Genomic DNA, 48462 nt, shown 5'->3' with positions numbered 1-48462 from the left:
CTGCCGCCTACGATTGGCGTTTGAGTGCTGCTGTTCAAGGTCTTCTTCAACGCTAAGTCGAACTTCTCGACTGATACACTTGCAGGGTCTTCGTCATCTTCGTCAGTTGCTGCTACTCCATCACCTACTACTCCAGTTCCTGTTCCATCTACATAGTTATCTGCTGGACTATCAACTTGACCACCTTTATCGTTTCCTAATATTCCATCAGGTGTACTATCTTTATCATTTAAGCTCAAGGTATTAGAAGCAGACGAAATCTCAGCTCTATTCACTAATGTTTGACCTTGATAAGTTGCTACATTATTAACTCTTAATGTAATCGTTCTTTTTACACTTGTATTGTAAGGTGCTATTGAAGCGATTGGTGTTTTTAGGGTTGCGATACTTCCTGTTACATTCCAGTTAGTTTCGACTGGGCTAATTGTCATTCCAGCAGGTATATAATCGCTTACTTGTACGTTAGTAGCAGTAATTGTTCCTTGATTAATTACTTCAATTTCATAAGTAACATCATATCCTGGTACAACTTTAGGGTCAGAAGTACGAACCTTTCTTAATGCTAAGTCGAATGTTTGAGTAATATTCAACAGAGCTGGGTCTTCATCATCTTCATCAGTTGCAGCCACTCCATCACCAACTACGCCTGTACCATTTCCATCTACGTAATCATCGGCAGGACTACTCACTTGTCCACCTTTATCATTTCCTAAAACTGCATCTGGAGTACTATCTTTATCAAGCAAACCCCTTGCATTGGTTGCTGCACTAATTTCTGCACGGTTTACTACTGAAGCTCCTTCGTAGTTAGCATCAATTTTAAATGTAATATCTCTTGTAACTGTAGCACCTGGGGCAATTGTTGGAATTACAGCGTTCAATGTTGCTTTTCCAGAAATTGCTGTCCATGTTGCATCAGATAGCGTTAAGCCTGTTGGGATATAATCTGTTACTTGAACATTCGTTGCAGTTACTGTTCCTTGATTAATAACCGAGATTGTGAAAGTAACATTATCACCTGGTTTGTATGTACCAGCCGTTTTCAATACTTTCTTCAAAGCCAAGTCGAATGAACAATCTTGTGGTGTTAAAGCAACTGAAGTCGTTGCAATACATCCATTTTTATCTGTTACAGTTACGCTATATGTTCCTTCTACTTTCGCAGTTAAGTCTTCTGTTGTTGAACCATCTGACCACAAATAAGTATATGGTGTAGTTCCTCCTGTTACCGACAAATTGATTGAACCATCAGATTTTTCACACTTAGGGTCAACTTTTGTTGTAGATACAGTTAATACTGCTGGCTGAGTAAGCGTTGCTGACGATGTAGCAATACAACCTTTTGTATCTTTAACAGTAATAGTATAAGTAGTATTTGGGTCTAAACCAGTAAATGTATTAGTAGCTGCGGCTGGTGTAGTGAATGCTCCACCGTTGATACTGAATGTATATTGTGGTGTACCTCCATTTCCGGTTGCTAAAATTTTACCATCTTTTGCACCATTACAAGTAATGTTTGTTGGAGTAAGAGTTACTGTTGGAAGTGGGTTAACAGTTACGATAACTGCATCCGTAGCTGTACAACCATTATTTGTACTCGTTGTACAAGTAACTGTATATGTAATATTGATTGCAGATACTCCCGTATTTATTGGAGTTACACTTACTGTTGCCGATGTTGAACCACCAACATTTGTACTCCAAGATAATGTACCTGCACAACCAGTTGCAGTTAATGTTGTTGGTGTTCCGCTACATACTTGGAAGTCGATTGGTAAACTTACCGTTGGTTGAGCGGTCACTGTAACAACACCTGTTGCTGTTGCTTTACAGTTATTTGAGTTCGTACAAGTAGCCGTGTAACCATAAGTGCCAGTCGCTGAAGGTGATACCGTAATTGTAGTGCCGGAACCTGTACCTGCTCCTGACCATACAACCGAACCTACACAGCCTGATGCAGTTAAAGTTGCAGTACCACCCGAACAAATTGTTTTTGAATCAACCGTTACTGTTGGGTTTGGATAAACCACAACAACTGTTGTTGCTGTTGCTGTACAACCTACTGTGTTTGTTACAGTTACTGTGTACGTTCCTGCTATTGTTGTCGTTACACTTGCACCAGTTGCAGTAAAGCCTGATGGGCCACTCCATGAGTAAGAAGTACCACCTGTTGCGGTTAATGTGACTGGGTCATTTTGACATTTAGGCCCATTGTTTGATGCGGTTGCTGTAACTGTGTTAGATTTGTTACAAGCTATAACCTCAAAATTATCAACATCCCAAACGCTGATACTTGCACTATTTCCTACTGGAGCATAAGCTGTCAATTGGAAATCATAAGTACTTGCTGATGTAAATGTAAAGTCTGCGTCAGCTGTAAAATCAATATTTTCAGTTGTCCAGTTTTGTGGGCTGGTCGTAGCATCTAATTTTTCATAAATCAATGTTCCTGCTTTATATACTCTAATCGCATATTTAGTAGGATAGTTGTTTGAAGCAGTTCCACCACTTGATGCTGGTGAAGGTGAGTATGTTAAAGTAGCTGCTGCTTTCTGATTAAACTTCAATGATGTAATTGAACCAACTTGTGAAGGTGTCAATGAAGCAGAGAACTTAATAGCCTTGCTCCAATCTGCTACTGTTGATACATTGGCAGAAATACACATAGCGTTATCTGTTCCTGAAACATTACTTGCACCAACCGTACAGCTATGGAAATTAACATCAGGGTTTTCTCTATAAATGTTAGTTGCTGTAATATTTATAAAGTTTGCTGAGTTTGGATACGCTGGTGTAAACTCAGCATAAGTATATCCACCACTCAATGCTTGGCAGTTATTCAAATCATATCTAATAACTGTTGCAGGATTACAAGTCAAACATACATTATTATTACAATCAGTTCCTGTTTTTACTGTTACTGTTGCAGGTACTGACTGAATACAACCATTCAAATTACAAGTTGCTGTATAAGTAGTAGTTGTTGTAGGAGACACCGTAATGGCAGTTGTATTTGCTCCTGTTGACCAACTTAATGTACCTGTACAGTTTGTAGCTGTAAGTGTTGCACTTCCACCTGAGCATATTGTTGCATTAGTAACATTTATACTTGGTGATGGTGCTAATGTAATAGTTGATAATGCTCTCGCCCCCTCGCAACTGTTTGTTGTACAAGTAGCGTAGTAAGTTGCATTAGCTGTTACATTATTGATTACATAAGGTGAACCTGTAAACAATACCGCTGTACCTGTAAGTGAGCCATACCACTTAACAGTTCCGCTACAATTAGTAGCTGTCAAGGTAACATCGGCCCCATTACACACTGTCGGACTATTTACTGTTACAGTAGGTCTTGGATTGACCGTAATAACATGAGTAGAATAAGTAGTCTTACAATTAGGGTCAATTGGCTTGATACAAGCATATACATAATATGTTACTGGTGAGCCTGTATTATTGGCAGGCATACCAGTAAGATTACTCAATGATATACTTGTAGCATTTGTTACGTTAGCTTCCTCATTCAGACACGTAACCTTAAATGTTGTATTGTCATAAGGATTTTGGCCTGCTGTCAAAGGTTGCGAGAATACACACCACTGAACATAGCCAGTATAGCCCGTTGACGATGTAAATGATAATGTAGGGATTTTATCTCCCGAACAAATCGTTACATTGTTTCCGTTTGTCCAAACAGGGCAAGAACAAGTAAGTACAACTACTTTAGAGGCCGAGCAAGTACCAGCAAGATTATCTTTTACATAAAATGTATAAGAAGTTCCTGAAGTCGTACCCGTCAAACCGCTAAATACATTTGAACTTTGCCAGTTTACATTATCCTTACTATAAGAAAAATCTCCACTGCCTCCTGTTGTTGTTAATGTAACTTTACCGTCTGCATTTCCGCAACTTGGTTGAGTAGTAACTGTTGTTGCCAAAGTAGGGGTCGCATAACAAGCAGTAAGTCTTACATTATCAAACTTGAGAGCTGAACCATTCGCATAGCCAACAATTCTTATTTTTGTTGTATTAGCAGGAGTTGTAAAGTTGATTGCTGCAATTGGTAATCTACCATAAGTGCCATAATCATTTTCAACAGTATATTTAGATGATGTTCCTAACAAAGTATTTCCGTTATACGCTTCCATATACACTTGTACAACTCCACTTGCAGGAGGGTTGTGCGTAGCAGCATCCATATTCAATGTATATGTTCTGTTACCTACAATCCCAGTCGTTACATCATTATATACTAAGTATGCACCCGGGTTATTGTTAGTATTTAAGATTGCGTAGTTTGTACCATCATTGTAAACACCAAAATCAATCAAAGCAGAGAAAAGGTCTTTTGACCAACCAGAAGTAGTTCCTCCAGCAAAGTCTCCGTTGGTAACAAAGTTATTCGAGATACAAGAAGTACAACAATTTGCAGAAGGCGTAGTGAATGTTTTATCTGTAAAACAAGCATCAACACTATTCCAAACTCTTACTGTATAAGTTGTGTTAGGTTTTAGATTTTTGAATGTTAAAGACGTTGCCCCAGACGCTTTAGTAATATTACTGGCCGCTCCAAAAATAGGCGATGTACCAAAGGTTGCAGCTTCTTTAATATTTGCTTCATAAACTGCCGTATTGCTCAAATTTGTAATAGTAACTGAACCATTATTATTAACCGTACCACCCGAACAATTTCCACCTGAAATTGCTAAATCAGGGTTGTTAATTACAGGGGAAGAACAAATACATTTAAAGTTGCCGCAAACAAAAGTGATAGATTTTCCCTGAGCACCAGCTTCGAAACCTAAATAGGTTTGAAATTTACCCGTCGATAAAACTAATCTTGAAACACAGTCTCCAGCAAAAGTAGTTACGTAGAGGTTTCCGTCAGGACCAAAAGCTAAATCGAAAGGGTTTACATCACCATTTGTATTTCCAGTAGCACTTGTGTAATTGTTAAAATTATATGAAGCTAATTCCGTACCTGATGGGCTATATTTTTTTACCATATCAACTCCACTGCCACCTAAAGTTGCCCAAAGGTTTCCGCTTGCATCAAATACTATCCCTCTAAACTGAAAACCAGACGGTGCTGTGACTATTCTGGTTGCAGTTCCCAAATTTGAATTCACATATTCAATCGTACTGGTACCACCTTGCCAGTTTGTAGTAACATAAACGTTTCCCGTAGAAGGTTGAACTGCCGCCCCCCAAAGGTCAGCAGCTGTTGAATTAACAAAAGTATTTCTTAGTTTAGAGGCCACAATCGAACCATACGTACCACTGCCGCCTATTATATCTACTTTGTATAAGCCTGTATAGGTAGAAACATATAAATATTTATAATCAGTACTGATAGAAACATCCAGTAAATCCTCTCCCGCTGGAAATTGAATAGGTGTTAGGAAAGCCCCTGCAATAATATCATACACACGAATTTGCCCTTGGCCTCCTGAAGTAGCAATATAAGCAATGTTTTTGGTAGGGTCAACGACCATACCTTCACCACCACCGTTAGGTAAACTACAACTCGTGATTGCAGAGTTTGAAGAAAACTGATAGACGTCAGTCCTTGAAGGTTGATTATTCACTAACTCCCCCACAAGCATATAATACTTGTCGCAGTTAAGAGGAGCGTTTTGTGCTTCGGCAGTTGATGATGAAAATAAAGAAAATAATAAAGCTAAAAAAGACAATACATATCCACCAATCAATTGGCGGAAAGATTGTGCTTTCATAGGCACGAATTTATTTTGTGTGAACCTTAGTAAAGGCATCGCAACAAAAGTTCGAGATATTTTCTTTGATAAAAAGAAGTATATCAACGAAGAAAAGAAATAAATAACTTTTCCTGCAATGTTGCTGAGGTTTGTCAGCCAAGATGTAGAATTTCTCATCAGATTATAATTGTAATTTTTCACTCAATTTTTTTTATATGGCTCAATAAATAATAGTTTATCTTATTTTCTATTTCACCTTACTATTGCCCTTTTGAAGTTTTATCTTCTCCAAGCTAAAGTATTAATGTTGTGTCCTATTTTTTTCCCTTCACTCAAACCAACTTCATTGTCTTGTCGGGTATGGATGCCTCCGTATAATCTTGAATTGGCTGATTCTAAGGCCGACTCCCAAAATGAATTAAAGCTCCTTGCTTTATATTCCACTAAATGTTCTTCATCTTTGGGGCGACCTACGTGCGAGTTATCAATAAATTTAAAGTTATCCCCGTATAAATTTGTTAGTACTGTGGCACTTGCCGAAGCCTGTCCTGCGTGTCCCGAATAAAAGGCTGGGAATGGAGGTTCGGGCCAGTATAAATCCCACATCGTATCTACATTATAAAAGATAAAGAAAAATGGGCGTTCGGCATGATACGTATATTTACACTTCCAACAATTAATAAAGGCATCGGCTACTGCCATGCCTACTCGTGCATACGTTTCGGCGGCCTTGAATAAATCTGGCTTGGCATTTTTAATCGCAATCGTTGCTAAATTATACGAATGCCCTGGTGGCGAAAAAGTTTGCGATGGGTCATCACCCCACCAGTTAGCAATTTCTTTTTCCTCCTGCGTCAGATTTTTTCTTTTATGATAAACCTCCATCATCTGTTTGTAGTAGTCTGAATCTTCATGATAATCAAACTTGATAATTTCAGGAACGGCTAAAACTCCATTGGCAGGAGCAAAAGTTCGGTTATTTCCCCAATAAGGATGAAGAGGTAATGCCACGGGTGATTGTCCCTTTGGCGGAGACTTCCAATAACCTTTGCCTTTTGGTAATTGATAAGTACTATCAAAATTACGTTTATAGCCCTGATACCCTCCATCGATTTTCGACCATTCAACTATTGCTTGAGCTATTTCCTGTCCATACTTCACAGAGCGTTCTCTCACTTCTTGCGAAGTTGTAGATACTTGAGATTGGTAAATTAAATTTTCTAATGAATCAATGCTGGCTTTGTTTGCTGCACTCGTATGCTCATATAATTGTTTAAGCATATATGACTGACCCGCATTGAGCGACAGTATCCAATTATATTTTTTAGACTTTTCTACTTTAGGAAGATTTGCCAAACCACTAAGTTGGCCATCGAGACTTTTATTTTTAGGAGAACCATTCACCACTGTTTCATACATGGTAAGACCCATATAACCTACCGCACGAGAACCATACGTAGGCGAACCATTAGGTGTTTGCTTCATTATTCGGACAGTCATTTGTCCCCACTGAATTGCAGCTGAGGCACTTTGATTTTGAGCTAAATCTGCGTCATTATCAAAACCCAAACATAAGGTCGTATTCACTACCATAACAACTACAGTGATGAGACTAACTTTATATTTCAAGAAATCCAACAGCATAAAAGTTTATTCAGTTTACCTAATTTGGTTAAGAAGTTTTCTAAGTAATCTTTTCAGAATCACTTAATTAATAAAATGAATAAATCTTGAGATTGGAGAACATATACGGAAGAGATTTCAGATAAAATACCTGAAATAGCAAATAGCCTAAGCAAGAGGCTTGCATTTTTTTTCTTGTAGTAAAAGTTCACTCAATAGCAAAGATTCAATATAGCTAACAAACGAATTTTCTTCATTAAACCGAAGTAAATTCATTTGTAATTTTTTAGACTTATTTAGGTAATGTATGTAACTAAAAAAAATAAAAAAATTATTAATTACATATTTATATTCCTATTCAAAAAGTTTTTTTAGCAACAAGTAGCCTAATGGCATAGTTTTTGAGGGTGTAATATACCCTCTTTAGAAAGCTCTTATCTAAATCTATGCCAAACCATGATAGATGGCATATAATTTAAATTTTACAAGAAATCACAACAAAAAGCCTTAAATTATTAAAAAATATACACCTAAGTCACAGAGGGTATATGCCCTTTTGGGATAAATTATGCAAAAATCATGCTAAAAAATTAGCAAGCGGATATATATATCTAAAAACACACAAATTATCTTCATTCCCAATAAAAAACACCGTTAATTTGCGGTGTAATAAAACCCCTCAAATCAAGTGAAACTTTGGCAAAAGGAAAGCAGTAAAAATTTAGGAAAACAGGAAGCGGCCTTCCGTATTGAAAAATTTACAGTCGGTCAAGACCGTGAAATGGACATGTACTTGGCTGAGTTCGATGTTATCGGCTCGATGGCACACGCCATTATGTTAGAGAGTATTGGCTTACTCGAAACCAATGAATTAGGACACGTCCTGAATGAATGTCGAAAGATATATAATGATATTTTAAATGGCAAATTTTTAATTGAAAAAAATATCGAAGACGTACACTCGCAGGTAGAGTGGTTATTGACACAAGCACTTGGAGATACTGGTAAAAAAATACATAGCGGTCGCTCTCGCAACGACCAAGTATTAGTTGACCTTAAACTTTTTATGCGTCATCAATTACGTCAGATAGTAAACCTCATCGAAGCACTCTTTCATAAGTTAGTAGAACTCAGCAATAAACACAAAAATGATTTACTACCAGGCTATACGCATCTGCAAATTGCCATGCCCTCATCGTTTGGTTTGTGGTTTGGAGCTTATGCAGAAAGTTTGGTTGATGATGCTGTTGTGCTTCAAGCAGCTTACAAGGTTGTGAATAAAAACCCGTTAGGTTCGGGAGCTGGCTATGGAAGTTCGTTTCCACTCAACCGAACGCTTACGACTAAACTACTTGGTTTCGACGACCTTAATTATAATGTAGTCTATGCTCAAATGACTCGTGGCAAAAGTGAGTATGTGGTACTTTCAGGACTTACCTCTTTGGCTACCACACTATCACGTATGTCGATGGACATCTGCTTGTATAATTCACAAAACTTTGGGTTCGTAACGCTCCCCGATGATTTCACAACGGGAAGTAGTATTATGCCTCATAAGAAGAACCCCGATGTGGCAGAATTACTACGAGCCAAAACCAACCGATTGAAAGGTTTGCCAACCGAACTCGCTTTCGTGACGAGTAACCTACCGAGTGGGTATCACCGAGATATGCAGATTCTAAAAGAAATCTTGATGCCTGCCTTCGACCAAATGATTGAGTGTCTGGACATTGCTCACTTTATGATGTCGAATATTGAAATAAAGCCAAACCTTTTAGAAGATAAGAAATATGACCCAATATTTTCGGTTGAACGTGTGAATGAATTGGTAATGCAAGGGCTACCTTTCAGAGATGCGTACTTACAGGTAAAAGATGAAATTTTTGGTGGCGGCTACGAAGCTCCACGAGATTTGAACCATACACTCGAAGGAAGTATAGGAAATCTTTGTAACGATGAAATCACGAAAATGATGAACGATGTAATCAAAGGCTTCGACTTCGTGAAAGTTGATACCGCTTTGGAAGAATTATTGAATTGGAAGTAATTTTCATACAGAAATAAAAAGGAAGCCTTCGGACTGGGCGTCCCCCTTTAAGCGAAGGCTTACTCAAAACTATATCTTTACTTCTCACAAACCGCAACCGCAATTTTAGAATCAGCAGTGCCATAATACAAATACCATTTCTTCTTGAAATTCACCAACCCTTCCACAAACACTACATTATTTACTTGTCCTGTAAATTCATAAGGCTTGTCTGGCTCAAAGAAAAATGTCTTCGAGCGGTCGATAACTTTAGTTGGGTCATTTTTATCAAAAAGCACTTGCCCAGCACGGTAGGCATTTTTTGTATCTTTACTTTTATTCTGAAAACCTTTGTTGGCACTATTATATATAAGGAATATTCCATCTTCTTTGATAAACGCCGCTGGACCTGATTCTACCAACCAACTATCAAAATTATCATCACGGGGCTTTACGATTGGCTTGGGTTTTCCTGTTTCATCTTCCAAAATTGTCCAGTCAATTAGGTTATCTGAACTGGCCAAAAACAAATTGGTATCCCCCCAATACATCCAATATTTTCCATTGATTTTTGTAGCCACAAATCGCTCACCGACTTGCTTAGTTATTATCGCCCCCGACTTAGACCACAACATTTCGTTTTTAGGGTCTTTGAAAGCCAAGCCTTCTTTTTTCCAAGTTTGTAAATCAGCCGATGAAGCAACACAAAGTCGAGCCGTTTTTCCATCATAAGCTGTGTAGGTCAAAATATACTTCCCATCTTCGGTTTCGACCAATCGAGGGTCTTCAGTCCCTCCTGGGTATTCGTATTTTTTCATAAAATCATTGTCAGGATAAAACACTGGTTTAGTCTGACGCTTGAAATGAATACCATCTTCACTAACGGCCAAACCTAAACGAGAAGTGCCATCGACAACCTTCAAAGTGTCTTCGGCACGATATAGCAAATAGACCTTACCTTCACGCACAACTGCCGAAGGATTATAGACATCTTTGGCTTCCCAATTGATAGTTCTTTTCATAATTGGGTCGTCGAAAGTAGTAGTGTCATTGGGTAATAAAATCGGATTTTCGGAATCAGATTTCACGAATGGTGTGAGTTGCCAACTTTGCTCTACTTTATTTCGGCAAGAAGAAAAAGCAAAAAGAGAAATAATTAAAAGGTATTTTTTCATAGGTTTGTATGAATGTATTTGGGTTGATATATAAAGCCAAAGGTATAGAAAATTTATCACAAACTAATCCCTAAAAAATGCTACGCAAAATTTTCATCCTACTATTTTTAATCTCGAAAATTGCTATTGCTCAAGAGCAATTAATCATGGTTGGTGGCGGCAAACGCACACCCGATATTCTAACAAAATTCATCGAATTAAGTGGAAACGAAAACGGAAAGATTCTGGTGATTCCGTGGGCAAGTGGCGAGCAAGAGGTTGCGGCTTCAAACATTAAAAATGAAGTAGCTGCTATTTCAAAAATAGCAGTCGAAAAAGCTCCATTTGCACCACTAACTGCCGAAACCAAAGCCGCACTTTTAGCACAACTCAAAACAGCAAAAGGCATATTTTTCTGCGGTGGCGACCAAAACCGAATCATGGAGGTTTTGAAAGATGGAGAACTTTTCAAGACCATGCACGAGCTTTATAAAAACAAAGTAGTGTTTGCAGGTACAAGTGCTGGCACAGCCATTATGTCGGAAATTATGATTTCGGGCGAAGGAGATTTCAAAGTAATTGATGGCTCGAAAGTCGAAACAAAAAAAGGACTTGGCCTGATGAATGAAATCATTGTTGACCAACATTTTATCAAGCGTCAACGCCAAAACCGTTTGATTGGGTTGATTTTCAAAAACCCGACTTTGTTGGGTGTCGGAATCGATGAAAACACAGCTTTATATGTAGAACAAAATCGCTATGCCGAAGTGCTGGGCGAAAGCCAAGTGATGATTTTTGGAACCACCAAGCAAGCCAAAGAAATGAAGTTTATCATGCTCGAAAAAGGCGAAAAATATGATTTGAAAAAGCGAAAGAAGATAAAATAAAAACTACCACGGAGGCACAGAATACACAGAGAAACACGGAGCAGGTTCGCTATAAAACAATTCGATTTTCAAATAATTCTTAATTCTTAATTCTTAATTCTTAATTAAGCCTTACCTTTGTAGCTCAATTAAGAATACAAAAAATGACTGACCGTTATATGCAGCGTGGCGTTTCGGCCGCCAAAGAAGATGTTCATAAGGCAATCGAAAAGCTCGATAAAGGACTTTTCCCGAAAGCATTCTGCAAAATTTCGCCCGATACACTCGGTGGCGATGCTGAATATTGCAATATCATGCACGCCGATGGTGCTGGTACAAAAACATCTTTGGCATATTTATATTGGAAAGAAACAGGCGATATTTCGGTATGGCGTGGCATTGCACAAGACTCAATCGTGATGAACACCGATGATTTGATTTGTGTGGGTGCGGTTGGTCCAATGCTGATTTCATCGAGTATTGATAGAAACAAAAACAAGATCCCAGGAGAGGTAATTGGCGAAATTATCAACGGTACAGAAGAGTGCTTAGAAATGCTTCGCAACCATGGAGTAGAGATTTACAGCACAGGTGGCGAAACTGCCGATGTGGGCGATTTAGTACGTACGATTGCCGTAAACAGCACAATCATTGCTCGTATAAAACGCTCTGATGTAATCTCAAACGATAATATCAAAGCAGGTGATGTAATTGTAGGCTTGGCTTCGTATGGTCAATCCAACTACGAAACAGCGTATAATGGTGGAATGGGGAGTAATGGTCTGACGTCTGCCCGACACGATGTTTTAGCAAAAACTTACGCCGAAAAATATCCAGAAAGTTACGATGGAGAAATAAACAAAGATTTAGTTTATAGCGGAGCAAAATTATTGACCGAAGAAATTGCGGGTGTCAATGTTGGTAAGCTTATCCTCTCTCCTACTCGAACTTTTGCTCCAGTTGCCAAAGCTTTCTTGGCCGAACTTCGACCGCATATTCACGGAATGGTACATTGCAGCGGTGGAGCTCAAACGAAGGTTTTGCATTTTATAGAAAACTTGCACGTAATCAAAGATAATCTTTTCCCGGTTCCGCCATTGTTCAAATTGATTCACGAACAAAGTGGTACATCGTGGCAAGAAATGTATAAAGTTTTCAATATGGGACACCGTTTGGAAGTTTACCTCGACGAACAATATGCTCAACGCATCATCGAAATCTCGCAATCGTTTGGTATTGATGCCCAAATAATTGGCCGAGTTGAAGCTGCTGAAAGCAAAAAAGTAACCATCAAAAGTGAATTCGGAGAGTTTGTTTATTAATCCTTTAGAAAGATTCTAAATATATCAAATACTCAGAAGGAGGTGCAACCAGCACTTCCTTTTTTTACGTCCTTACCTCAACTAACCGAATTCTTCTCATTCAAAACACCATTCTTGCATAGATAGACTTTTACTCATTTTCTATTATTTACCTTAAAAAAGTTTCTATTTATGAAGAATCCAGAAGCAATCTCACGTAAAGATTTTTTGATGAAAATTGGTTTCAGCGGTGCCGCTTTGATGGCAGCTCTTACCTCTTGCGGAGGGGATGACACTGTCACTCCTATTTCGGCCTTTACCGTCGATTTATCAACTACTACTGCACTCAACAATGTTGGTGGGTATATCAAAACAAACGGCGTGGTTTTAGCTCGAATTGCCGCTGGCAGTACAAGTGCTGCTTTTGCAGCCATTGCTCGCACCTGCCCACATGAGAAAAAAGACCAAATCATCTATAATTCATCAAAAGGGCAGTTTCAGTGTATGGCCCACGATTGGTATTTTAAAACTAACGGAACGGGCGTAGGAAATGGAAGTATTACTGCTTATACGGTTTCGCTTTCAGGAACTACTTTGAGTATTTCTTAATAGGCCGTCTGAAATAAAAAAACGTCGGCAAGATTTTGAACCTTGCCGACGTTAATATTATCAATGCTTAGAATAGAATTAGAAACCAATTCCTGCATAAAGTTTCACATCATCAAGTGTGATGGTCGGGCCACACATAATTACCAAACGTTCTACTACGTTACGTAACTCACGTACGTTCCCTGTCCACGGAAGGTTTTTCATGTATTCCATTGCATCGGCATCAAATTCTTTCGTTGCATCTCCGTATTCTTCGGCTACATCATTCAAGAATTTATCGGCCAATAAAGGTATATCATTTTTGCGGTCAGCTAAAGCAGGTACGTGAATCGGAATTACATTCAGACGGTGGAATAAGTCTTCACGGAAATTACCTTCGGCAATTTCTTTGCGTAAATCTTTATTCGTTGCCGCAATCACACGTACGTTTACTTTGATTTCTTTATCGCCGCCTACACGGGTAATCTTGCTTTCTTGCAATGCACGAAGCACTTTTGCTTGTGCCGAAAGGCTCATATCGCCAATCTCATCTAAGAAAAGTGTACCGCCATCGGCTTGCTCAAATTTACCGATACGTTGTTTGATGGCCGAAGTAAAAGCACCTTTTTCGTGACCGAAAAGTTCGCTTTCAATCAATTCAGATGGAATAGCCGCACAGTTTACCTCAACCGAAGGTTGATTACAGCGGTTACTCTTTTCGTGAATCTGCTTCGCAACCATTTCTTTACCCGAACCATTCGGCCCCGTGATAAGTACACGAGCCTCAGTTGGAGCAACACGGTCGATGGTTTCTTTCACCTTCTGAATCAGAGGAGATTCCCCAACGATTTCGTTGATTTTGTAGATTCTGCGTTTGAGAACCTTTATTACTTCTACGTCTTTGCTTTTCTCGATGGCGTTGCGTACCGTTACGAGCAGACGATTCAAATCAGGTGGTTTTGTAATGAAATCAAAGGCTCCTCTTTTGGTTGCCTCCACAGCGTTTTCTACATTACCAAAAGCCGAAATCATAACAAACTGAGTCATTACTCCTTCTTCTTTGGCTTTCAACAGCATTTCGAGTCCATCTAATTTAGGCATTTTAATGTCGCAAAGGGCTACATCGTACTGTGTTTTCAGCACCATTTCAAGTCCTTCCTCTCCATCTTTTGCTTCATCTACTTCGTACTCTTCATATTCCAAAATGTCACGAAGGGCATCTCGGATACTTTTTTCGTCATCAACAATCAATAATTTTGCCATTGGTGGTTCTACTCTTATAGAGTTTAATTGATTTTATGATTTAAGGGTATATTTCTAATTGAGACGCAAAATAAGCAAAAAATCTCAATTTTGTTGATATTTTTAATATTTTAGTAGATATAGAATCTATCATAACAAGCAAGAAGTATTTTTTAAGTAAAACTTCTAACACAAGCTTCGGATAAAATGTTATATTACAAACAAAAGGATTTTTAATTGATGAAAGTAGCAATAATTGGTGCAGGTATCGGGGGAATAGCCACGGCCATTCGTTTGGCTAATAAAGGTCATGAAATAGAAATTTTTGAGGCAAATTCTTACCCTGGTGGAAAGTTGAGTGAGTTTCAGCAAGGCGAATATCGGTTTGATGCTGGGCCTTCGCTTTTCACGATGCCACAATTTGTTACCGAATTATTTGAGCTTTCGGGAAGAAATCCTGCTGATTATTTTCAATACACCAAACTACCAGAAGTTTGTCGATATTTTTGGGATGATGGCACAAGACTCAACGTTTCGGCCAACATCAGTGAGTTTGCTAAAGATGCAGAAAATAAACTGGGCGAACCAGCAGAAAATATCACAAAATTCTTGAAAGAAGCCGCTTTTAAATATGAAATTCTGAGCGGACTGTTTCTCGAAGATTCGCTGCATAAATTCTCGACTTGGACCTCTAAGAAGGCATTCAGAGGTTATCTGAATTTACCCAAAATGGGCATTTTTGGCACAATGAACAAAGCAAACGAAAGTTTTTTCAAACAATCAAAAACCGTTCAATTATTCAATCGTTATGCTACTTACAATGGTTCTGACCCCTATCAGACTCCTGCGACGCTCAATATTATTCCGCATTTAGAATACAACGTTGGGGCCTTTTTTCCGAAAGATGGCATGTTTGGCATCACACAAAGTTTGGTCAATTTGGCAAAAGATTTAGGTGTAAAATTTCATTTTGGTGCGAAGGTTGAAGAGATAATTGTTGAGGAGAAAACCGTAAAAAATGTAAGATTGAATAACGAAATATTGGCTTTTGACAAAGTAATTTCTAACATGGATGTAACGCCAACGTACCGAAAACTACTCCCAAAAGCCAAGCATCCAGATAAAATTTTAAACCAAGCAAAGAGCGGTTCAGGTTTGATTTTTTATTGGGGAATCAAGAAAGAATTTAAAGAACTGAGCTTGCACAATATCTTTTTCTCGAATGATTATAAGACCGAATTTGAGCATCAATTTCAGAAAAAAACGATTTATCACGACCCGACAATTTACCTGAATATTACCTCGAAATACAAAAAAGACGATGCTCCCGAAGGTTGCGAAAATTGGTTTATTTTGCTCAATGCACCAGCCAACGAAGGTCAAGATTGGGATACAATAATTGCCAAAGCTCGCCAAAATGTAATTGATAAATTGAGCAGGAATTTAGGCGTAAACGTAGGAAATTTGATAGAAAACGAGTCGATTCTTGACCCTCGAAGCATAGAAATGCGTACTTCTTCGGCCCAAGGAGCTTTATACGGCAATAGTTCTAACAATAAATTTGCGGCATTTCTGCGTCATGCAAATTTCTCTTCTGACATTAAAAACCTGTACTTTGTGGGCGGTAGCGTTCACCCAGGTGGTGGGATTCCGCTGGCACTTTCATCGGCCAAAATTGTGGCGGATATGATAGCATAAAAATAGAGACGCATTCGGTGCGTCTCTATTTTTTAACTAATGAAATCTAAAACTGCCGCTACAAATTCGGCTGGTTTTTCGGCTTGTACCCAATGCCCAGCACCTTCGATAGTTTGAACGATAGCATTCGGAAAAATATCTCTTATAACAGGAATATCTTCATCATAAATATAGCCTGATTCACTTCCTCGCAAAAATAACGTTGGGGCGGTTACTTCTTTAGCGTCCGTAAAATCGCCACCGATTTGATAAATCTCTCTGCTCAAAACTGGCAGATTTATTCTCCAATCAAACTTACCATCTTCCGTGCGATAAAGGTTTTTGAGTAAGAATTGTTTTTCGCCTGCATTGGTTACGTATTTTGATAGCTGAACATCAGCTTCATTACGATTTGTGAGCGTTGATAAATCAATCGAATTTAAGCCTTGAATAATATGTCCGTGATGCGATGGATAAAACTTAGGAGCAATATCAACCACGATGAGTTTTGAGTATTTATCGGGGTATTTCATGGCAAAGTGCATGACGGTTTTGCCACCCATCGAATGCCCAATGATTACAGGCTTTTCGAGTTGATTATCTTCGATAAACTCGTTTAAATCATCGGCCATTAGTTCGTAGCTAAAATCTTCACTACGAGGCGATTGTCCGTGATTTCGAGCATCAATGGCATATACGGCATAGCCTTTTTCGGCTATCATTTTACTAATCGAAAACCAATTATCTGACGAGCCAAAAACACCGTGTAGAATCAATATCGGCTGGCCTTCGCCCGTTTTTCTAAAAAAAAGCTTCATGTTTTAATTTTTTAAAGCACAAAGGTAAAGGTTTTCAGCTTAGAAACATTAGGCTAATTTGTTTGTGAATTATAAAGTCCTTTAAAAAACTGGATTCCACCGAAAATAATTGCCCCCCAAAATATAAATCCAATATTTGCTAAAGTCGCCACGGTTCCGCCAACACACCACAATGCCCCATACAACATATCTTTTTTTGCTTGCTCTCGTTTTAGTTCACTTATTTGTTCTACAAGATTTTCAACTATCGTAGAAGCAGTATCAGCATCAATTCCTTTTTCTTGAAGTAGTTGTTTTACATCTTCGGGGTCTTTTTTAGCATGTAGCAGTTCGTTGGCGGCATAATCGTATATTTTATCTACGATTTCTTGTGGATTACTTTCGTTGTTTTCCATGTTGGTTGAGTATATTTAGATGGTTTTAAAATCAACTTTTAGCATAGCAGTGCAACATAAATTATTGATTAACAACAATTTACCTTTAGAACAAATTATAATTGAAAGAAACTGCGTGTAATAGTTTACACAAAACTATTACGAAGGAACTACTGATTTACTACCCTCTCTTAAACTTCAACTCACAAACATTCTTACCAATACGTTTGCCATTTTTTAGGCCTTGTTCGTTAGAATTTCGGTAGTGAATACCACCGTAAAGGCGAGATAAAGCAGCTTCATCGGCAAATTCAAAGAATGATTCGAACGAGCGAGGTTTGAAGCCTCTGCCAGTGTGAGAATTGTCGGTGAAACGATAATTGAAACCAAATAAATCGGATAATACTTGGGCAGTTGCCCCCGATACTGAGGCATGACCAGAAGTATATTCAGGAAAAGGTGGTGTGTCGAGCAGGGGTGTCCATGTACGGTCAATGGTTGTGCGAATATACGAAACTGGACGAAGCACGTTGTGCATAAACTTGCATTTCCAGCACGAAATAAAAGCATCGGCAGCGGCAATGCCTACTTTACAAAAAACTTCTGCCGTACGGTCTAATTTAAGCTTTTCGGCCACGATAATCTGTGAAGCAATCGAAACTGCATGGCCGGGTGGAGTAAACGTTTTTCCTGCATCATCTGACCAGTATTTTGCAATCATTGTTTGTTCGGGCGAAAGATTTTTTCCTGCACTATAAACCTCTAAGGCTTGTGAGTACATCACCGACGAAATACTGGCTTCACAACGTGGTGGCGTGGGTAATTCAAAATCGGCATCGCCTTTTACGAACGGACGATTTTGCCCCCAATACGGTTGAAGAGGAATCTGCTGCTCGCCAGTGGGTGTCCAAACACAAGCACCGGTAGCTGGCTTATAATCTTTCGGAAAATTCTTCTCGTAGCCTTCGTGTCCGCCATCGCTTTTTGAATAATCAAAGACCGCTTTGGCTACGGCTTCGCCAAATTTGATGGAACGTAAAGCAGTTTCTTTATCGACGTCATTTTGATATTTTCGTTCAAAAACACCTTTCAAAGAATCAATTTTTACCAAATTGATTTTCGATGTATTGGCATAAAGGCTCTTGATGATGGCCGCTTGGGCGGCATTGGCAGCCAGAATCCAGTGGTAGTTTCTTCCAGCCTCAATTTTTGGACTTGTCTTAAATTCATTCAAAACACCCACAAGCGATTGATATTCGGGCATTCCGTTGACCAACGATTCATAAAGTGTAAGACCAGAATAACCCAATGCTCGGGAAGCCACTGGAGGCGAAAAACCAGAGGTTGTAGGAATTAATCCTAATTGTAGATTAAACCATGCCACAGCTACTTCATTTGAGTATTCTTTGGCAGGTTTTTGCGAGAAAGCTACTTCAATCAAAAACATCACAAAGCTAAGAGCCAATATGGCTACTTTTCTTAACTTGTTTGATATGTTTTGTTGAGTAAGCATAATCAAATTTACGAATTGATTTCTAAAACAAAAAATTTTTGATTAAGTAGCCGTTACCACCGATGGTACTCTTTTCGAGTGTCCATCGGGGTATCGGCAGAGCTTAAACAAAAATAAATTAAGAAATCATCGTGTATAAAATCTTTGTAAGTCCATAGTCAATGGTTAACGGTCGATAGAAAAAGTATTTTCTGTGAATGCCAACTGTTGACAGTGTACTATATGTCCCTATTTCGTGAATTTCAGTTTCAAAATATTCTTTGCAATTTCCTTGCCATTCTTTTGACCGTTTTCGTTGCCTTGACGATAGTGGATTCCACCGTATAAGCGTGAAATTGTGGCCTCATTGGCATATTCATAGAAGGACTTAAAGTTTCTATCAGGATATTTGCCTGTATGAGTATTATCCGTAAATGCGTAATTATCGCCAAAGATAGATGTTAATGTTTCGGAAGCCGCCCCCGAGCCCGACGAGTGTCCCGAAGAATATTCTGGAAATGGCGGAGTTGCCAACAACGGTGACCATTTTGGGTCGATTGCCTGACGAATGTAAGTAATAGGACGCATCAGATTGTAGGTGTATTTACAACGCCAACACGAAATAAAAGCATCATTTACGGCCATTCCAACTTTGGCATATACTTCGGCTACTTTATCGAGTTTTACTTTCTCTTTTTTCAGAACAATGTTAGCAATATTAAAATGATGCCCTGGTGGAGTAATTGTGCTTCCACCATCGGCCCAAAAGTCGGCAATAGCTTTTTGCTCAGTCGTTAGGGCTTTTCCTACATCATATACTTCTTTTGCGAGTTTGAACATATCAGAAGTTTCCTTGAATGAGAAAGAAACTGGAGCCGTTGGATTGGTTGTCATGTTTAATGACGAAAAAGTGCGATTTTTGCCCCAATATGGCAGTAAAGGTATCTTTTGTGTAGCACTTGTTGGCTCCCAAAAACCAACGCCTACTGGTACTTTATAATCAGTCGGGAAGTTATTACTCCACCCTTGGTGTCCGCCATCAGTCTTTGAATACTCCCAAATAGCCTTGCCGATTTCTGCCCCAAAAGTATTTGAGCGGTCGGTAACAGGCTGATTATCAATAGCAATACGAATCACACTTTCGATATTACGACGCAACGAGTCAATGGCTCGTTTATTTGCATCATTGGTAGTAGCGTACATTTCCGTAATCAAAGTACTGAGAGCGGCATTGGCAGCTAAACCCCAATTATATTCTTTCGTAAGGTCGGGCTTTGGCAATGATGTTAGACCATTTACTTGGCCAACCAATGATTGATAATTTGGCATTCCATAAACCACACTTTCGTACAAAGCAAGGCTTGTATAGCCCAAAGTACGAGCCGCTACTGGCGGTGCATAGCCCGGTGTTGATTTGATGAGTTGAAGCTGTAAGTCGGTCCAACGAGTAGCAATATCAGCATTAAATTCGCTTGTTGCTTTTGAAAGCGTTGTTGGCGTTGGCTCTTCGGTAGTTTTATCTTTACAGGAAGTGAACAAAACAGCAGCTAAAACAAAAAAGGCCAATGACCTTATAGCTATATAGAATTTCTTGTAGAAGAAATGTGTAGAACATTCATTCATAATCAGAACAATTAAATAGTCAATTTCTTAAGATTCCTCAATACATATTGATAAAGCAATTATCTTGCCAAAGATAAAGTTGGACTATAAACAATAATACCTTACAATCGACTGATTATAAGGCATTTGAAAAATATAAGCTACCGTTTAATCACTTAAACAAAAATCATGCTAAACTGAATAGAGCGTTTTTTGAGTATTTTATTGAATCGACTTAAACTCGCCTGATTGATGCTTTTTGGCCATTTCTACGTAGTGAGAAGCACTCATCAATAGCTTTTCGGCATACTCGGTAGGTAATTGCTTGACAACCTTGGCGGGTACTCCCAAAACCATCGAATAGTCAGGAATCTCCATACCTTCGGTTACTAAAGCACATGCTCCGATGATGCAATGTTTACCGATTTTTGCTCGGTTCAGAATCGTAGAACGCATACCGATGAGCGTACCATCACCTACAATCGCACCATGAACGATTGCTCCGTGGCCTACCGTTACATCGTCACCAATGATGGTTGGTTCGCCAAAATCGGCGTGCAGAATTGCTCCTTCTTGAATATTGGTGCGTTTCCCGATAATAATTTCTTCAACATCAGCACGAATAACGGCCGAATACCAAACTGACGAATCTTCGCCGAGCGATACCTTGCCAACCACAGTGGCATTTTGTGCAATAAAATTGGGCATAAATTCTTATTTTTTGAATTTCAACTGCACAATATTAGTACCTATTTTCTTACCTTCAGCTAAACCCACCGAATTATCCATGTTTGTATGGATTCCACCGTAAAAACGAGATAAAGCAGACTCTTCGGCAGCAGCCCAAAATGATTTTAATTTACGAGGTTTAAACTCAACATTACGTTTAGCATCTTTCGGGCGTCCTTCCCATGAAGTATCGGTAAATTCAAAATTTGTTCCGAAAACACTCTCCAGAGCCATTGCCGCAGCTGCTGATTGCGTAGAATGCCCCGAAGGGAAACCCGGAAACGGTGGTGCAGGCCAGAACGGCACCCAAGTTGGGTCAACTGTTTGGCGAATATAAGTATAAGGACGTATGTTCATGTGGGTATATTTAGCTCTCCAGCACAATATAAACGCATCAGCTACGGCCATACCAGTTTTTGCAAATGCTTCGATAGCATTATCCAGCTTTGCTTTACTGGTCAAAACAGCAATTTTGGCCAACGAATATGAGTGACCCGGCGGAGTGAAAGTTTCGCTTGGGTCGTCGGCCCACCAAACCGAAATTTCTTTTTCCTCCTGCGTCAAAATTTTATTTTTTTGATAAACATCCTTGTATTCTTTAAAGAAATCGCTGTTTTCACGATACGATGGACTTTTAGGTAATTGTGGTACTGGCAAAGCCCCATTAGCTGCCGCAAATGTGCGATTTTTGCCCCAAGAAGGTAGCATCGGAATCTTTCTGCCGTTTTCGGTTGGTTCCCAATAACCAATGCCTACTGGCACTTTATAATCAGCAGGAAAATTATTCTTGAAACCCTCGTGTCCACCATCGGTTTTTGAATATTCCCAAATGGCTTTGGCGATACTCACACCAAAAGATTTCGAACGATTGACAACCGTTGTATCATCACCACTAATCAAGGCGGTTTCTAAAGTATTCTTTAACGAATCAAGCGTTTTTTTGTTTGCTTCTGTAGTGGTCGAAAACAAATCGCTAAGTATCTGATGCTGAGCAACATTGACTGATAATGCCCAGTTGTATTTCTTACTCAAATCGGGTTTTGGGAGCGTCGTGAGCCAAGTAATTTGCCCTTGCAAAGACTGATTATCGGGCATTCCGTAAACTGCCGATTCGTACATCGTAAGACCCACATAACCTAAGGCACGAGCGGCTACGGGTGGGGTTTGGGCGGCGGTTGTTCGCAATAATTTCAATGTCATATCTGCCCATTTGATTGACAGGCTCACATCGTATTCTTGGATACTTTTCGAAGCGACAGGAGTAGGGTCTTCGAGCGATTTATCTTTGCAAGAAAGCACCATTAAAACAAGAAAGATTGACAGACCAAATAGGCGAATTTTACTCCTTAAATTTATTAGTAAAGACTCCATTTTTTTCATAATTATTCTCTTTTAAACTTCATTAGGAAATAAGATTATCCTGTAAATAGAAGACATAACCATGAAAATATAAACAACTGAAAAACAGCCGTTTACAAGCATAAATCATGCAACTATCATACAAGGAATCGCTTAATTTAACTAAGCGATTCCTTATAATTTTAATTACAATTTTTATGCCATAAATACTTAAAAACGAGTAGAAACTGTAAGGTTAAAACCACGACCATCAGATGCCCAAATACCAGGACCTGGATAGAACTGCGGACGCTTCGTAAAATACTGCTTGTTGGTAGCATTATTGAGGTTGAACTTGAGCAAAAGCTTGCTCGAAATTCGATAAGTAGCGTTGAAATCTAAGATGCCATAAGCAGGCACAAGTCCGACGCTTCCGTTGGCTGATGGCTGAACCGTATTGAGGGCATCGGCGTAGCTTTTGGCGGTATAACTAAACAAACTCGTAAGACTTAACTTTCTGAGTCGGAAGGTTATACCATTGCGGCTGATAACTTGCGGGGTGCTTTCCACAAAATTTCCTTTGATACTCACATTTTTTTCGCCCGAACGAATCTCAGCATTCAAATATCGAGCATCCATCAATGAATTTGAGGTAAAAACCGAGAAGTTAGCTTTTTCGTTGATTCTCACGTAATACTCAGCAAACATTTCCAACCCTTTCGTAAATGAGTCACCGATATTGGTACGTAAAATTTGGAAGGCTCCGTTTTCGTCAGTCTGTGCCAAAGTTCCGAGTCGGTTTTTATAAAGCAACTGAAAATACGTTAGTTCGAGTCTTAGTTTATCAAAATTTCCTTTATAGCCCGCTTCCAAGTTATATCCGCTGGCGTCTTTCAGATTATCGGAAGATTTCTCGTAAATAGACGCAGGAATAATATCTTTAAAAATCACTGGACGATACGCTTGTGAGAAACCAGCATAAAGATTTTGATTAGTAGAAAGCTGATAATCAGCATTTAAGCCGAATAATGGGAAACGATGCGGAATAGCATCAGGAAATTTTGAAGCATCATAATAGCTAATCATTCCCGACATCACCGACTCGCCCGATTCGATTCTGAAACCTGGTGAAACTGCGAATTTGGGCGTGAGATAAATACGATTTTCTACAAAAATGGCAATATTCTGGGTTTTAAAATGCAAATCACGTCCCCAATTTCCTGTAATACTCAAGTCAAAATCGCTGCCCGTTGTGCCTTTTCCTTGCTGACGACGGTGCAAATCGTTGTTCATCAGTTGCACCCCTCCTACTATAATCGACGGTAGTTTCCCGACACGATATTCATGCAAAACACGTAGCTCGGAAGTATAGCTGTGGTAATTATCAATATCTACTTGACGGTTGGCGTATTGGAGCGTAACAGGGTCGATTTTATCAACAACATCGGCGGTTTTATCAAACATTACGCTATTTCGGCTACCCAAAATGGCCGATGTAACCCACGAAAGTTTCGTACGATTTCCCAAAGACCAATTGAACGAAACCGATGGCACATAAATATCTGGACTATAAAAATTTCTTGAACGAATAGAAGCTCTTGGATTTGCCGCAAACATGGCATCGGTTTGCTGACCTGCCAACTGAAAAACGTATTTTGAATGCGATAAATCGGCTTTTATTGAAAGTTTCTCGGTTGGTCGATAAGTAATTTGTGCCGAAAAAGCATCGTAATCGCTACGGCTATTATCTCGGTAACCATCAGAAATCCGTTTGCTGTAATAGGCATAATAATTCACCTTCCCGACTTGCCCACCAACGGCATTGTAGGTGCTTAATAAACCAAACGAACCTACGCTATTGATGCTTTCAAAGTCAAAAACCTTGGTCGAATCGCCTTGTTTTGCCACATAATTGAGCATTCCACCAAATTGCGAGCCGTATTGTAGTGAGCCAGTTCCACGTACCATTTCAATATTCTGAATGGCCTCCATTGGCATTGAATAATGGCTGGCAGGATAACCGTACATATCCGAATTGGTCACAACGCCATCTTTACGGATATTAAATTCCCAACCACGGTGAGGGTCGAGTCCACGAGTAGAAATGTTTATCTGATTGCCCGAACCGTCCATGTCATAAACAAAAACGCCTGGCACTTTTGCAAAGATTTGTCGAGGAGTTTTTTCGGCAATATTGGCATCTAAGCCTTGCACATTTATCATTTCGGTCTTTTTTCCACCATAAAGAAATGTTCCTTTAGTGGCGGGAAGACTCTGGATGTTAAACTTGAATTGTTGTTCTCGTACCTGTACTTCTTTCAGACTCAGCACTTTTGTGGAGTCTGGCACTTGTTGAGCAAAAGCTCCAAAAGGTAATAAGAAACAAAGTATATATTTAATTTTTTGCATGATTATCTCTCTCTGAATTCCATAGTAAAACACAGCAAGTACCTTCAAAAGGCTTGCCAATTAATTAAAATATCACGTTTTAGGCTATCGAATAGATGGGCGGCGGAGCATTAACCGTTAAGGGCAAACTATCATAGAAGGTGTTGATGAAATAATTGCGACAGGGCAAATCTTCAACCTTGTACCAAACCAACATTTTTGAGCGAAGCTCAACGTAGTCTTTGGCAAGATGCTTAGAAAACTCTAATGCTTTTTGGCTGGTAGTCTTATTTTTTTCTGAGAAAAGATTCAGGTTTTCGTGTACTTCATTCATCAAAGCCATGATATTATCTCGGCTCAAATCAAGTCTTTTGTAGTAGGTGTAAAGCGTATCGCCTCGATAAACCTGTTCGTAAGATTTAAAGAACTCTCCTTCAAAAATGGCAGTATTACCGTCAATAAGTTCGTTTTTCCATTCTGATTGATAGGGTAACGACAACTGCATTTTAAAAACTAATCTATCGCCTTCAACCTCTACAAAACTCGTAGCTTTTACACGATGGTTCTCCTGCCATTCATTCAGCAAAAAAATGAACGTAAAGCCCAGTGCATTACAAAACAACAGGCCAAGAAGTACTATGGATACCAGTTTTTTCAGAAATTATATCGAAAGTGATTTCACAAAACTAACAGAATTTTTTCAGTTTTGCGGAAATTTTAGCAAAGAATGTAAGAAAATCAACGAGAAAACATGAGTTTTGTCACATTCTTTGCAAAAATCTGCTTCGATATAATTTAGAAACGATAAGCGTAAGTAGCCGTAACGAAGTAATCAGCAAAAGCAGCATCACCTTCCTTAAAGCCATTGGCTGTCCAAGTTGGGATACGATTTCTAACAACCGCATACGGTGCAGCTACCAAAAATGAGCTATGGTGTCCGCTCCAAATAATACCAGGTTCAACCGAAACGATATATCCAGGGCGACGAGAACCTGCACTTCCACCGATTGCATCAACCGCAGGAAGGCCCTCAACACGACCACCTAAACTAACTGCAATATTCTTTTTAGGGAAAAGACCGTAAGTCATACCTACACGTGCACCAAATTGGTCAGGCACTGAAAGATTTGTTAATTTATTCAACTCTTTTGGGCTAAATAAATAAAAACCATTGAAGTACAAATTAGCCTTTTTGAACAAAGAATAGTATCCTTGAACTTCGATGCTTTCGCCCCAACCGCTATCACCTAATTGAATTGATTGGTCAACGGCTTTTACCTGAATATATTCTTTTTTGTCTTTATCAAGTTTATGAAACTCATCTTGCACATTGGCATTGCCCGTTGGAGCCTTAATTCCTACACCAATGGCAATATTGCCTTTAAGGTGAGTCATTGGGTTAAACAACCAATAAGAAGCCGATAAACGCATATCTCCTACTCCTTTTGATTGTGTGTGAAAACGAGGATTTGAACCCGCAGGTGTGCCATTGCCATAATGCTCATAAAGCGACGAACGGTCATTGTACGAAAGTGGCACATTTAGTGTCACATTAAAGCGGTCAGTAACGGCATAAGTAAGGCCAAAATCGAAGTTATATGAATCGTTGATAACCTCAGTGTGTTGTTCAACACGTTGTTTTTGCTCTACTGTACCTACAAAATGCTTGTAAGAATGGAGTTTTCTGAAATTGGTCGATAACTGAAAATCGCCTTTGTGCATAAATGCCGAACCGCTCGGGTTTCCGTTGGCAGTTGCCATCGAACGAACCGCAATACAACCTTGTGCAAAAGCACTCGGTGTGAAAGTACTCGAAACAACCGCAAGAAGAGCTATTGATAGTAATAGTTTTTTCATGATTTCTGCGTTTTTTTTTGGTTAAAAAGTATTTATTTTTTTTCTGGAAAAGCCGATACGTGTTGTTCGATAATCAGCCATTTTCCGCCACGTTTTTCAAAGACAAATAGATAGCGAACGGGCTTTTTTTCTCTTACGCCATCGGCATTATTTACATCAAAAATCCAGGTTCCTGAGCAAGTAGCCACATCGTTGAATAATCTCACTCGTTGGTCATTATTGAGCGTTGCCGATGGTTTTTTATTGATAAGTGTCTGCAAAAATGCTTTTCTCTCATCGGCTGTGCGGGCGGCATTTATAAAAGTCGGAAAGAACACGGCATCGCTGGCGTATTGTGCCATTAAGCCATTCAAATCACCTTTTACTAACCCATCGTGCCATTGCACAATTTGCTGTTCAATCTCTTGCTTGGCTGTTGCTTGTGCAAAAACATTCGCACCAACTATCAGCAGGCTTATCAATAAAAATAACTTTTTCATAATTTTGGAAAAGGAAAGTCTAATAGCATCCTTATCCGTCAACTTTCTGACGAATAAGGATACCCGTATTGTACAAAGCAGTTTTTAAAAATGGATTAGTAACCCGAACCATCGGCTTTGCCACGTGCAATGGCATAATCACCGATTTTCTTACCATGTACTAAGCCCATTTCGCAATCAACTCGGTAATGAATCAATCCATATACACGAGAGTTTGAAGCTTCTTTTGCTTGTTCATCAAATTTGCTGGCTTGGTCTGGGAAAATACTTGACAGTACCGTTGCCGCTGCTGATGAAAAAGTTGAGTGTCCTGATGTATAAGAAGGGAAATTTGGTAAACCTACTGATGTTTTTACACCAAATTGTTGCGGACGTGGTGTGTAATAATAATACTTGGTTTCCCAACAAGCAATACCAGCGTCCATGAGTGCGGTTCCGACTAAGGCCAATGTACGAGCCATACGAACTTCGCTATATTTGGCTTCATGAGCAGCGTTTGCAGCAGTACGGTGCCAATGACCTGGAGGGGTGTAACTACCTGCACCGTCAGCCCAATAGTTTGCAATACGTGCTTGCTCACGAGTTTGATTTTTTTCGATTACTTTCAGCTCATCAATATCTTTCTGAAACTCAGCCGAATTCTCTAAATAAGGAATAATTGGGCGAATTTTTTCGAGTGTTGGTCTATCAAAGTTCCAAGTAGTAACTGCTCCGTAGTTTGGCAACATCGGCGGACGAGCAGGTGTTTCTTGACTTACCCAAGGGTTTTTCACGCCAATTTTCTTGGCATTTTCAATCATCCCCGCAGTCAATGCTTGGTTGTTAGCGGCACTCATACCGTCAACTCTTGCTTTTGCCATGATTTTTGCACCAACAGCTTTACCAAGTGCATCACCTGCTGTAATGTCGCTCGGCACATTTGCACCTGCCCAAACTCTTGCGTTTTTAGCTTCAGCCAATTTTGAATCTAAATATGGTACTTCACCCGGAAACATCGCAACCAAAATGGTGTAAGATGCCGCTGCAACAACAGCATCTTCGGAAGGATAAGACGGTAAGTCTGAAACTGGCAATAAAGTTGAGATTGTGGCATCGTTTTTAGACGGTGCTTTGCGATTATACTTGTACTTATAGTTCCAAGCACTCACCAAAGCATCGTATTGTGCTACGCTTAAATAAGCCAAAGCACGGGCTGTGTAGGGTGGATTTGCAAACGGGAATTTTGGGTCAGCTAAAGGGTTAGCAGCATCTGGAACTGGGTATTTACCTTCAGCATTTGATGCTGGAGGAATATTATAACGAGCAGCCAATTCACGGGCGATTTCGTTCCAACGATACACTGCTCCTGCTCCCCAATAGGCTACTGCTTTTTTATTTTCGGCCGTAACGGCTGGAAGAATTTTATTTTTTAATGAATCTATCTCTTTTAGATAAGCGGCATCGTTTGAAGCTTTTGGTGCAGCTACTGCCACTTCATTCGCAGAACCCAAAACGTATGTTTTCCAAGACCCCGCTTTTTCGTCCAGACTTACAGGTACATACGCTTCTTTTACTGGTTCGGTAATGGTTTTATCGCAAGATAAAAGTCCTCCAATTCCTAAAGGGATAGTAATTATGATATATTTAAGTATATTTTTCATCTTTCTGATTTAAGCTTTTGTTTTATTATCGTAGAGCAAGAGCGACCAACTTTCGGCATACTCTGGCTTTACTTTTCGTATTTTATTTCTTTTCGGCTTTCTTAAAATAATTTATCTGATACAACAAACCAACTGAATAGCTAAACGATTGTCCAACATTTAGGCCATCAATTACTTTTGCTACACGCACATTGAGACCGATGGTTTTGGGCTGATATTTCCCATAAAAACCTACACTTGTAGCAGTCATGTTATTAGTCGGAAAAGGCATATCATTGCGACGAATATTGTCACCGCCTACGCAAGAAAACTTATCAACAAATGCCTCTGCCTGAATTCGGCTACCATCTTTGATATAACCCACTCTCAGAGCAACATCAGTAGCATTTGGTACACGTACTTCGTTAGTATTATACACTCGATTATCAGCTTGATAAGCATCACGGTCAACTTTGATATTACTACGATACATATAACTGGCGTGAGCAGTAAGGTATAAACCTGATTTGTGGGTATAATTACCGATTAAACGGCCTGTGGCAGTTTTGGCTTGCAGACCAATTGACATTGGAAGGAAGTCAGGCACGTAATTCCCGACAGGAGCAGATGCACCTAACACACCATGTAGAGATAAGCCTTTATCGTTTTTGACTAACTCGTACTTCAACCAGCCCGATAAATCCTGTATTCCTTTTTGCCCCATGAGGTTTCCTGCACTGGCTTTGGTTTGTACATAAGGAAGACCTACGATGACGTTTAGTTTATCAGTGAGTCCAACTGCCAACATTGGCATTACAGATTCGGTTGAGTGTGTACCGATATTAAAGTTTTCACGCTTGAGGGTATTTTCCCAGTATTGTTTCCAGCTACTATTGCTATAAGACACCGCCAAACAGGCAGTTCTTTTTGGCATATATATAACATCATGCGGCATTTGGGCATAAACACTTGATGTTACGCACACTAACCCAATGAATGCGTACTTAATTAATGATTTCATTTCTCTTTGGTAAAGTTTAAACATCTTGGCAAGTAAATAATAGTATAATTTTTATTTTTTATTGAATTTTCTGATTGGTGCTACAAAGAAAATACATTTTGAATTATTTTCCAATTTAATGGAAAACAATTCCATTAAAATTTCCATACAGTGCATCAATTGCTATGCCAAAACATATCTTTTCCTCAGAACAAGCATAAAAACAAGTAAAAAATTATCAAAATGCGGCATTTTTAAAATATTTTAAATAATATAGTGAATTGGCTTGGTTATATATGAAGATGGTTTGTTAGAGTAAAGTACACGTATGAAATTCCGTAATTATGGAATTTTGTATCTTATAAGAAAAAAGCGTTGTGCATCAAAGTAGATACACAACGCTTTTAAATGATTCGGCAAACAAAAATTTAGCCGATGAGTTTCATGAAATCTTTCTGAAAACTATCGCCTACTGGAATTATATTTTTGCCGATAAAAATTCGTTGGCGTTCGATGGTTTCGATTTTTTCGAGCGAAACAATGTAAGATTTATGTACCCGTACGAAGCGATTGGAAGGTAACATTTCTTCCATTTTTTTCATGGTTTGCAGCGTCAGGATTCGTTCATTAGTGGTGTAGATGGATACGTAATCTTTCAATCCTTCCAAATAAAGAATATCCGAAAGATTGATTTTCTGAATTTTGTACTCGGTTTTTACAAAAATAAAATCAAGTTGCTGCTGAGTAGTTGATGGAGTACTTAAAACTTCTGAATTTTCGGAGCCAATTGAGGACTGCAAACTTCCCAAAGAAGGCTGCTCAATCAAAACTGTCAACTGCCCCACAGCTTTCTGCACGGCTTTCAAGAATCGTTCAAACGAAATTGGTTTCAGTAGATAATCGGCCACATCGTATTCGTAGCCTTCGATGGCGTATTCTGAGTAGGCCGTTGTCAGAATCGTCTTGCATTTGCCATTCATGACTCGCAAAAACTGAATACCTGTAAGTGTAGGCATCTGAATATCCAAAAATAACAAATCGACTTTCCCTTGCTGAATCAAACTCAGGGCTTCCAATGGTTCAGTACAAGTAGCCACAAGGCTCAGATTAGGTGTTTTTTGTATATAATTTGCCAAAATATCAAGAGCCAGAGGCTCGTCATCAACGGCAAGGCAGCGGATTTTTTCCATGAGTTTCAGAGAATCAAATTCAATTCACAAAAATAGGTTTCTTTCGCATCTTCAATGTCCAAACTGTATTGATTTGCATATAATAAATCTAATCTACGGCGTACATTTTCCAGCCCCACCCCTCCTACTTCGTCCTTATTTTGGTCTTTTTTAAAGTTTTTTATCGTAAAATTTAGATTATTCTGATTCAATAAAAGACTGATAGAAAGCGGTTTAGATTCAATATTTACTTCTCCATGCTTAAAGGCATTTTCTACGAAGGCAATCAATAAAAGCGGAGCAACTTTCTGCGAATGTAAATCGCCTGCTACTTGAAAATCAACGTAAGTTTGTCCCGAATAACGAAATTTCTGCAACTCAACGAAGTTTTTCAGATACTTCACTTCGGTTTCGAGGTTTATTTTATCAACATTCGATTCATAAAGCATATACCGCATCAATTCCGATAATTTCAGTACCGCTTCTGGGGCTTTGGGCGAAGCTGTAAGTGTCAGCGAATAGATATTATTGAGCGTATTGAACAAAAAGTGCGGATTTAGCTGACTTTTCAGAAAAGCCTGTTCGGCATTGAGTTTTTCGGTCAGAAGTGCATTTTTTTCTTTTTCAGTTCGGAAAAAATCTTCTATCATTTTCAAGAAAAAACCATTGAACGAATAATAGATTACATTCTGAATATTGTCAGTAGCATAATATGGAAAACGACGAGACGTTTCAGAATAATTATGAAAACCAAAGAGTTTAAAATACAAAACCTCTTCGACCAAATAGCGAGCAGTTATGTACATAGCACACACACCCAAAAATCCTAAAATCAATTTAAAGTATTGTTTTTTATCAAAAAAACGATTAAAAACATAGAGAATCATGTAAGAAACCGTAATTCGGAAAAACAATGAACTTAAAGAAAGTGGCCCTAAGAATTGTTTCCATTCAAATTGATATTCGCCCCCTCCAATGAAATTGAGGACATTTCCCGAAAAAATAAAAAACAACCAAAATGATATGTGAAATATAATACTTCTGCGTTTGCTCATGATGATGTAGCACAAGTTTCCAACTTGTGCAGGTTTAGAAATGGTTTCGACCTAAACTGACAAGTTAGGAACTTGCTTGACAATGTTTGCTACGAAAATAGATTTTCTGAAACTATTTTCTAAATCTTTTCCGACAAACGCCACTTTTTCACCGTCAAACAGGAATTATAATCGTCAAACTGGTTTTTCTCGCAAACTATGTTTCAAATAACTTTCATCGGTCAATTTTCTTGTTGGTCGAGATGATTATCCGCTTTGCCGATTAGGGTACTCAGCACAACCTAAAGCACTATAAATTTGCTTCATAAAACAAAAACAAACGCTCAAAATTATGAAAAAGCTATTATTACTTTTTTTAATATTACTACCAACTTTTAGCCTTTCGGCACAGACCAAACCCACTCCAAAGAAAATTCAAATTGTGCTTCTTGGCACTTTTCACCTTAATCAAAGTTTGGATAGCAACAGTCGTTTACACTCAGATTTATTTTCTAAAAAACGCCAAAAAGAAGTGGACGAAATCGTAAATAGCTTAGCAAATTTTAACCCCGATAAGATTTACGTTGAAAATACACCTGACAGACAACCATATTGGGATAGCCTTTATTTCAATTATCAGAAGGGAATTGAGCCAAGCAACAGAAAAGTAAATGCCAACGAAATAGTACAATTTGGCTTTAAAACTGCAAAAAAACTAAATCTTAAAGGAGTAAAATGCGTAGATTTTCAGCCCGCAGATTATGACTCTCCCAATTTCAAGACCGAATATGCCCTTGAAAAAACAATTAAAAACCTATTCGACCAAATGGGAGCTTACAACGACTCAGTACGAACCAATGATGAATTTTTGAGTAAAGGTTATCCTTTTAAACGCCCAAAACAAGATTCATTACTGCAAAAAACAACATTGGCTGAGTATATTTTGGCTCAAAACACACCAGAAAGTGCAGCTTATTTTACTTACAGCGATTGGAGCTGGTACTATGGTTTGGGTCGAAAAGATGAGTATGTAGGCGTAGATGTAATTGCCAATTTTCATTACAGCCGCAACGCCCGAATCTTTGCTAATATTTTGCGTGATGTCGAATACAAAAAAGATAATCGTTATGTGCTTATTTACGGTTCTTCGCACATTCCGTTTTTAAAACATTTGTTTGAAACCTATCCTTATTTTGAAGTGATTGCCTTAGAAAATGTATTAAAAACCACCAAATAATCATTAAAATTATGAAAAAGCTATTATTTATCTTACTCATTGCCGCTGCTCAAACAGCCTTCCCGCAAACACCCACACAAGACCTTGAAGTATTGATGATTGGAGCATCACACAGTTATGACCCCAAAACTCCGCAAGATTTAACGGGTATTCATGCCAAAATCAGAGCCTTTAAACCCAACGCTATTTTCGGAGAATGGCTTTCGATTGAAGATGAAAAAGCTCTCAAAAACTATTGGAATAAAGAGAATGTACTAAAACGCTACGAACGCCTAAAAAGCCGAAAAGCGATTCCAGAAAGTGAATTAGGTAAAGAAATTGCTCGTTATGAAGCAATTGTCGATAAAAACCCAAAAGACATGAAAGCTCGTGTCGATTTGGCGGTGGCTCACTATCTAAATTTCGATGCGGGAAATGGCTATTTTCAGATGTGGCACGTAGCCAAACATTTACAGAAAAATCCAAAGGATACAGTTGTATTTAATTACTCAAAAAAGATGTTTCTGCCAGCTTCGATGGACTCGGTGCATAAGATGGTAGCCAACTATATTGACGATGAATACGATTATATTGCTCACCCTATGATGCTCGAATTGGGAATCAAGAAAATGTATCCGATGGACTCGCAACGCTGGGACGAAAAATGGAGCATTGCTTGGGGAAATGCCGACTCAGTTTTTTATGCTCATAGAGATAAGTACAAAACCGATTCGTTGAGCGAAATGGGCAAAAAAGTAAGCGATTTGAGAAAACTCGTTAAAAACAGAATGGATTATCTGATGGCCGATGCCGCCAAAGTTTATGGTGAAAACCACGCCACCGAAGCTCTCAACGGCCCACAAATGACAGAATGGCTGTACAGAATTAACTTTGTTTCAGACGAGTACCGCCAGTTAGATTTCTTCCCTGCCGACCTCTACGGTTGGATGCTCAATTACTGGTGGCACCGCAACAACGATATGTGCGATAACACCATCAACCGAGCAAAAGCCAATGGGTTCAAGCGAGTAACGATAGTAGTTGGGGCAAATCATGCAGCCATTATGAGCAAGATTTTTAAAGAAAAAGGCGTAAAGGTTATAAACATCAATGATGCACCGGCGAAATAATAGCTTAAAATATAATCTACAAAAAGGCTCTCTACTGAGGGCTTTTTTTGTGGAACGAATCTCCAGATTCGTTCAAACAGAAAACATAAATCACTAATAAACAGGCACTTAAAATATGATAACTGATTTTTAAATAAAATAACTGAAAAATCAGTTGTAAAACTGAAAAATTAGTTTTAAGTTTGTTTCATCATGGAAGAACTAACAAAAACCGAAGAACGCATCATGCAAATCATCTGGGATTTGGAACGATGTTTAGTGCGAGACATCATCGAAAAAATGCCCGATGACCCAAAACCACCTTACAACACGATTTCGTCGGTGGTGCGGCTACTCGAAAGCAAGGGTTTTCTGAGTTACAAAGCTTACGGAAAAACCTACGAGTACTTTCCGATAATATCAAAAGAAGAATACGGACAACGGAGTTTCAGAAAGGTATTTGCCAATTATTTCGATAATTCGGTAGAAAACTTGCTTTCGTTTATGGCAAAAGAAGAAAATCTGACGGTGGAAGAGATTGAGAAGTTGAAGAAGATAATATCCCCCCGCCAGTAACGACTGCCGCCCTAAAGGGGAGCTTAAATTAGTTATCAGAGTCGAAATATCATATTTTTAATTAAAATCCCCCTTTAGGGGTTAGGGGCATGGACTATCTACTCAAATCTACAATCTGCTTAACGGCTTTTTATGGGCTGTACTTCTTCGGTTTTCGCCGACTGAGTTTTCATACGCTCAATCGCTTTTATTTATTGGCATCTTTGGCTTTAAGCCTAACGATTCCGCTATTGAGTTATGAGCGAACAGAATTAGTTATGCTTGAATCACAGCCGATTGAAGAAGCTACGTTTCCTATAGAATCAATACAGGAAAATACTTATAGCCAAGTCCCTATCATACAACAATCAGCAAATGTTGAGGAATCTGCCAAAGTAAATATTGACTGGATGCAAGTGATAAGCACCATCTACTTAGTAGGTGTTGGAGCGATGTTAATCATGTTTGTAAAAAATCTTTTAACAATTTTTTATAGTATTAAAAGTGCTTCGGTGGCTTTGGTGGATTCGGCATCGCTCAACCACCAAAGAAGTAAAAGAAAATTAAAGATTTTGCTTACAAAAAGTCAGAGTAACTCGTCGTTCTTTAATTATGTTTTTCTAAATACCGATAATCTAAATCCACACGAAGAGGCCTTAATAATTGCCCACGAGGGTTTTCATGCACAACGTTTACACACGCTCGATTTGCTGATTTCAAGCATTTTGAAGGCTGTTTTTTGGTTTAATCCTATTGTTTATTTCTATCAAAAATCTCTCAAACAAATCCACGAATACGAGGTTGATGCCCTCATGTCGGCCACTTATGATGGTCGAGAATACGCACATTTATTATTGAAGCTCGGCGTTGCACCGAGTGCCATGATTACCAATCAGTTTAGTACAAAACCGCTATCAGAACGAATCCAGTTTTTATTTAAAACACCAACAAAAAACATGAAAAAGTTATTGTATTTTTTATCATTGCCGATTATCGCAGTCGGAGTTATGGCATTTGCTGAAGAGAAAGTTATTACCATCTATAAACAAAAAAGTACAGATAAAGCTCCACAGCCAATTGAAGTTAAAAATGACATATCAAAAACTGATACATTAAAGAAAGCAAATGTGGCTTTAGATACTTTAACACAAAATTTTGCATCACAGAATGATTCTTCAAGGTTTTGCCGACCTATAAATTTTGCCTTAAACCTTGAAAAAGTTGACAGTATCACAATTATTGCGGAAGGGCAAATATTGATAAAGGGTAAAGACTTCATAACGAAAAATAATTCCATTCTTTTAGACAAAAAATATGAGAATAGAAAAGTAAGTATTCGTGTACATTCATCTTACAACATTGGTGGACCTGGCAGCTACTACTTATACCCAAATCTCACAAAATTGGAAGAAAACGCATATCCAATTTTCAATAAGATAAAAACGCTTCCAATTTTTACAGCGAGTAGAGAGAGTACAATTATTCCTCAGCTTACATCAAAGTTGCCCAAAATACCTACCCCATTTTCAAAAGTTGCTAAAAATCAGGATACGCTCCGCACGATTTTAGAAGCCAATAAACTTGGGAAAAATCCATTGGTCTATATCAATGGTGAAGAATACCCTTCGAGTATATTATATCGGATAAATCCAGATGCCGTTGTCTCTATGGTAATACCAAGAACAAATGGAGAGAAATTAGTTGACAAATATGGTGAAAAAGCTAAAGACGGAATTGTAAGAATAAGCACCAAAAAGAACGTTGATTTCTTATTAAAAAATGAAAAAGAATACCAAATTGCCCTTGAGAATATAAAAAATCTGATGCTTCCAACCAAAGGTAAAGTAAAGAGAGTTCTGTTAAAAGACTTCAATGGTAGAATAACTGAAAAAGTAAGCATAATTGATACAAAAACTGGTTTGGATAAAATTTCAATGAGAACAGACGTAGGTAAAAAGGCAATATTCTTTATTGATAACGTATTGGTGAGCGAGGACGATGTTAATAATTATAATGGTGACTTATTTCACGATGGCTATAAAAATGAGATAATCGAAGAAAAATACCCAAAAGAAGTTAAAAGTGCTGATATGATTTTTAACTTGAAAACTAAACGAAATTAAGATAAAAGTTCTCAGAACTACATTTTAAATGTAACACAACAAACCAAAATACAAAGCGTTTTCATACTATACTAAAACCGACTAAAAATGAAACACGCTTTGTATTTCTTGCTGTTATATATTTCTTCGTTTTCAGCTTCTGCACAGCAAACAGAAGCTAAGCCAACCGATTTAGTTGACATAGTGTTATTTAGTGTTGTTGATACTGACGAACCTCCAATAGAATGGCTTTCTTTACCCAAAACTGTCAAGATTTTTGCTAATGGCAAATTACTAACTGCTTACAAAGATTATGGCTTTGGTATTGATGTTTTTTTTATGGAACTACGGTTTTTAAATGCTGATTTAAAAATCATTCTACCCAATAATAAAACAGTATTTAAAGCGACTGCCAAACGCAAAACACACCATACACTTGAACCAATTACGGGCTTTTTTGAGCGAACGAAATATCTTAACGACAAAGGAGAAGAAATTGAGAAAGTAACCATCAACAAACCCTTGAGTATTTCTACAAATGGCGAAGGCGTTTCTATCTCTACTACTCTGGACAAAAACGAAAAAATATTGTATTTAGTTGATAATAAAGTGGTTGATGAAAGTTCAATTGCAAAAATTGATGAAGTTTTTATGAAAAAAGTCGTCCAATTGAATGCTGAGGATAGCGATTTAGTAGCCAAATTTGGCGAACGAGCCAAAGGATTTGACACAGTTTTTTGTATCTGGACAAGCAACCTTATGAACAAAAAATAAAAAAACTCTACCCATAAACCAATGAGCAGAGTCTGAGTTTAACCTATGATGAATAAAATTACTTTTTCCAATTAAGTTGGTTCACTTTTTTGCCTGTGGCAAAGCCCATTCGCAGCCCCTCCTCACAATCCATTCGATAATGCACTCCCAACGGAATGCGAGAATAAGCGTTTTCGTAAGCCATATCATAAAAACTATTGAAACTTCGAGGCATTCCCAAAAACTCGGTGCGTCCTTGATGGCAATTATCGGTCATTGCATAATTATAACCATAAATATCTGATAATGCTTCGGCGGCCGCACCTCCAAAAGCCGAATGTCCCGAAGGATAAGCAGGAAAAGGCGGAGTTACACCTGCTATGTAAGGCACAGCTACAACATTATTCAATTTACTTACCCATTTAGGGTCAATAGTTGTACGAATATAGCTCACAGGACGCTCGACATTATAGATATATTTCGAGTTCCAACACGCCACACCCACATCACTCAAACTCAGACTCACTTTGGTATAAGTATAAATAGCTTTTTCTAAAGGTACTTTTTCTTTCTCGACTACCTGCTTAGCAATAGCAATCCAACGAGCTGCTGGCTCAAAAGTGAGTTTAAAAATATCATCACTCCAAAACTCAGCAATCCATTTTTGCTCAGATGTCAATGTTGTGGTAGTGCTATATACTTCCAAACCCTGTGCGTAAAAAGGTGCTGTCGAGCGTGTACTATATGCAACTGGTAGCTTGGCAACTTTTTCGGTTTCATTGATAGCAAATGTTCTAACTTTTCCCCAATACGGTAATAATGCTTTGCCAAAATCAGGAAAAGTAGGTTGCCATTTCCCAATCCCGACAGGTGCTGCATAATCAGCTGGTTGATTTCGCAAATATGCTTCATGCCCAGCAACATCAGTTTTTGAAAAATCAAAAACTGCAGTCGCTACCGCTTTTCCAAATTGCTTGGAGCGTGCCAGTACATCGGCATCAATATTTCGGTTATCAAACTGTCGGTATAAATTATCAATAGCAATTAGATACGATTCTGAAATATGAGGAAAAAAACTTTTCATCATCAAGTAATACGCCTCATTTACTGCTGCTTCATAATTATATGGTTTGCCTGCTTCGATTTTTGGGATATTCAAACCTTTAAAATTAGGAGCAACAGACCTATAATTTACTGAATTAGGCACAATAACTTCATAGGCAGCCAAATTAGTATAAGCGAAAGCACGAGCTGCCACAGGCGGGCGATATCCCGTAGCGAATCGCTCAATATTTAAAAATAACGCCATCCACTTATTAGCAATATCTGCACTAATATCCGAAACAGGCTTAATTTCTTCAGAGCTTTTTTTCTGGCAGGCAGCTGCTATCAGTATAATTCCGAATAAGGATAGTAAATATTTATACTGTGCTATAAAACAAGGAAATATTTTCATTGATACACTAGGTTTAAATTCCATAATAACGGAATTTCAAAAAATATACCAAATCAATATTTTATGGTAAAAAAAACAAAATAATTATCAAACGGATTTATTATCATTGAAAATATCTAAAAAATGTCTAAATTAATTTTTGGCATATTAACAGACCATATTAAAATTCCATATTTTTGGAATTTTAAACTTTAATTATCTACCTCGGTGAAGAACCAGCATAGCCAGTTTCCTCAATAATCTTTTTGGCTCGTTCTCGGTACATCTCTGGAGCATCGGGGGCAAAAGTATTGAGGCTGTCAACATAGCGATTGAACATACAAAATGCGGCAGCTATTAGCACGGTATCATGTATTTCTATATCGCTTGCTCCTTGATTTTTGGCTTGTTCAATTTGAGTCTCCCGCACAAACTTGCCACCTTGCTGCACTGCACCTGCAATAGCAAGCAAAGCTTTCATTTTGTCAGAAATTTCTACTTCAATATTATTGGCTCTAATTTTCTTGACGAGTTCTTCATCAAAATAATGAGCAGCAACTGCCCCATGAATATTCTGACAGAAAAAGCAATCATTGAGTGCCGATACATACGTAGCTATCAATTCTCTTTCGCCTTTGTTTAGACCTTCATCTGAGCGGAGTAGTACTTCTGCCAAAGCATTCAATGGTGTGGCGGTTTGCGGGCGAAATGCCATTAGGCCTCTGATACCAGGCAGTTGTTCGGGAAGATTAATATGAGCCATGACTTTTTTTTAGATTCTGCTTTATGAATGATACCCCAATTCTGCAATCATCTTTGCTCTTGCCTTGAATGTATCTGGCGTATCGCTTGATTGGATACCTAAACCATCAATATAGCGATTAAAAAAGCAAAAAAGCGATGCAATAAGCACCGTATCGTGAATTTCGAGGTCAGATATACCCAATAGTTTAGCTTTTTCTATTTGCTTTTCTGTTACAAACTTTCCGCCTTTTTGAATATTTCCCGCAATTTCCAAAATCGCTTTTTGCCGCTCTGAAATAGGAGCATCTTTGAAATTTTCTTTTATTTGCTGTACCAAATCGGGTTGGTCATCAAAGAAACATTGTGCCACCTCACCATGAATTTGATGACAATTATAGCAATCATTCAGTGTCGAAACGTAGGTTGCAATCAACTCTCTTTCTCCCATGCTGAGTCCTTCGTTGCTTCTCATAACTGTCTGCATTAAAGTCAACAAAGGAGGGGCAATCGCTGGTCTAAAAGCCAACAATCCACGCATTCCAGGTAGCTTTGGGTCGAGTGAAATGTATGCCATTTAGTTCGATTTTTTTGGTAAAACATAACCCAAAGTTCCCATACGTTCCCCCATTTGGGCATAAAGCTCAGGGGCGGTTGGACTTAAAGTTGCTAAACCATCGACATAGCGATTGAACATACAAAATGCAGCGGCAATCAAAACTGTATCGTGAATATCACGGTCGGTTGCTCCAAAACTTCGAGCAGTATTTACATCATCGTCGCTTACGGTTCGGGCATCGGTTTGTACTTTTCCTGCAATAGTCAGAAGAGCCTTTAGTTTATCTGAAATTGGAGCATTTTGATAATCTTCCAATACTAAATCTACAGTTTGGGCTTCGTCTTGAAACAAATATCGAGCAGCCGCCGCGTGGCTACTCATGCAAAAATTACAAGTATTCATGTTTGAAACATAAGCCGCAATGAGCTCTCGCTCGGCCGAACTTAGCGGAGATTCTTCTCTCAATAAAACTTGTGCTAAATCATAAAGTGGTTTACCTGTATCGGGGCGGTATATTACTAAACTACGAATGCCCGGAATGCCTTCTTCTAATTTGATATGTGCCATATTCTTTTGGTTGATAAATCTTATTTCTTCCACTTAATTTGGTTGATATTCTTCCCTATTTTTTTGCCTTCTACCAGTCCGACATCATTATCCTGCATTGTGTGAATACCTCCGTAAAGGCGAGAAATACCACATTCTTCGGCTATTTGCGAGATTCGTTCAAAATTTCGACTTTTATAATCTACATTCCTTACGACATCTTTTGGTCGCCCTTGGTGTGTATCATCGACGAAACTTACTTTATCCCCAAAAACACTTATCAGCACCTCAGCCGTAGCCGACATTTGAGTCGAATGCCCCGACGGAAATGCAGGAAAAGGAGGCTCTGGCCAATATTGTACAAACTTTTTATCAATATTTCGTTGAATATACGCCTTCGGACGCTCCGAATGATAGGTATATTTATTTCGCCAACAATTAATAAAAGCATCGGCACAGGCAATACCTACTTTAGCAAAAGTCATTGCCGCCACAACTAAATCAGCGTTTTTGTTTTTTAGAATAATACTTGCCAAGTGATACGAATGCCCAGGCGGAGCAGTTGTAAAAGCTGGGTCATCGCCCCACCAATTGGCAATTTCTTTTTGCTCTTGTGTTAGGTTTTTCTGAATAATATAAACCTCCTTAAACTGCCGAAAATAGGCCGATGTTGTATCATCCGAAACAGGTAAGATTGGTACAACAGGCAGCTCGGCATCGGCCTTGATAAACGACCGATTTTTCCCCCAATAAGGGTGAAGTGGCATCAAAACAGGAGACTGCCCACCAATGGGCGGCACCCAATAATTAGTTCCTTGTGGGTATTTGTAAGCAGGGTCGAAACTCTTAAAATTCATTTCATGTCCGCCATCGGTCATTGACCATTGATATATCGACTCGGCGATGTCTTTTCCATAATTTATCGACCTGCTTATAATTGCCGTATCTTTCACTACGCTTTTTCGCTCGTTCAGAATGGCTTTTTCTAAAGAATCTAACATAACAATAGTGTAGCGTCCGTACTCGGTTTTGAGTGGTTGCCACAAAAGCCGGACTATCTTTGATTGTCCTGCGTTCAGTACGGTTTCCCAATCATATATTTTGCCAGATGCGGGCATTGGCAGTTTACCTAAACCATTTAATTCTTGTGTAATAGATTGATATTTAGTGCTACTATGCACAACTGACTCATACATCGTAATGCCTGTATAAGCCAGCGTACGAGAAATGAAAGTTGGCGATTTATTTGGTTGTCTATTAATAAAATTCAAGGTTATTTTTGCCCACTTGAGAGCAACTTCTTGACTGATTTCTTTCTTTTCTGCTAAAATTTTTTTTGAGTTTGCAGGAAAAGAACAAATCAGCAAACAACCCAAACAGCAGGAAAAATATCGAAATAGATTTTGCATCATAACAAAATATGAAAGGGAAAACCACATAAAACAAGCAACATAGGAACCCAAACCTAAGAACTTAACGAGATTTCACAAAGGTCAAGATTTCGTCTTGATTACTAAGTATCTTCGTAAAGTTTGTTTGATTCTCTAAAATATGATTCTGATTAGCAAGAATCGTTTGTTGATTGGCATTTAGTTGCTCTTGGTTTTTTAAGATTTGTGCTTGGTTCACCACAATAGTTTGTTGGTTTTCAAGAATCATTTTTTGATTTTCGATAATCACTTGTTGATTTTCTAATGATGCGTCTGAATTTGCCATTTTGAGTGTAAGGTTTAAATGTAAGATTATGATTCGTTTAATTTATTAGCATAAAAAGTGGCTATGATAGCCAAAACAAAAAATGCTGAAAACGATAAAAGTGCATTACTAAAACCACCGAAAAAACTAACCAAATTACCCACAAAAAAAACGGCAGTAGCAGTAAAAAAGCGAGCAATATTGAAGCAAAAGCCCGTAGCAGTTGCTCGAATATTGACAGGAAATAAAGCAGGGATATAACTTGATAAAGCTCCCTGACTAATACCCAAAAAGAGGGTCAGAAAAGCCATTTCGGCATAAATAATTTTTGAAAACTGGGTATTAGTGAGAAATAATATGCCGCAAGCCAAAATACAACCTGCAAAAGTGAGTATTAGCGTTTTGATAGCTCCGAGTTTCTGAATCAAAAAGCCCGATAAACCACCGCCTACTATCCCCCCAACACCTAATAAAATCATTGTTAGGCCCCGTTCGGTTTGCCCATCAGAGGTGTTACCGAGTAGGCTTTGTACCCAAGTGGGAAGCCACGAAAAAATTCCCCACAGCCCCACCAAAACTGAGCCAAAAATAGCAGAACCGTAAAACAGACTCCTGCGGTTTTCCTGCAAAAATAGGCTTTTAAATATTTGATTATCAAGTCTTTGCATTTGCTTCCATTTCTCGGATTCAGGCAAAAAAAAGAGTGTAATGACAGATAATATCAAAGGTAAAATTCCCAACCAAAACGCATCTTTCCAATAATCGAAAAACACATTGAGTCCACCACTTAAAACAATACCGACAGGAAAAGCTACCGCCAAAATACCCAATATAACAGGACGATTATTTTCTTTCCAGATTTCAGAAATATAAACCGTACTTACCAACAATACTCCACCAATACCCATTCCTGTAAAGAAACGATAAATCAATAAAACCTGCCAATCATGCACAAAAACAACCAACAAAGTAAAGAATCCATATAGAGCAGTGGCAAATGCCAAGGTTTTTATGCGTCCGATTTTATCGCTCACTACACCTAAAACTAAACCACCAATCATCCATCCAAAAATAGAAGACGAACTCAAATAAGCCCCTATTTCGCCTAACTCTTGCTCAGTCGGTGTTCGTTGTAATAATTCAGGAATAGCTACGGGTAAATAAACCGACATTAAAGTACTGGCCGTGCCACCCAAAAGGTAGCACAGCATACAAACAATAAAGGCAAAAAGTGGTTTCTGAGTCATTTTTATTTATCTAAACATCTCATCAAAATTCAAACTCACATAATACAATCCGCCAACGGCAGGAGAACCAAACGCTTGAACAATATATTGATTGGTCAAATTACTTGCACCCAGTTTTACAATGGTTTTTAGGCTTGATACTCGATAACTCACTTGTGCATCGAGCAAGCTATAAGCATTGATTCTGCCCGGTAGAGGTGTTGTAAATGTGCCATACCAATCAAATGCCGACTGCCAGTGCCATGCCACACTAAAGCCCAATTTTTCGGTAAGTTTAGCATTGCTGACAACCAAATTTGTTTTCCATTTTGGTGTATTAAAAGCAGGAATATTGCTCGGATTAGCATCTAAAATATTGAAGTCCGACCAAGTTGCGTTGGCATTGATGCGGTAGTTTTTAGGCAAAATATACCCCAAACCAACACCCACACCTTGAATAGAAACTTTATCAGAAGCATTGGTATAGAGCTGATACAATTGGGTTTTACCTCCCAAAATATCGGCAGCAGCATTGAAATTCGGCTTACCATCAGCAGCTAATACTGGGCTATTCGGAGCCATTACTACGGTATTTATCAAAAAGTCTTGGTATTGGCTGTAATAGTAGTTAATATCAAAAAGTAGTTTTTGTGTCAATAAGCCTTTGTAGCCAATCTCGAAGCTTTGCACACGCTCTGGCTTTATGTAAGCAACATTCGATTTTACTAATTTATCTTTATTGTTGGCTACTGCTTGCGGAAATGGCACACCGCTTCCTACTTCTTTGCCAAACGCAGCCCCGAATGCACTTACCGAAGCAATCGTATATGAGTTATTGTAAGCATTGGCCTCTTTGGTATCGACCGAATTCACGGGAGCTCCACCCAAAATAATAATCGGCCCCGCATTTAGCTTGATGTATTGGTCGCCAATGGTTGGGTTTCTAAAGCCAGTCTGATAACTTGCTCTGAAATTTTGATTTTCTCTTGGACTAAATACTATCGAACCACGTGGTGTAAAACGTCCTTCAAAATTTTCGTTTTTATCGTATCTGCCCGATAACGTCAATTTCAGTTTATCTTTCCAAAGCGATTTTGAAGCTTGGGCAAAAACGCCGTACTCAGAGTTAGTCAAGTTTTTACCTTTATCATCAAATAATGTACCCTGTGTATCCAAATAGTATTTTCTCACGTTTCCACCTACTTGTAAGTTAATTACTTTCAAGGCCGAACTAAAATCATACATTCCTTCTAAGTGCCTCAAGCCACAACGGCTATAAATTCCTGCTCCGCTCAAACCTTGTGTTTCGATTAATTTTTGCTTAGCAGCATCAAATTCAGCCGTTCCGGGTAATAATCGTCCTTGGTCAGCAAAAGCTCTTGCAGTAGCATCGCTATTTGCCGATACTCCTGTAATTTTGCCCGTAAAAGCCTCCGTATATCGTTGAAACCAAGTAGCATCGGCAAGATTCGGAGCAACCACATTGCCATTCAAATCTTTTACCCAAGTTTTGTTAATTAATTGTCCCAACGAACGCACTTGATACGAATCCTTAGAGTCTTCTTGGCTCGAATAAGCCCTTACGTAAAACTTATCACTTTTGAGTTCGAGACGTTGTTGTACGAACTGAAAACCATTTATTGCAAAACGCTGACTACCGGTATATTGAGCTACACCTTTACTGTAACTCAACTGATAAATTGCCTCTAAATTATCGGTGATTCTATAATGCACTGCTCCACCTACCTTGGTACTGTGCACGCCATAATTTGCCAAATCTCTTTCTCCGTAACCTGTGCGAGATACCCGACCAATGCCCGCAATGGTCTGAGCAACCTCATCGCCATAGATATTTACTTGGTTTTTACCAGGGTTGTTTGGCCCACGACTACCAACTGCCGTATTGGCATCTATATCTGTCAGGTCGTTGGCGTACCAATCAGTACCAGCCAAATGAGAAGCATTGATTTTAAAAGCAAACTTTCCATTAAAAGCTTTTGCGTAGCGAATCGCAAAATCACCCATTGGTTTAGCTCCGTAGCTTGTTCCATCGCCTATATGATTGACACCAATTTTTGTCTGTACACTCAAACCTTGATAATCAAACGGATTTTTAGTACGAGTAGAAAGTAAACCATTGAACGCCACTGGCCCGTAAAGAGCCGAAGCTGCTCCTGGAATTAATTCTACGCTTTCAACATCAATATCGTGTGGCCCAAAGAGATTTCCCATGGCAAAACCTAAACCAGCCGACTGGCTATCCATTCCATCAACGGTTTGTAAAAAGCGGCCATTTCCTGTTGTATTAAAACCACGAGTATTGATGGCTTTGTAGGTCAAGCTACTCGTAACCATATCCAATCCTTTGAGATTTAATAAAGCATCGTAGAAATTGGCTGATGGCGATTGTTGAATAGCTCTAATATCCATTTTTTCAATCGTAACTGGCGATTTTAAAATATTTTCTTCGATACGTGAAGCCGATACAACAACTTGCTGTAAAAGTTCTGAACCTGTTTTAAGCGATATTTTTATTGGATTTGTCGAACTTACGTTTACTTCTTGGCGTTCGTAGCCAATGACCGAAACAATGAGCGTAGCAGGAATCGTAGATTTTAATGAAAACTCTCCTTCTGAGTTAGATATCGTACCTGAAAGCTTCCCTTTAAGGCTTATCGACGCTCCAACAACAGGTTTTTGGGTTTCTGAATCCAATATTTTTCCTGTGATATTCTGAGCAAGAGCAAAATAAGTGGTACTCACAAAAAATAGCAAAGTGTAGAAATGTTTCATTAGAGAATGGATTTATTTTAGGTTTTGATTTTCGGTTTTTAGTTGGTCGTAGCCTCCCGGCAAGCGATTATAGCCAACGGTAGTTATGCGTTCGCCAAGTTTCTGATAAAAGGCTGGTTCGGAAGGTGTAAAACTGGCCAAGCCATCGACGTATTTATTATAAAGACAAAACAAAGCAGCAATCAATACCGTATCATGGATTTCACGGTCGGTTGCTCCTGCATTTTTGGCTCGTTCAACTTTCGATTCGGTTACCTTTTTTCCGTTTTCTTGCACCGCAGCCGCAATACCCAACAAAGCTTTCATCTTTTCGCTGACGGGTGCGGTTTCAAAATCATCTTTTACCATTTGGCAAGTTTCCGACTCGCCCAAAAGAATGTCAGCCGCTGCCGTATGGGCGGTTGTGCAGAATACACATTGATTGCGTGATGAAACCAAAGTGGCTATTAGCTCTCGTTCTCCTTCGGTAAGAGTCGATTCTCCACGAAGTAAAATTTGGGTCAATTCTCGAATTGGAGCTGCTGAGTCTTTACGGTATTCGAGCAGGCCCGTTATGCCTGGCAAATGGCTCTCTAAAGGAATATGGGGCATGGTAATAGCTAAAATTTATGATTGAATAAATAGCGTTTTTCAAAGGCAGGACAAAAAAATATTAAAATATTCATATTTCCAAATTAATGGAATTTAATATTTATTTTTCCATTAATTTGGAATAAAAATATCGGGATTGAATTATAAAAATAAACAACAAGTAATATTTCATACTAAAAAAAGAAAAAACAATGAATATTAGAGAAAATAGAGAATTTTATGGCAGGGAACCCTAAAGAGCTAAATTTCCATTTATTTGGAAACAAAAAAAACTCCACTCATAAAACAATGAGCAGAGTCTGAATAAAACTTAATCAATTCTTTAATATTTTATGATGGATTTAGAAGCGAAAAAAACTTGAAACTCTGCACAACAAAGTGCTATACAGAGTCTTATAAACCTATGATGAAAATTTACTTACAATGTGAGTTTTACTTTTTGGACGACTCAATATCATAATACGCTCGCCACATTGGATACGACACAATTCCTTGAAAAGCAGTCTTTTTATCAGCACCTATTTTCATAAAAAAACTATCGGCCATATCAAGTGTCCCCATTTTAGATATTCCCGCACTAATGTCATAGTGAGCGGCCAACATCAAGAGTTGTTTTGTGGCAACCTGTTCTTCCAAAATCTTGACCATTCCAACGTCCGACGTTACGCCCGAAACATTATAAAAATGACCGTTGATTCGCTTATCAATCGTAATAGGTAAACCCAAATTCATGAGTTCTGCCGTTTGCTTTGCTCTACAAAACTCGCTCGCAAATATCTTTTTGATAGGCATTTTCACGCCCTTAAATACCGTTCCGTAATACTCCGACTGTTTTCTTCCATTCTCACTCAACTGACGAGCCAATTTACTATCGCACGATGTCCACCAATTTGTTGAAGCAGGTAGCGTTTCGCCGTCAGTTCCTACAATAGCTTCGGCATGACGAATCACGATGGCACGAGTTGTATCGGTAGCGTACAGTTTCTCAATGTATTTCCAGCCTCTCAAATAATGATTTTTATCGGCCGTTCCGCTGGCTGCCATTACA

General features: G+C 38.6%; 38 protein-coding genes (1 of these 38 cut by a window edge). 10 read left to right on the top strand and 28 right to left on the bottom strand.

Annotated features, from left to right (window positions below):
* Together IEX65_RS26255 and IEX65_RS26250 are read right to left on the bottom strand one after the other, a co-directional pair.
* The coding region (locus tag IEX65_RS26255; RefSeq protein ID WP_188771078.1) for an Ig-like domain-containing protein at positions 1–5894 on the bottom strand (5894 nt) is incomplete at its 3' end.
* Positions 5895–5996: 102 nt separating this feature from the next.
* Positions 5997–7361, bottom strand: coding sequence for a vanadium-dependent haloperoxidase (locus IEX65_RS26250; protein WP_188771076.1), 1365 nt, complete (start codon positions 7359–7361; stop codon positions 5997–5999).
* A 667-nt stretch (positions 7362–8028) separates the two neighbouring features.
* On the opposite strand from IEX65_RS26250, the gene argH reads away from it, so the two are divergent.
* Complete coding sequence (gene argH / locus IEX65_RS26245; RefSeq protein ID WP_188771074.1) at positions 8029–9387, top strand: argininosuccinate lyase; 1359 nt, start codon at positions 8029–8031, stop codon at positions 9385–9387.
* Between the two features lie 77 nt (positions 9388–9464).
* On the opposite strand, the gene IEX65_RS26240 is transcribed toward argH, so the two are convergent.
* Positions 9465–10541 carry a glycoside hydrolase family 130 protein gene (locus IEX65_RS26240; RefSeq protein ID WP_188771072.1) on the bottom strand — a complete coding sequence of 359 codons (1077 nt, stop codon included), beginning with the start codon at positions 10539–10541 and terminating at the stop codon, positions 9465–9467.
* Between the two features lie 77 nt (positions 10542–10618).
* Between IEX65_RS26240 and IEX65_RS26235 the strand changes: the two genes are divergently transcribed.
* The 3 genes from IEX65_RS26235 (at position 10619) to IEX65_RS26225 (ending at position 13296) form a co-directional block, all read left to right on the top strand.
* Entirely contained in the window at positions 10619–11407 is a 789-nt protein-coding gene (locus tag IEX65_RS26235; protein ID WP_188771070.1) for a cyanophycinase, read from the top strand.
* 143 nt (positions 11408–11550) lie between these two features.
* A complete protein-coding gene (locus IEX65_RS26230; RefSeq protein ID WP_188771068.1) occupies positions 11551–12708 on the top strand; it encodes an AIR synthase-related protein in 1158 nt (385 codons plus the stop codon).
* Positions 12709–12879: 171 nt separating this feature from the next.
* A complete protein-coding gene (locus IEX65_RS26225; RefSeq protein WP_188771066.1) occupies positions 12880–13296 on the top strand; it encodes a Rieske 2Fe-2S domain-containing protein in 417 nt (138 codons plus the stop codon).
* A 78-nt stretch (positions 13297–13374) separates the two neighbouring features.
* Here IEX65_RS26225 and IEX65_RS26220 read toward each other — a convergent pair whose 3' ends face one another.
* Positions 13375–14538 carry a sigma-54-dependent transcriptional regulator gene (locus IEX65_RS26220; protein WP_188771064.1) on the bottom strand — a complete coding sequence of 388 codons (1164 nt, stop codon included), beginning with the start codon at positions 14536–14538 and terminating at the stop codon, positions 13375–13377.
* Positions 14539–14757: 219 nt separating this feature from the next.
* Here IEX65_RS26220 and crtD point away from each other — a divergent pair, with 219 nt between their 5' ends.
* Positions 14758–16215, top strand: coding sequence for a 1-hydroxycarotenoid 3,4-desaturase CrtD (crtD, locus tag IEX65_RS26215; protein ID WP_188771062.1), 1458 nt, complete (start codon positions 14758–14760; stop codon positions 16213–16215).
* Positions 16216–16247: 32 nt separating this feature from the next.
* Here the strand turns inward: crtD and IEX65_RS26210 are convergent, their stop codons facing one another.
* The 14 genes from IEX65_RS26210 to IEX65_RS26145 form a co-directional block, all read right to left on the bottom strand.
* Positions 16248–17012, bottom strand: coding sequence for an alpha/beta fold hydrolase (locus IEX65_RS26210; RefSeq protein WP_188771060.1), 765 nt, complete (start codon positions 17010–17012; stop codon positions 16248–16250).
* 53 nt (positions 17013–17065) lie between these two features.
* On the bottom strand, positions 17066–17407 hold the full coding sequence (locus tag IEX65_RS26205) for a hypothetical protein (protein ID WP_188771058.1): 342 nt from the start codon (positions 17405–17407) through the stop codon (positions 17066–17068).
* A gap of 160 nt (positions 17408–17567) precedes the next feature.
* Entirely contained in the window at positions 17568–18899 is a 1332-nt protein-coding gene (locus IEX65_RS26200) for a vanadium-dependent haloperoxidase (protein WP_188771056.1), read from the bottom strand.
* A gap of 228 nt (positions 18900–19127) precedes the next feature.
* On the bottom strand, positions 19128–20501 hold the full coding sequence (locus IEX65_RS26195; protein WP_188771053.1) for a vanadium-dependent haloperoxidase: 1374 nt from the start codon (positions 20499–20501) through the stop codon (positions 19128–19130).
* A gap of 201 nt (positions 20502–20702) precedes the next feature.
* Entirely contained in the window at positions 20703–21188 is a 486-nt protein-coding gene (locus IEX65_RS26190) for a gamma carbonic anhydrase family protein (RefSeq protein WP_188771051.1), read from the bottom strand.
* Between the two features lie 6 nt (positions 21189–21194).
* Entirely contained in the window at positions 21195–22580 is a 1386-nt protein-coding gene (locus tag IEX65_RS26185) for a vanadium-dependent haloperoxidase (protein ID WP_188771049.1), read from the bottom strand.
* A gap of 198 nt (positions 22581–22778) precedes the next feature.
* Positions 22779–24956, bottom strand: coding sequence for a TonB-dependent receptor family protein (locus tag IEX65_RS26180; protein WP_188771047.1), 2178 nt, complete (start codon positions 24954–24956; stop codon positions 22779–22781).
* 79 nt (positions 24957–25035) lie between these two features.
* Positions 25036–25521: a hypothetical protein gene (locus tag IEX65_RS26175; protein ID WP_188771046.1), complete on the bottom strand. Its 486-nt coding sequence runs from the start codon at positions 25519–25521 to the stop codon at positions 25036–25038.
* Between the two features lie 209 nt (positions 25522–25730).
* Complete coding sequence (locus IEX65_RS26170; protein ID WP_188771044.1) at positions 25731–26792, bottom strand: hypothetical protein; 1062 nt, start codon at positions 26790–26792, stop codon at positions 25731–25733.
* Between the two features lie 32 nt (positions 26793–26824).
* Positions 26825–27271: a DUF4440 domain-containing protein gene (locus IEX65_RS26165; RefSeq protein ID WP_188771042.1), complete on the bottom strand. Its 447-nt coding sequence runs from the start codon at positions 27269–27271 to the stop codon at positions 26825–26827.
* 95 nt (positions 27272–27366) lie between these two features.
* Positions 27367–28911 (bottom strand): vanadium-dependent haloperoxidase, encoded by a 1545-nt coding sequence (locus IEX65_RS26160; protein ID WP_188771039.1) that lies wholly within the window; start codon positions 28909–28911, stop codon positions 27367–27369.
* An 82-nt stretch (positions 28912–28993) separates the two neighbouring features.
* Positions 28994–29911, bottom strand: coding sequence for a hypothetical protein (locus IEX65_RS26155; RefSeq protein WP_188771037.1), 918 nt, complete (start codon positions 29909–29911; stop codon positions 28994–28996).
* A 407-nt stretch (positions 29912–30318) separates the two neighbouring features.
* On the bottom strand, positions 30319–31080 hold the full coding sequence (locus IEX65_RS26150) for a LytR/AlgR family response regulator transcription factor (protein ID WP_188771035.1): 762 nt from the start codon (positions 31078–31080) through the stop codon (positions 30319–30321).
* Positions 31081–31085: 5 nt separating this feature from the next.
* Complete coding sequence (locus IEX65_RS26145) at positions 31086–32114, bottom strand: sensor histidine kinase (RefSeq protein WP_188771033.1); 1029 nt, start codon at positions 32112–32114, stop codon at positions 31086–31088.
* Between the two features lie 331 nt (positions 32115–32445).
* Here IEX65_RS26145 and IEX65_RS26140 point away from each other — a divergent pair, with 331 nt between their 5' ends.
* From IEX65_RS26140 to IEX65_RS26120, 5 genes are all read left to right on the top strand, one after another.
* On the top strand, positions 32446–33330 hold the full coding sequence (locus IEX65_RS26140; protein WP_188771031.1) for a DUF5694 domain-containing protein: 885 nt from the start codon (positions 32446–32448) through the stop codon (positions 33328–33330).
* Positions 33331–33341: 11 nt separating this feature from the next.
* Positions 33342–34439: a DUF5694 domain-containing protein gene (locus tag IEX65_RS26135; protein WP_188771029.1), complete on the top strand. Its 1098-nt coding sequence runs from the start codon at positions 33342–33344 to the stop codon at positions 34437–34439.
* Between the two features lie 192 nt (positions 34440–34631).
* Positions 34632–34994 (top strand): BlaI/MecI/CopY family transcriptional regulator, encoded by a 363-nt coding sequence (locus IEX65_RS26130; protein ID WP_188771028.1) that lies wholly within the window; start codon positions 34632–34634, stop codon positions 34992–34994.
* Positions 34995–35083: 89 nt separating this feature from the next.
* Positions 35084–37096, top strand: coding sequence for a M56 family metallopeptidase (locus IEX65_RS26125; RefSeq protein ID WP_188771025.1), 2013 nt, complete (start codon positions 35084–35086; stop codon positions 37094–37096).
* Between the two features lie 87 nt (positions 37097–37183).
* Positions 37184–37849 carry a hypothetical protein gene (locus IEX65_RS26120; protein ID WP_188771023.1) on the top strand — a complete coding sequence of 222 codons (666 nt, stop codon included), beginning with the start codon at positions 37184–37186 and terminating at the stop codon, positions 37847–37849.
* Between the two features lie 58 nt (positions 37850–37907).
* On the opposite strand, the gene IEX65_RS26115 is transcribed toward IEX65_RS26120, so the two are convergent.
* The 10 genes from IEX65_RS26115 to IEX65_RS26070 all read right to left on the bottom strand — a co-directional run.
* A complete protein-coding gene (locus tag IEX65_RS26115; protein WP_188771021.1) occupies positions 37908–39284 on the bottom strand; it encodes a vanadium-dependent haloperoxidase in 1377 nt (458 codons plus the stop codon).
* A 199-nt stretch (positions 39285–39483) separates the two neighbouring features.
* On the bottom strand, positions 39484–40026 hold the full coding sequence (locus tag IEX65_RS26110; RefSeq protein WP_188771019.1) for a carboxymuconolactone decarboxylase family protein: 543 nt from the start codon (positions 40024–40026) through the stop codon (positions 39484–39486).
* Between the two features lie 21 nt (positions 40027–40047).
* A complete protein-coding gene (locus tag IEX65_RS26105) occupies positions 40048–40581 on the bottom strand; it encodes a carboxymuconolactone decarboxylase family protein (RefSeq protein ID WP_188771017.1) in 534 nt (177 codons plus the stop codon).
* Positions 40582–41130: a carboxymuconolactone decarboxylase family protein gene (locus IEX65_RS26100; protein ID WP_188771015.1), complete on the bottom strand. Its 549-nt coding sequence runs from the start codon at positions 41128–41130 to the stop codon at positions 40582–40584.
* A 20-nt stretch (positions 41131–41150) separates the two neighbouring features.
* Complete coding sequence (locus IEX65_RS26095) at positions 41151–42518, bottom strand: vanadium-dependent haloperoxidase (protein ID WP_188771013.1); 1368 nt, start codon at positions 42516–42518, stop codon at positions 41151–41153.
* A 64-nt stretch (positions 42519–42582) separates the two neighbouring features.
* The gene (locus tag IEX65_RS26090; protein WP_188771011.1) at positions 42583–42825 is read right to left on the bottom strand and encodes a hypothetical protein; all 243 of its coding nucleotides are present in this window, start codon (positions 42823–42825) and stop codon (positions 42583–42585) included.
* 26 nt (positions 42826–42851) lie between these two features.
* Positions 42852–44051, bottom strand: coding sequence for an MFS transporter (locus IEX65_RS26085; protein ID WP_188771009.1), 1200 nt, complete (start codon positions 44049–44051; stop codon positions 42852–42854).
* Between the two features lie 6 nt (positions 44052–44057).
* Complete coding sequence (locus IEX65_RS26080; protein WP_188771008.1) at positions 44058–46823, bottom strand: TonB-dependent receptor; 2766 nt, start codon at positions 46821–46823, stop codon at positions 44058–44060.
* 12 nt (positions 46824–46835) lie between these two features.
* Positions 46836–47414 carry a carboxymuconolactone decarboxylase family protein gene (locus tag IEX65_RS26075; protein WP_188771006.1) on the bottom strand — a complete coding sequence of 193 codons (579 nt, stop codon included), beginning with the start codon at positions 47412–47414 and terminating at the stop codon, positions 46836–46838.
* A 432-nt stretch (positions 47415–47846) separates the two neighbouring features.
* On the bottom strand, positions 47847–48462 hold the 3' portion of the coding sequence (locus IEX65_RS26070; protein WP_188771004.1) for a phosphoglycerate mutase family protein. Its footprint extends 266 nt past the window's final position; the window shows 616 of its 882 coding nt (coding positions 267–882); the start codon falls outside the window, past its right edge; its stop codon occupies positions 47847–47849.

It is taken from the genome of Emticicia aquatilis, assembly GCF_014644295.1.
Lineage (GTDB): Bacteria > Bacteroidota > Bacteroidia > Cytophagales > Spirosomataceae > Emticicia > Emticicia aquatilis.
Note: the sequence above shows the minus strand (reverse complement) of the source record. Positions and strands in the feature narration are given on the sequence as shown.

What these genes read in the sequence shown, in the direction of transcription:
- IEX65_RS26250 (WP_188771076.1), bottom strand. Translation starts at nt 7,361, where the DNA reads ATGCTGTTGGATTTCTTGAAATATAAAGTTAGTCTCATCACTGTAGTT.
- IEX65_RS26240 (WP_188771072.1), bottom strand. Translation starts at nt 10,541, where the DNA reads ATGAAAAAATACCTTTTAATTATTTCTCTTTTTGCTTTTTCTTCTTGC.
- IEX65_RS26235 (WP_188771070.1), top strand. Translation starts at nt 10,619, where the DNA reads ATGCTACGCAAAATTTTCATCCTACTATTTTTAATCTCGAAAATTGCT.
- IEX65_RS26230 (WP_188771068.1), top strand. Translation starts at nt 11,551, where the DNA reads ATGACTGACCGTTATATGCAGCGTGGCGTTTCGGCCGCCAAAGAAGAT.
- IEX65_RS26225 (WP_188771066.1), top strand. Translation starts at nt 12,880, where the DNA reads ATGAAGAATCCAGAAGCAATCTCACGTAAAGATTTTTTGATGAAAATT.
- IEX65_RS26220 (WP_188771064.1), bottom strand. Translation starts at nt 14,538, where the DNA reads ATGGCAAAATTATTGATTGTTGATGACGAAAAAAGTATCCGAGATGCC.
- crtD (WP_188771062.1), top strand. Translation starts at nt 14,758, where the DNA reads ATGAAAGTAGCAATAATTGGTGCAGGTATCGGGGGAATAGCCACGGCC.
- IEX65_RS26210 (WP_188771060.1), bottom strand. Translation starts at nt 17,012, where the DNA reads ATGAAGCTTTTTTTTAGAAAAACGGGCGAAGGCCAGCCGATATTGATT.
- IEX65_RS26205 (WP_188771058.1), bottom strand. Translation starts at nt 17,407, where the DNA reads ATGGAAAACAACGAAAGTAATCCACAAGAAATCGTAGATAAAATATAC.
- IEX65_RS26200 (WP_188771056.1), bottom strand. Translation starts at nt 18,899, where the DNA reads ATGCTTACTCAACAAAACATATCAAACAAGTTAAGAAAAGTAGCCATA.
- IEX65_RS26195 (WP_188771053.1), bottom strand. Translation starts at nt 20,501, where the DNA reads ATGAATGAATGTTCTACACATTTCTTCTACAAGAAATTCTATATAGCT.
- IEX65_RS26190 (WP_188771051.1), bottom strand. Translation starts at nt 21,188, where the DNA reads ATGCCCAATTTTATTGCACAAAATGCCACTGTGGTTGGCAAGGTATCG.
- IEX65_RS26185 (WP_188771049.1), bottom strand. Translation starts at nt 22,580, where the DNA reads ATGGAGTCTTTACTAATAAATTTAAGGAGTAAAATTCGCCTATTTGGT.
- IEX65_RS26180 (WP_188771047.1), bottom strand. Translation starts at nt 24,956, where the DNA reads ATGCAAAAAATTAAATATATACTTTGTTTCTTATTACCTTTTGGAGCT.
- IEX65_RS26170 (WP_188771044.1), bottom strand. Translation starts at nt 26,792, where the DNA reads ATGAAAAAACTATTACTATCAATAGCTCTTCTTGCGGTTGTTTCGAGT.
- IEX65_RS26165 (WP_188771042.1), bottom strand. Translation starts at nt 27,271, where the DNA reads ATGAAAAAGTTATTTTTATTGATAAGCCTGCTGATAGTTGGTGCGAAT.
- IEX65_RS26160 (WP_188771039.1), bottom strand. Translation starts at nt 28,911, where the DNA reads ATGAAAAATATACTTAAATATATCATAATTACTATCCCTTTAGGAATT.
- IEX65_RS26155 (WP_188771037.1), bottom strand. Translation starts at nt 29,911, where the DNA reads ATGAAATCATTAATTAAGTACGCATTCATTGGGTTAGTGTGCGTAACA.
- IEX65_RS26150 (WP_188771035.1), bottom strand. Translation starts at nt 31,080, where the DNA reads ATGGAAAAAATCCGCTGCCTTGCCGTTGATGACGAGCCTCTGGCTCTT.
- IEX65_RS26145 (WP_188771033.1), bottom strand. Translation starts at nt 32,114, where the DNA reads ATGAGCAAACGCAGAAGTATTATATTTCACATATCATTTTGGTTGTTT.
- IEX65_RS26140 (WP_188771031.1), top strand. Translation starts at nt 32,446, where the DNA reads ATGAAAAAGCTATTATTACTTTTTTTAATATTACTACCAACTTTTAGC.
- IEX65_RS26135 (WP_188771029.1), top strand. Translation starts at nt 33,342, where the DNA reads ATGAAAAAGCTATTATTTATCTTACTCATTGCCGCTGCTCAAACAGCC.
- IEX65_RS26130 (WP_188771028.1), top strand. Translation starts at nt 34,632, where the DNA reads ATGGAAGAACTAACAAAAACCGAAGAACGCATCATGCAAATCATCTGG.
- IEX65_RS26125 (WP_188771025.1), top strand. Translation starts at nt 35,084, where the DNA reads ATGGACTATCTACTCAAATCTACAATCTGCTTAACGGCTTTTTATGGG.
- IEX65_RS26120 (WP_188771023.1), top strand. Translation starts at nt 37,184, where the DNA reads ATGAAACACGCTTTGTATTTCTTGCTGTTATATATTTCTTCGTTTTCA.
- IEX65_RS26115 (WP_188771021.1), bottom strand. Translation starts at nt 39,284, where the DNA reads ATGAAAATATTTCCTTGTTTTATAGCACAGTATAAATATTTACTATCC.
- IEX65_RS26110 (WP_188771019.1), bottom strand. Translation starts at nt 40,026, where the DNA reads ATGGCTCATATTAATCTTCCCGAACAACTGCCTGGTATCAGAGGCCTA.
- IEX65_RS26105 (WP_188771017.1), bottom strand. Translation starts at nt 40,581, where the DNA reads ATGGCATACATTTCACTCGACCCAAAGCTACCTGGAATGCGTGGATTG.
- IEX65_RS26100 (WP_188771015.1), bottom strand. Translation starts at nt 41,130, where the DNA reads ATGGCACATATCAAATTAGAAGAAGGCATTCCGGGCATTCGTAGTTTA.
- IEX65_RS26095 (WP_188771013.1), bottom strand. Translation starts at nt 42,518, where the DNA reads ATGCAAAATCTATTTCGATATTTTTCCTGCTGTTTGGGTTGTTTGCTG.
- IEX65_RS26090 (WP_188771011.1), bottom strand. Translation starts at nt 42,825, where the DNA reads ATGGCAAATTCAGACGCATCATTAGAAAATCAACAAGTGATTATCGAA.
- IEX65_RS26085 (WP_188771009.1), bottom strand. Translation starts at nt 44,051, where the DNA reads ATGACTCAGAAACCACTTTTTGCCTTTATTGTTTGTATGCTGTGCTAC.
- IEX65_RS26080 (WP_188771008.1), bottom strand. Translation starts at nt 46,823, where the DNA reads ATGAAACATTTCTACACTTTGCTATTTTTTGTGAGTACCACTTATTTT.
- IEX65_RS26075 (WP_188771006.1), bottom strand. Translation starts at nt 47,414, where the DNA reads ATGCCCCATATTCCTTTAGAGAGCCATTTGCCAGGCATAACGGGCCTG.